The organism is Streptomyces sp. NPDC111656 (genome assembly GCF_055656965.1).
The window spans coordinates 341,211-397,679 of sequence record NZ_JBVKCA010000006.1; the positions used below are offsets into that span (position 1 = coordinate 341,211).

A 56,469-nucleotide genomic window follows, 5' to 3' on the forward strand; every position below is an offset into this window, starting at 1 on the left:
CCCGCACCGAGGACGGCCGCTGGGTGGACCTGCGCACCGACTTCATCGTCTGGAGCCTCCTCCCGGAGGACCTCGACGGAGTCGGCGACCAGCTCGCCGACACGGGTGGTTTCACGTCGTTCTCCGACTGGAACTGAACCGGCGGGATTCCCCGCGCCGAATCCGGGGGGACGTCCCGCACCGCGCCGGGAAGAACCGCTCCCACCCGGCAGCGACCTGTGCGCCCGCACCCAGCAAGACCAGGTACCCTCACGGAGCCCGCCCGCGGGCTGCCCACCGACGACCTGCGAAAACCTTCTGGAGACTGACGACGATGGCCGACCGGGTCACGGTGATCGGCTGGGACGGCTCGCCCTTGACCGCCGCGGCGCGCTCCGCCCTCGGCGCGGCCACCCTGGTGGCCGGAGCGGCGCACCACCTGGCGCTCCCCGAGGTACCCCGGGCCGCCGAACGCATCCGCCTCGGCAGCGTCTCCCTCGCCGCCCGCCGCATCGCGGGCCACCGCGGCAGCGCCGTCGTCCTCGCCGACGGCGACCCCGGCTTCTTCGGAGTCGTACGCACCCTGCGTGCCCCCGAGTTCGGCCTGGAGGTCGAAGTCGTGCCCGCCGTCTCCTCGGTCGCCGCGGCCTTCGCCCGCGCCGGCATGCCCTGGGACGACGCACAGGTGGTCGTGGCGCACCGCCGCACCCTGCGCCGCGCGGTGAACGTCTGCCGCGCCCACACCAAGGTCGCCGTCCTCACCTCGCCCGGCGCCGGCCCCGCCGAACTCGGCCTGCTCCTCGAAGGAGTCCACCGCACCTTCGTCATCTGCGAGGAACTCGGCACCGCGAGCGAGCGGGTCACCATCCTCACCTCCGACAAGGCCGCCGACCACACCTGGCGCGACCCCAACGTCGTCATCGTCATCGGCGGTTTCGTGGCCGCGGCCGAGGACGGCGGCTGGATCGCCGGACGCGACCCGGGCGCCGGACCGCGCGGCTGGGCGCTGCCCGCCCAGGCGTACGGCGGCGCACTGGGCGAAGGCGAAACGGATCTGCTGCGCGCCGCCCAACTCGCCCGGCTGGGCCCGCGCGTCGGAGACCTCGTGTGGGACATCGGCTCCGGCAGCGGCGCCTTCGCCACCGAGGCGGCGCGCACCGGCGCGGCGGTCATCGCCGTCGACCGCAACCCCGGCTCCTGCGCCCGCACCGAGGACTCCGCGCGCCGCTACGGCGTCCAGATGCAGATCGTGCACGGCACCGCGCCGCACATCCTGGAGAACCTCCCCGAACCCGATGTCGTACGCGTCGGCGGCGGGGGAGTGCAGGTCGTCTCGGCCGTCGCCGACCGCCGTCCGCAGCGCATCGTGACGCACGCGGCGACCCGCGACGCGGCCGAACTCGTGGGACGTGATCTCAGCGAGCACGGATATCAGGTCGAATGCGCCCTCATTCAGTCCGTCGAACTCGACACAAGAGCCTGGACGGAGACCGAGCGGAGCGTCGCGTTCCTGCTCACAGGCCGTCTGCCCGATCGCAACCCGTGATCCTGTTGTCGTATTGCGCGCGGTAGGCTGGCCGATCGTTGTACCGCTCCAGGGCGATCGGCCTTTCGTAGGCCAATGTCCGGAAAACGCGCCCGTTTTGAGGCGTGTGTGGTACGGCAGAACCTGAGGACGCGCAACGTGGCGCAGTCCACAGCGGGCCGTCGCGGATCAAGCTGTCGCGAGGGTCGGACGACCGGGACAATGCCCGTTAATGGCTTTGTCGTCTTTGTTTGCCGGTCGTTCGTGCCGCTGGGCACGCACGCTCGTTCTTCACTGCGGGGCGGTCGGTGCGCCGTTCCGGGCGAGCAGGACTTGGAAGCACTAACCGATGGGCGAGGGGTACGCATGACCGACACCGGCCAGGTCCCGGGCGAGGGACTGCCGGAGAACGCAGGCATGGTGGAGCAGCCGGGCGTCTCCGCCCCGGGCGCGTACACCTTCCTCGACCCCTCCGAGAACCCCGCCGAGGACGACGACCTGCTTCTCATGCCGGGCGCACAGGGAGCGTGGGGCAACGAGGTGGCCTCGCCGCCCCCGCAGCCCCTCGTCGAGGAGCAGCCTCTCGTCCATGAGCCGGGTCCGCACGAGACGGCCGGCCGGGACAGCGGTTCGCTCGACCTCAGTGGCGTCCGCGTACCCGGCCTCGCGGCCGCCCCGCAACCGACGGCGCCGCGCCGTCCGCTGCACCTCGGGCCGCCGACTCCCGACGGCTCCGCGAGTCCGGTGCGCTCGCTCGCCGACCGCGGCCCCGCCGCCGCGCCCCTGGCCACCCCGATGAACCCCGTGACTCCGCCAACTCCGGTACGGCACGCGGGTCCCCCGACGACCGGTCCCGAGTACCTCGACGTATCGCAGCTCTCCGAGATCCCGCCGCAGGGCGCGGTGCCGTGGGGAGCGCCGTCGGTGGGTCCCGAGGGGACGGCAGCAGAAACGGTCGTCCCGTCGGCCGTCCAGGGCCCCGAGGCCGGAGCGGTCGTCGAGGCGCCGACGCTGCCGGAGGCGGCGCCGGTCGCGGAGGCCGCCGAGCCCGCGGAATTCGCCCCGGTTCCCCAGGCCGCGGAAGCGGTCGAGGAGGTCGAGGCCCAGGGATTCGCGCAGGTGCCCCAGGCTCCGGAGACCGCCCACATGCCCGAGGCGTCGGAGGGTCACTTCGTCCAGCAGGCGGTGGAGGTCGCGCCGAGCCCCGAGACCGGGCCGAGCTTTGAGGCCGAGTCCAGTTTCGAGGTGGCGCCGAGCTTCGAGGTGGCGCCGGGCCCTGAGGCCGAGCCGAGCCTTGAGGCGGCGGTGGGCCTTGAGGCCGCGCCCGCGCCGGACGGTTTCCCGGCCCCCGAGGACCCGACGGCCACCGCCGCTTCGACACCCTTCCCGGTCGCCCAGGGCCTCCCGCACCTGGCCCCGACCGCGGAGGACACCGCCGGGCACCTCGCCGACACCCCGGCGCAGGTTTCCGAGGCGGGGGAGCCCTCGGCGACCGAGCAGGTGCTCGAGCCCGCGCAGGACCCGCGGTCGACGCCCGCGGCCGAGCCGCACGTCACCGAACAGGCCCCCCAACTCGCGGACCAGGCCAGCCACCTCGCCGAGCCCGTCGCCCACGCGGTGGACCAGGCGCCCCGGTTCCCGGCTCAGGCCGCTCGGTTCCCGGAGGCGGGTGCCCACGCTCCGGAACCCGTGGTCCAGTTGGCGGACACCGGCGCGGAGCCGGCGTCCCTCGTGGAGGCCCCGCAGCCCGAGTTCGCCCCGGAACCCCTCGTGGTGTCCGCCGCCCACGCCGCCGCCGAGGCCCAGGCCCAGGTGGCGCACGTAGCGGACGACTCGTACGGACAGGCACTCCCCGGCGTCGAGGCCTTCCCGGTCCAGGCCGCGCAGTTCGCGGCCCCCGCGGAGGCCCATGCCGCGTTCGCGGAGGCCGGTGCCGGTGTGCCGGTCGGCGTCGCCGCCCACGCTCAGGCGCCGCACGCGGCCACGCACCAGTCGCACGGCGAGCACCGCCCCGGCGACACGGCAGGCGCACCCGGATTCCAGGGCGCCCCCCTGGAATCCGCCGCGGACCAGTCTCTCGGCCGGTTCGTGCCCGTCGAGGGCACGGTGCCGACGACCCCGCACCTGGCCCCGACCCCGCCGCACGCCATGACCGTGCCGCCGCTGCCCACGGAGGAGCGACCCCCGGCCGAAGAGCCCCCAGCGGTGGCGGTGGAGAGCCAGGAGGCTCACCTCGCCCCTCTCGCCGAGGCGGAGCCCCCCATCGAGGCGCAGCCCGTCGCCCCGGTTCCCGCGCCCCGCGAGGCCGAAGCCGAGACACCCCCCGTACCGGAGCCGTTCGAGGCGGACCCGGAGCCCGTAGTAGTCGCACAGCAAGCGGACGACCTGGACACCCAGGTCGCCGACCAGGAAGAGAGCACGGCCGCAGTGGAAGACGTACGAGAGTCCACCGGCCCCGCGGCCCCCGGCTACGACGACGCCGAGCGCGAGGCCGTACTGCGCGTGATGCGCGAGCGCCGCGACATCCGCAACGGCTTCCGCAGCGACCCGATCCCGCACGACGTGCTGCTGCGGGTCCTCGAGGCCGCGCACACCGCGCCGTCCGTGGGCCACTCCCAGCCCTGGGACTTCGTCGTCATCCGCTCCGCCGAGACCCGGCGCACGATGCACGAACTGGCCGCCCGTCAGCGCGAGGCGTACGCCAAGTCGCTGCCCAAGGGACGCGCCAAGCAGTTCAAGGAACTGAAGATCGAGGCCATCCTCGACACTCCGGTGAACATCGTCGTCACCGCCGACCCGACCCGCGGCGGCCGTCACACCCTGGGCCGTCACACCCAGCCCCAGATGGCCCCGTACTCCTCCGCGCTCGCGGTCCAGAACCTGTGGCTCGCGGCCCGCGCCGAGGGCCTCGGCGTCGGCTGGGTCAGCTTCTTCGACGAGCGTGAGATGGTCCGCGCCCTCGGCCTGCCCGAGCACCTGGACGTGGTGGCGTACCTCTGCGTCGGCTATGTCGACGAGTTCCCCGAGGAGCCGGAGCTGATGCAGGCCGGCTGGTCCAAGCGCCGCCCGCTGTCCTGGGTCGTGCACGAGGAGACGTACGGCCGTCGCGCGCTGCCCGGTGAGGAGCCGCACGACCTGCTCGCCGAGACGGTCTCCAACATCCGCCCGCTGGACGCCAAGGCGCTCGGTGAGGCGTGGGAGCGCCAGAAGCGGATGACCAAGCCCGCGGGCGCGCTCGGCATGCTGGAGATCATCTCCGCGCAGCTGTCCGGCCTGTCCCGGATGTGCCCGCCGCCGATCCCGGAGCCCGCCGCCGTCGCGATCTTCGCGGGCGACCACGGTGTGCACGCCCAGGGCGTCACCCCCTGGCCGCAGGAGGTCACCGGCCAGATGGTGGCCAACTTCCTGGGCGGCGGCGCGGTCTGCAACGCCTTCGCGAACCAGGTGGGTGCCGAGGTCTGCGTCATCGACGTGGGTGTCGCCTCCGACCTCCCCGCGACCCCGGGTCTCCTCCCGCGCAAGGTCCGCGCGGGCACCGCCGACATGACGACCGGGCCCGCGATGACCCGCGAAGAGGTCACGGCCGCCATCGAGGTGGGCATCGAGACGGCCCGCGACCTCGTGGCGGCCGGCAACAAGGCCCTGCTGACCGGCGAGATGGGCATCGCCAACACCACGGCGTCGGCGGCCCTGATCTCCGTCTTCACGGACACCGACCCGTCCGAGGTGACGGGCCGCGGCACCGGCATCAACGACGAGACCCTCGCCCGCAAGACCGAGGTCGTGCGCCGCGCCATCGAACTCCACCAGCCGGACCCGGCCGACCCCATCGGGGTCCTCGCCGCGATCGGCGGCCTCGAACACGCCGCCATGGTCGGCCTGCTCCTCGGCGGCGCCTCCCTGCGTACGCCGGTGATCCTGGACGGCGTCAGCGCCGGCGCCGCCGCCCTCGTGGCCCGCGCCATCGCCCCCGAGGTGCTCGCGGCCTGCATCGCGGGTCACCGCAGCGCCGAGCCCGGCCACGTCGCCGCCCTGAACAAGCTGGGCCTGCGCCCCCTGGTCGACCTGGACCTGCGCCTCGGCGAGGGCACAGGCGCCCTGTTGGCGCTGCCGGTGGTCCAGAGCGCGGCGAGGGCGATGCACGAGGTGGCGACGTTCGACTCCGCAGGGGTCACCGAGAAGTAGACCGACGACGCACCCGCTCGCGCGGGGGTTCGGGGGCGCAGCCCCCACGCGGCGGAGCCGCACCGTGTCACTGCCGGGACGGGGCGGGCTTGGGGAAGGAGCCCCTCCCGCCCCCGCCGTATCGTGGACCCGCACCCAAAACAGCACGTCAAGGCCGCCCCAGCCGAGCGCAGCGGCCCCGTACGAGGAGCCGCACCGCCATGGCCGAAAACCCCGCCTACCCCGTAGGCCTCCGCCTCACCGGTCGCCGTGTAGTCGTCCTCGGCGGCGGCCAGGTCGCCCAGCGCCGCCTCCCGGCGCTCATCGCGGCAGGCGCGGACATCCACCTCGTGTCACCCGAGGCCACCCCCTCCGTCGAGGCGATGGCGGACGCGGGCGAGATCGCCTGGACGAAGCGCCCGTACGAGGACGGCGACCTCGCCGACGCCTGGTACGCCCTGATCGCGACCAGTGACCGGCAGGCGAACGCGGACGCCTCCGCCGAGGCGGAGCGCCACCGCGTCTGGTGCGTCCGCTCCGACGACGCCGACGCGGCGACCGCCTGGACCCCGGCCACAGGGCACAGTGAGGGCGTCACGGTCGCCGTCCTCACCACGAACGCCAAGGGCCGCGACCCGCGCCACACCGCCGCGATCCGCGACGCGGTGGTCGAGGGACTGCGCGACGGGACCCTCGTGGCGCCCCACCACCGCACCCGCACCCCGGGTGTCGCCCTGGTCGGCGGCGGCCCCGGCGACCCCGACCTGATCACGGTCCGCGGCCGGCGACTGCTCGCCGAGGCCGACGTGGTCATCGCCGACCGCCTGGGCCCGCGCGACCTGCTCGCCGAACTCCCGCCGCACGTCGAGGTGATCGACGCGGCGAAGATCCCCTACGGCCGGTACATGGCCCAGGAGGCCATCAACAACGCGCTCATCGAGCACGCGAAGCAGGGCAAGTCGGTCGTCCGGCTCAAGGGCGGTGACCCGTTCGTCTTCGGCCGCGGCATGGAGGAGGCCCAGGCGCTCGCCGAGGCGGGCATCGCCTGCACGGTCGTCCCCGGCATCTCCAGTTCGATCTCGGTGCCGGGTGCGGCCGGTATCCCGGTCACCCACCGGGGTGTCGCACATGAGTTCACCGTGGTCAGTGGTCATGTCGCCCCCGACGACGAGCGATCCCTCGTCGACTGGCCGGCCCTCGCCCGGCTGCGCGGCACGCTCGTCGTCCTCATGGGCGTCGACAAGATCGGCCGGATCGCCGAGACCCTGACCGCGCACGGCAAGCCGGCCGACACCCCGGTCGCCCTGGTCCAGGAAGGCACGACCGCCGCACAGCGCCGCGTCGACGCGACCCTGGCCACGGTCGCCGAGACCGTACGCGCCGAGGACGTGAAGCCCCCGGCGGTGATCGTCATCGGCGAGGTCGTGAACGTGGGTGTGCGCAGCCCGCTGAACGCTTCCGAGTAACCACCGGTAACCCAACCCGTGCCCAGCCGTTGGCACCGCACTCAGGACAAGGCAGTATCACCCTGTGGCCGATCTCATCACCGTTGAGAACCCCGACGACCCGCGTCTGCGTGACTACACGGGCCTGACCGACGTGGAGCTGCGCCGCAAGCGCGAACCCGTCGAGGGCCTGTTCATCGCCGAGGGCGAGAAGGTCATCAGACGCGCCAAGGACGCCGGGTACGAGATGCGCTCGATGCTCCTGTCCGCCAAGTGGGTCGACGTCATGCGCGATGTCATCGACGAGCTCCCGGCCCCGGTGTACGCGGTCAGCCCGGAGCTCGCCGAACAGGTGACCGGCTACCACGTGCACCGCGGCGCGCTCGCGTCCATGCAACGCAAGCCGCTGCCGACGGCCGAGGAACTCCTGCGGTCCGCGCGCCGGGTGGTCGTCATGGAGGCGGTCAACGACCACACCAACATCGGCGCGATCTTCCGCTCCGCCGCGGCCCTCGGCATGGACGCGGTCCTGCTCTCCCCGGACTGCGCGGACCCGCTCTACCGCCGCTCCGTGAAGGTCTCGATGGGCGCGGTCTTCTCGGTCCCGTACGCCCGTCTCGAGACCTGGCCCAAGGGCCTGGAGACGGTCCGCGACGCCGGCTTCAACCTGCTCGCCCTCACCCCGGACGAGAAGGCGAGGTCCCTGGACGAGGCGGCCCCGCACCGGATGGACCGGGTCGCGCTGATGCTGGGCGCGGAGGGCGACGGCCTGTCCACGAAGGCCCTGATGGCGGCGGACGAATGGGTCCGCATCCCGATGGCCCACGGCGTCGACTCGCTCAACGTCGGCGCGGCGGCCGCGGTCGCCTTCTACGCGGTCGCAACGGGCCGCCCCCAGCTCTAGCCCGACTCCGAAGCGACCAGGACCCGGCCCCTAGGTCCTGTCGCTTGGATCAGGCCTGGGCCGCGGGGCACCGATCAAGCCCCGCCGCCCGAAACGACCTGATCCGAACGACCGGACCTAGAGCCTGTCCAGTCGGCTCCGGTGCTGCTGCTCGGCCAGCGGATCGCCGGGCGCCGGCGCGTACGACGACTGCCCCTGTCGTACGTCCTTGCGCGTGCCCCCGTCGTCCAGCCCGCGTGCCGGCCCCTGGCAGCCCTGCGCCGCCGCGATGCCCAGCGCGACGAGCAGCGTCACCACGACGAACACGAAGAGCCGCTGACGCAGCAGTCGCGGATTGGCCGGCCGCCGCCCGGTCCCCGTGGTCCGGGGGGCGGGACGCCCGGCGCCGCTGCGAGGCGCGGGCCTGCTGCCGGAGCGTCCGGTACCCCGGGCGGGCGCCGGTCGCGCACCCGACTGCGGCGGCCGTGAGCCCCCGTTGGTGCCGCCCGTGCGCGGCGGCGGTGTGCCCTGCGGGCGGCGCTGGGTGGGCTGCTCGGCGTACTGCTCGGCCAGGCGCCCCGTCGGCCGGTCGGGATCATTGCGCTGCGCGGGCGGGCGGACGTCCGCCATGCCCTGCGCCTCGCGGGCCGCGATCTCCTTGAGCCGCAGGGAGAGTTGGAGCGTGCTGGGGCGCTCCTCGGGGTCCTTGGCCAGACACGCGCGGACGAGCGGAGCCAACGCGTCCGGAACGCCGTGCAGCTGCGGTTCCTCGTGCACCACTCGGTACAGCATCACCTCGGAACTGCCGTGTCCGAAGGGGGAGTCGTTGGTCGCCGCGTACGCCAGCGTGGCGCCGAGCGCGAACACGTCGGTGGCCGGGGTGACGGCGGCGCCGCGCACCTGCTCGGGCGCGAGGAACCCGGGCGAGCCGACCGCCGTACCGACGTGCGTCAGGGTGCTCGCCCCCGTCGCCCAGGCGATGCCGAAGTCGATGATCCGCGGCCCCTTCGGGGACAGCAGGATGTTGGACGGCTTGAGGTCCCGGTGCACGACACCGGCCTCGTGCACGGCGACGAGCCCCTCGGAGAGCGCGGCCCCGACGGCGGCCACGTCGGCGGCCGACATCGGGCCCTCCTCGGCGACCTTGTCGTGCAGCGAGGGCCCCGGCACGTACTGCGTGGCGAACCAGGGCCGGTCCGCCTCGAGATCGGCGGCCACGAGCCGCGCCGTGCACCCGCCCCTGATCCGCCGGGCCGCCGAGACCTCGCGGGCGAACCGTGACCGGAACTCCTGATCCTCCGCCAGATCCGGTCGGATCACCTTCAGCGCGACCCGCTGACCACGGCGGTCGGAGCCCAGGTAGACCACGCCCATTCCACCCGCGCCGAGCCGCCTGTGAAGCCTGAACGAGCCGACGACACGCGGGTCCTCGCGCCTCAGGCGCATCATCGCCATGTCCATCCCCGCTGCCCGGTCCGTTTGACGAGCCACAGCTTACGTTTCCGCGGCCGGGTGCGCGCAGAGGCCGCGCCCTCACGGCCCGATCGATTGTCAGTGCCGGGTGGGAAACTTGAAAGACGGTCAGGGAATGTGAGAACAGGGCTGCTTTGGGCTGCCCTTGATCCCAACCGTCCATCGCAGAAGGGGGATTGAACCTGTGAAGGGTGATCGCGTGGAGATAGTCGTGGACGCCGGGGACACGACGCGTACGTACGAGGTGGTGGCGAGCAGGGCGGGTCGCAGAGTGGAGACCGCGGTGCGCCGGGGGGTGGTGGAAGTGAGCGAAGTCACCCGAAGCGGATCAGTGGTGCGCACCGCCCGCTTCATGGCGACCCGGGTGCTGGCGCTGGTCGAGCAGCCGGTGCCGAGGGAGGACAGCTCGGAACAGTCCGGGCACACCGGACGCCCCCTCCGGGAAGACCCTGAGACCTAGGTCCTCATCTCCACCCAGGGGAGTACACCGCAGGTCATCGCTCATCCTCCGGGAGGCCCGGCAATCGGTACGAGGGCATGACGACCGATCGCCGCCGCGCCCATAGATTTGAGGTCAAGCGGCGGGTGCAGCACTCGTCCCCCGAGGTCAGACACCCGCCGCTGCCAAACCACATAGATGCTCGGTCAGGAGAGGGACCATGGCCCACACGGCACCGCGGACGGCGATCCGCACAGGACGCAAGGCGTACAGCGCCGCGTTCCGCCCGCGTCGTCAGGGTCAGCGCCACCCCTTGGTGGCGACAGCGATGGTCCTTCCTCTGGCGGCCCTGCTCGTAGTCGTCTTCGGCGGCTGGGACGCAGTGGTCACACAAGCGTCGTCCGTGGGCGTGATGCTGGGGCGCTGAGCGGCGTCCCAGGCCCGGAAGAGCGGTCCGGGCGGGGACATCCGGCCATGAAACCCCGTGGGGACGGGGGTGCGGCGGACGGCACAAATGCCCGCGCAGCTGGGGAGCTGCGCGGGCATTGTTCTGCCCTGACGCGGGGGCGGACCGGTTTCCCCGATCGCGGGCCGAGGCCGTTCAGGCCGATGGGGGGCCTGGGGCGCAGCCCCGGCCCCCCAGGGGCGCGGGGAACTGCGCGCCCAGCCCCCACCGACCCGCACCCGACGAACCCACGCGGGGCCTGGGGGCGGAGCCCCAGGCATGGGACGGTAGGGACCGCCGGGACGGAGAACGTACGCTCGCGAGGTACCGACCGCACACCCCAGGGGGCCCCGTGACCGCAGACGTGCTTCCCGCCCTGACCGCCGGGGCGCGCACCGCGGCCCACCCCGCCGACACCCCCTGCACACACCACGACTCCGTCCTGGCCGACCGCCACGACGGCACCGTCGTCCGCCACGGCGACACCGTGGCCAAGGCCCACGCCCCCGGCACGGACCCCGCCGAACTCTCCCGCCGTCTCGAGCTCGCCGCACACCCCGCCCTCACCGGCATCCTCCTCACCCCGCTCCGCCCGAAGCCCGTCGACCTCCACGGCCGCCTGGTCACCTTCTGGCCGTACGGCACCCCGGTCGACCCGCAGACCCCCGAGGCCGCTCCCTGGGAGGCCGCCGCGACCCTGCTGGCCCGCCTCCACCGGACCCCCGCGCCGGACGGCCTGCCACCCATGCGGGGCCCCGCCAAGGCGGCCCGGGCGATCGCCCGGATGCGGGCGGCTGGCCCGCATCCGGCCACCACCCCGGTACTGCGCGCCTGGGCGGCCCTGCCCGCCTGGGCCCGCGCCGAGGCCCCCATGCCGCCCGCGGGGACCCTCTGTCACGGAGACCTGCACCTCGGCCAGCTCGTCCGCCACCCCGCGCCGAACGGCTCCTGGCTCCTCATCGATGTGGACGACCTCGGCGTGGGCGTCCCGACCTGGGACCTGGCCCGCCCGGCCGCCTGGTACGCCTGCGGCCTGCTCCCGCCCGACGAGTGGACCCGCTTCCTGACCGCCTACCGACGTGCCGGCGGCCCGGCCGTGCCCGCCGACGGCGATTCCTGGCCCGCCCTGGACGTGGCGGCCCGCGCCCTCACCGTGCAGACCGCGGCCCTGGCGATCGCCAAGTCCGTGGGGGAGGAGCGCTCCTTGGACGAGGTGCAGCAGGCCGTGATCGACGCCTGTGACCGAATGGGAGCCGTCCCGCCCGAGTTGGCGCACGGCTCGACGGCGTAGGGTGCAACCGTTCGAGGCAGGACAGTGTCTGTCCTGGTGGAAGCGGTACCGAACGGCAAGGAGTTGAGCCGAGCATGCAGTGTCCGAAGTGCCATGCGCCGATGCACACGTACAACCGCAATGGCGTCCAGATCGAGCAGTGCAGCGGCTGCCGCGGGATATTTCTGGACTACGGCGAGCTGGAGGCGCTGACGCGCGTGGAGTCCCAGTGGTCGCAGCCCGCGCCGCCCCCGTCCGCCCCGCAGGCCTACCCCTCGGCGCCCGCGCCCGCGTGGGGCGCCCCGCAGCACGGCGGACACGGAGGCGGCCATGGCGGCGGTCACTACGGCGGTCACCACCGCCACAAGAGCTTCGGCCACATGCTCTTCTCCTCCTGAGCACGACCGGAGGAACGACCTGACACGACGAAGCCCCCGACCGTACGAGACGGCCGGGGGCTTCGGCTGGTGCGCGATACTGGGATTGAACCAGTGACCTCTTCCGTGTCAGGGAAGCGCTCTCCCGCTGAGCTAATCGCGCAGGTGAACCTGCAGATGGTGCGGGTGGTGCGTACTGCGTGCGCGATACTGGGATTGAACCAGTGACCTCTTCCGTGTCAGGGAAGCGCTCTCCCGCTGAGCTAATCGCGCGGGGATCCAGATGGATCGGGTCCTTGCGGACCAGTGGACGATACTGGGATTGAACCAGTGACCTCTTCCGTGTCAGGGAAGCGCTCTCCCGCTGAGCTAATCGTCCTTGGAGGTGGAGACGGGATTTGAACCCGTGTAGACGGCTTTGCAGGCCGTTGCCTCGCCTCTCGGCCACTCCACCAGGAGTGTGGGGGTTCGGGATGATCCCCCTCTTCCTGCGAGCGGACGACCAGGTTCGAACTGGCGACCTCAACCTTGGCAAGGTTGCGCTCTACCAACTGAGCTACGTCCGCGTGTCGTTTCCGTTCGGCTTGCGCGTCCCGGCGACGTGTTGAACTCTAGCGGATTCCCGGGCCAGCACAAAAACGCGTTTGCGCAGCGTGCTGCGGTCTGCCCGGCAAAGGACACGGTCAGGGCACCCGCAGGTCACCCGACCTAGACTCGACTGCGTGCTCGACCTCCCTCCTCTCGCCCGTTTCGGTGGCCTCGTCGCGACCGGTCTCCTCGACGTCACCAGCGACCCCGCGGCCCTGGACTCGGCCGGTTTCTGGGCCGTCGCGGCCGACTTCGAGGGCAGCCTGGTCTGCGCCCGCTTCGCCGACGTACGCACCGAACCCGTGCCCGCCCCCGTCCCCGGGCAGTGGCAGGGACCCACTCCCGGTGACTGGACGTCCTCCCTCGACCACGCCGCGTACACCGCCGGCGTACGCCGCATCCGCGCCCACATAGCCGCCGGCGAGGTCTACCAGGCCAACCTCTGCCGCGTCCTGTCCGCACCCCTCGCTCCCGACGCCGACATCGACGCCCTCACCGCGCTGCTGGCCCGCGGGAACCCCGCCCCCTACGCGGGAACGATCCGACTGCCCCGCCACGGCGTCGAGATCGCCACCGCCTCCCCCGAACTCTTCCTGCGCCGCACCGGCCCCGTCATCGAATCCGGTCCCATCAAGGGCACCGGACGCACCGAGGCCGACCTCCTCGACAAGGACCACGCCGAGAACGTCATGATCGTGGACCTCGTGCGCAACGACCTCGGCCGCGTCTGTGCCACCGGCACCGTCACCGTCCCCGATCTGTGCGTCGTCGAAAAGCACCCCGGGCTCGTCCACCTCGTCTCGACCGTCCGCGGCCACCTGCGCGCCGACACAGGCTGGCCCGAACTGCTGGCCGCAGCGTTCCCGCCCGGCTCCGTCACCGGCGCCCCCAAAACCAGCGCCCTGACCATCATCGAGGCCCTGGAGACCGCACCCCGCGGCCCCTACTGCGGCGGCATCGGCTGGGTCGACGCCGACCGCGGCACCGCACAGCTCGCCGTCGGCATCCGCACCTTCTGGACCGACCGCGCCGAAGGCGTCCTGCGTTTCGGCACGGGCGCCGGCATCACCTGGGGCTCCGACCCCGAAAGGGAATGGCAGGAGACCGAGCTGAAGGCCGCCAGGCTGCTCGGGGTAGCGTCGGGACAGTACGGAGACGCGTACGAAAGCGGAAGGACTCTCTGACGTGAAGATCTGGCTCGACGGCGGTCTGCAGGACATGGAGTCCGCCCGCGTCTCCGTCTTCGATCACGGACTGACCGTGGGCGACGGCATCTTCGAGACCGTGAAGGCGGTGGAGGGGCGGCCGTTCGCGTTGACCCGCCACCTCGACCGGCTGGTCCGCTCGGCGCGCGGCCTGGGGCTGCCCGCACCCGACCTCGACGAGGTGCGCCGCGCCTGCGTCGGCGTCCTGGACGCCAACCCGATGCCGCTCGGCCGACTGCGGATCACGTACACCGGTGGCTACGGCCCGCTCGGGTCCGACCGCGGCGAACACGGCCCGACCCTGCTCGTCGCCCTCGGCGAGTCCACCCGCCGCCCCGACTCCACCGCCGTGATCACGGTGCCCTGGACCCGTAACGAGCGCGGCGCCCTCACCGGCCTCAAGACCACCTCGTACGCCGAGAACGTCGTCGCTCTGGCCCGCGCGCGCGAACAGGGCGCGAGCGAGGCGCTGTTCGCCAACACGGTCGGGCAGCTGTGCGAGGGCACGGGGTCCAACGTCTTCGTCGTCCTCGACGGCGAGATCCACACCCCGCCCGTAGCCTCCGGCTGTCTCGCCGGCATCACGCGCGCGCTCGCCGTCGATTGGACCGGCGCCAGGGAGACCGATCTTCCGCTGGATGTCCTGGAGCATGCGGACGAGGTCTTCCTGACGTCCACGCTGCGGGACGTGCAGGGCGTGCACCGGGTCGACGGGCGCCAACTCCCGGGCGCGCCGGGCCCGGTGACCGCCAAGGCCATGCGGGTCTTCGAGGAGCGGGCCGGAAACGACCTCGACCCGTAGAGGTCGCGCGTGGCACGTCGGCACGCAAGAAGGACGACGGCAAAACAGGATGACGACGGGGCACGGGACGGGTAGAACACCCCTGATGACCACCACCCTGCGGCCGACCGAGCCGCTTCAGCGCGGAGCCGACGGGGCGCTGTCCCGCCGCTACAAGGTGTGCGTGAACAGTCGTCCCGTGGGCGGGATCCACCTCTCCACGCATCCGGAGTACGGCCCCACCGTGGCCCGAGTCGGGGAGCTGTACGTCGAGGAACCCGACCGTGGGCGGGGCCGGGGCACGGTGGCCGTGCTCGCGGCCGAGGAGGTGGCCCGCGGCTGGGGCTGCAAGCGCGTCGAGACGTCGGTGCCCGGGGACGCGGACCGTGTGCTCCGGCTTGCCACGACGCTCGGGTACGTCCTGAGCAACCGCGTCATGACGAAGCCCTTGGACGGCCCCGGCCCCGAACTGCCGGTCGGCAGTGTCGCCCGGCCCATGACCGAGGCCGAGTACGTGCCCTGGCTGGCGAAGGAGCGCGAGGGGTTCGCCGACTCGCAGATCGAGCGGGGCGTGCCCGAGGCCGAGGCGTACCGCAAGACGGACCAGGGGCTCGCCCGGTTCCTGCCGGACGGACTGGCCAGTGAGAACACCGTGCTCAGCGTCCTGGAACACGAGGGGACCCCGGTCGGCACGCTGTGGCTGGGCCTGTGGCCCGACGCGGCGTTCGTGCTCGGGGTCGAGACCGACCCCGAGCACCGGGGCCGCGGTCATGGGCGCACCGTGATGCTGCTGGCCGAGGCCCGGGCGGTGGACGGCGGGAAGGACCGCATCGGCCTCAACGTGTTCGCGGGGAACACCCCGGCGGAGAAGCTGTACGAGTCACTCGGCTATACGACGAGCGAGTACCACCTCTACAAGAACCTGCTCTGAACCACTTCGCGAGTACGAGGACTACGCGCCCTCGGCCAGCAGCCGGTCGGCGATCTCCTCGATGCGCTCGCGCAGGCCCTCCTGGCTCTTGCCGCCGTCGAGCCGCTCGCCGCCGATGACGTACGTCGGGGTGCCGGTCACGCCGATGGCCTTGCCCTCGGCCTGGTCGGCGTCGACGATCAGGATGTGCCGGCCGTCGATCAGGGCGGTGTCGAACTCCTCGGCGTCCAGACCGAGTTCGCGGGCCACCTCGATCAGGAAGGGCTCGCCCTTGCGGTCCAGTTCCTCGACACGGTCGAGGACCGCCTCGACGTACGGCCAGGACCGGCCCTGCTCCGTGGCCTCCTCGGCGGCCTGCGCGGCGGCGAAGGCGTGCTTGTGCTTCTCCAGCGGGAAGTGCCGCAGCCGCAGCTCCAGACGGTCGCCGTAGCGGGCGCGCAGCGCGCGCAGGTCGGCGAGGGCGCTGCGACAGTCGGGGCACTGGAGTTCGCACCAGACATCCAGGACGGCGGTGGCGCGGGTTGCGGAGGAGTCGTTCATGGCACCCAGTCTCCCAGCCCTGCCGACGGCGCCCCAACCGGGACCTGGGGAGGACCCCGACCCGGAGATGTCCCTGAGGTCCGCCCGGAGCATGGCATATCGGGCGTGGGGCGGTGCAGGATGGAAGGGACGAACCGACCCGCTCTGCCGAGCCCTGCCCTGGAGGACCGGATGATTGCCGAGACTGTCTGTTCCGCCGTCTCCGCGGCCGGCCTCGGCATCGCCGCGGTCACGGCCTACCGCAAGCGGTTCCTCTCCGCCGCCCGCATCGCCGCCTACTCGCTGGTGCCGGTCGGCCTGGTGATGACCGGAGTCGTCGGCTGGCTGGCCGACACCGCCTTCAGCCCCACCGCGTGGGCGGGCTTCGGTGTGCTGGGCGTGGCCTGGCTGCTGTTCATGACCACGCGGGCGGTCGAGCGGCGTGGCGGCGGGACCCGCAAGGAACGCAAGGCGGCCGCCCGGGCCGCCCAGCGGGAGGCGGTGGCCCCCGCGGCCTCGGCGCCCTCGCTGAGCCAGGGTTCCCGTCCGGCCGCCCGGCCCGCGACGACGCCTCGGGCCACGGGTTCCGACGACGACTTCAGCGACATCGAGGCCATCTTGAAGAAGCGCGGCATATGACGGACTGAAACGACACAGAGGATCATGGGAGAGCGCGGAAACGATCACGTTCGTGCCTGCTCATCGCGGATATTGGCGAACTCCCGGTCATTCCGGGCGTGTTGATCGCGGAGCGGGTCGTGGCTGCGTCATCATCGCCGCGAGATGCTGGACACAACACAGAGCGACACCGCCGCCCCTCCCGAGGAGCCGCGGGGTTGTCTCTACGCGCTTTCCCAGCCACCGCTGATGATCTTCCTTGCGGTGATCGGCTGTCTGCTGCTCATGGCTTCGCTGCACGACCTGCTGCTGCTCTGAGCCGTACACGGAGCCCCTGGCGTCACCCGCCGAGGGCTCCGTCAGCCCGCCGCGCGTCCAGCGTCCGTCAGCCCGCCGCTTCCTTGCGGCGCGCCCGGTACGCCGCCACGTGAAGCCGGTTTCCGCAGGTCCGGCTGTCGCAGTAGCGGCGCGAGCGGTTCCGGGAGAGATCCACGAAGGCGTGCCGGCAGTCCGGGGCCTCGCAGCGCCGCAGCCGGTCCTGCTCTCCGGCGACCACGAAGAACGCCAGTGCCATCCCGCAGTCGGCCGCGAGGTGGTCGGCGACGGAGGCACCCGGCGCGAAATAGTGCACGTGCCAGTCGTAGCCGTCGTGGTCGGTGAGCCGGGGAGTGGTGCCCGCGACGGCGACCAGCTCGTTGATGAGGCCCGCGGCGGTACGGGGGTCGTCGGCGGCGAAGACTCCGGCGAACCGGCCGCGGACCTCGCGTACGGCCGCGAGGTCCTGCTCCGACAGCACGCCGACATCACTGATCCCGTGTTTTCGTACGAAACCGTCGAGGGCCGCGACATCCGCGAGCCCGTCCGGCGTGTCGTTCTCCGCCGCGGTGTTCACCAGGTCCACCACGGCGTCGAGGGAGCGCCGGGTGTCGTGGGTGATGAGCACGTTTCGCTCCCTGGCCTGGGGGTCGGGCGGGCGCCCTCCGATGCTGGCCGATGGTAGTGGCTTCCTGGCGCGGGGGAGCGGGGGTGGTCGATGTGCACGCGGTGCGCCACGACTCCGGGCCAGTCCACGGGCGGGTCACGGGCCGGTTCACGGGCTACGAACCGCACTCTGGACACCTCCGAAACGGCCTCGGACCTGTCCGGGCCGGCGCTGAGCCCGGTGGGCCGCGTGAGTCCGCCGGGCGTGCCCCGCCCGGCCTGTCGGCCCTACCCAACCCGGCGCCCGCCCCGTGCCCCGGGCGCGGCGCCGTCATCGGCTCTCATCGGCTCTCGTCGGCGTCCCAGCCCGAGCAGGGCAGGAACGCCCGCCCCGGCCACGCGCGGCGGCGCTGGGGCCGTCGAGACCTGCCGTCGACCACGCGCACCGGCGCCGTCCCCGCGGGAGTCCGCGGCGACGGCGCCGGTGTTCGTGCCCTTGCGGTTGTGCCCATTGCAGATGTTTAGGCCCGAGCCGTCTCCCCGAGTGGACGGCGCCGGGCGGCTCTATGGGGGTCTCGTCAGCTCTCGGCCAGGATGTGTGAGAGCTCCGTGTCGAGATCGAAATGCCGGTGTTCCGTGCCGGGGGGCACGGCGGCGTCCGTTCGCTTCAGGAACGATTCCAGGGCCCGCGCCGGGGCTTCCAGCAGGGCCTCGCCCTCCGGGGAGCTCAGGGCGATGCATACGACGCCCTGGCCATGGCTCCGGGACGGCCAGACTCGGACGTCGCCGGTACCGGTGGGCCGATGCAGGCCCTCGGCGAGGAGGTCGCGGGCGAACACCCACTCGACGGTTTCCTCGGCTCCGGTGTGGAAGGTGGCGTGCACGGCGTAGGGATCGGCCGTGTCATACCGCAGTCCTGCGGGTACAGGCAGTGAGGACTCGCTCGACACAACGAGGCGCAGGTGCAGCTCGCAGCTGACCGTGGTGTTCATAAGCGCCAGGGCCTTTCGCTCAGTGTGCGCTCGGGGATTCGCACGTCGGCGAAATCGACATGCCACCTACGGTGCCGTTGTAAACCCCTCTGAGTGTTTTGCGTGTCTTTACGTAACTCTTCCGGCCGAGAGCACGTTCGCCGGATAGGGCCATTCCGGTGACTGGTTTCTCTCCGGTAGGGTTTGGCCGTATGAATACGGGGAGTGACGAGCCGGGCGAGGTCGCCACGGCCGAGGGTGAGACGAAGAACGAGGGGCCGCTCGGATCGCGGGCGCCGGAATTCATCAAGGCCCGCCGTGCGCTGCATCTGAGCTGGCAGGTGGGTGTTTTCGTCGTGGGGCTCGCGGTGGTCGGCGCGGGCGTGATCATGCTTCCGCTGCCGGGTCCCGGCTGGCTGGTGATCTTCGGCGGCATGGCGATCTGGGCGACCGAGTTCGTCTGGGCACAGCTGGTGCTCCGCTGGACGAAGCGCAAAGTCACGGAGGCGACACAGCGGGCACTCGACCCGAAGGTGCGGCGCCGCAACATCATCCTCACGAGTGTCGGTGTCGTCATCGTCGCGGCCCTTGGTGGTGTCTACCTCTGGAAGTTCGGCGTTCAGATGCCGTGGAACATCCAGGAATGACCGACGGGTGAAGGTCCCTCCTGGAGGCTCCTTGGCTGGTCGGAGCACCCCCTGACATGGGGTAATGTTCTCCCTGCGCCCGGGCGATTAGCTCAGCGGGAGAGCGCTTCGTTCACACCGAAGAGGTCACTGGTTCGATCCCAGTATCGCCCACCAGTACGACAGGCGACCCAGTTCCACGCACCACGTGGGCAGGGTCGCCTTCGTCATTTCCGCACCGCCCCGCGGGGGCGGGAGAGCGCGTCCACGGCAACAACAAACCGCACTCCGTGCCAGTGGCGGAGCCGGTAGCGGTCCCCGCGCGGGCGTCGGGATCGGAGCCGGAGTCGCGGTCGCAGCCGCCATCGGAATCGGCGCCGGCGCCCCCGCGCGGACCCAGCCCCGCGCATGCCCCCGCATGCGGACTCCGGGCGAGCGGCAAACCTCTCCCAAGCCGCTGACCTCGGTATATGCCCGTTCCCTCTGGGGGCACCCGACCCGACCTGCGCCCGCACGGTGGTGTCCCGTCCGTCATGTGGTCCAGTCATGTGGACCACGCGGCTCCGCTGGCCCGTCCGGCGCCGGGCGTCGGCCGGACCGCCACGCAGCCGTCCGCGCTGCTCGCGGGCACCGCCGCCGGGATGTGCCGCGGCGCGGTGCCGGTCACGTTGCATGCAGTGCCCTGTGAAGTCTTGAACCCCGCATCGCGGGCCCCGCGCCGCCCCGTCGGCCAGGGTGAATGCCGGACCGGTGCGAGCGAGTCGCTGTCGGGGCGCGCACCAGCCGTCCCGCATTGCGGGACGCCCCCCCCGCGCCGCCCCGCCGACCAGGGCGAACACCGGACCAACCCGAGCAAGCCGCCACCGGGACGCGCACCCGCCGCCCGCGTCGGCACGACCCGCCCACGGTGGAACAACCCGCCGAGGCCCATCCAGACCTACGAGGGCCCGTCCATCCCCCCCCCGAGCCCCCGAAACCCACCCCCTGCCCACCTCTCCACCCCCCACCAACCCCACCAACTCCTCCGCCCCCGCCCCGCCTCCGCATCCCCACCCGCCCGGCAGTTGTTTTCGGCCCGGCCCCGCGCTCGCCCGACCCGTCGTTTTCTGTTCGACACCCCGACCGCACGCCCCGGACCTGCACATTCAGGCACCCCCGTGGGAGCGGCACCCCCAACACCCGTCGCCACGCGGCCGAACCGCGTCGCATCAATTCCTGTCCGAATCATTGACGCGCCTGGAAGCCCTCCGTACCTTGTGCCAGCAAGCGCTTACTTGAAACGATTCACGCAGGTGCAACGACGTCGCGGGGAGGCCCGACTGTGGGTAACAACGGGAGTGTTGAGAGGCGTACGGTCCTCAAGGCGGCCGGAGCTTCACTGGCCACGCTGGGGCTGACCGCGACGACGGGCTGCGGCGGGGACAGCGGCAGTTCCGGGGACGGGACGGTCACGATCCGGTACGCCTGGTGGGGTGCCGACGAGCGGGCGAAGAGGATCAACCAGTCCATCGCGCTCTTCGAGAAGAAGTACCCGAAGATCAAGGTGAAGACCGACTTCCAGGATTATGTGGCCTTTTGGGAGAAGTTCCAGACCCAGGCCGCCGGAGGAAATCCCCCGGACGTATTCCAGAACGCGGTCGGATTCCTGCGGAAGTACGACAAGAGAGGCATCCTGCTCGACCTCAAGCCTCAGATAGAAGCGGGAAATCTGAGCCTCGACAACTTCCGCGCCGGAGTCGAGAAGGTCGGTCAGGTCGACGGAAAGCAGCTCGGTATTCCGGTCGGATCCAACACCATGTCACTTGTCATCGACGAGAAGGTGTTTGAGAAGGCGGGCATCAAGCCGAAGCAGGGCTGGACCTGGGACGAGTACTTCGCCGCCCTGAAGAAGATCCACGACACCCAGAAGCTGCCCGGCGACACCGGCTACTTCAGCATCATGTATCTGTACGACCTCTACCTCCGGCAGAACGGCAAGGCGTTCTTCACCGAGGACGGACTCGGCTTCGACGAGGCCGACCTGACGGAGTGGTGGACGGACGGCTACAACCGCGTCAAGGCGGGCATCGTCACCGACCCCAAGCGGGTCGAGCAGGACAAGCCCAAGTCCTCGCTCTCGGCGGCCCACGGCGCCTCCGAGTTCACCTGGGACAACTTCACGGTCCGCTACACCGCCGAGGGCACCAGCACCTACGGCCTCGCGCCGATCCCGACCACCGACGGCAAGCAGACCGGTCAGTACCTCGCCTCCCTGATGCTGAGCGCCTCCGCCCGCACCAAGCACCCCAAGGAGGTCGCCCAGTTCATCAACTTCATGGTCCACGACCCCGAGGTCGGCAAGATCATGGGCTATGACCGGGGCATCCTCGCCACCACCGAGCAGTTCGACGCGTACAAGCCGGCCGACGCGCCCAACCAGGCGATCGCGAAGTACGAGACGGATGTCGCCGCGGCCGGAGTGCTCGGCACCATCACCCCGCACCCGGCGGGCGCCGACACCTGCGAGTCCGCCTTCCTGCGCATCGGCGGTGACATGTCGCAGGGCACGACCAAGGTCGCCGACGCGGTCAAGCAGTTCTTCTCCGAGGCGAAGACCGCCCTCGCCGCCTGATGGGAACCGCCGTGACGCTCGTCAAGGACTCTCCGCCCGACGCCCCGGAGATACGCCCCGAGGCCCCCGCCGCCAAAAAGCGACGGGGGCGCCGGGAAAACCTCGCCGGCTATCTCTTCATGTCCCCGTGGATCGCGGGCTTCCTGCTGCTGACCGCGGGCCCGATGGCCGCCTCCCTCTACTTCGCGTTCACCGACTACAACCTCTTCAATTCGCCGAAGTGGATCGGCTTCGACAACTTCACCAAGATGTTCCACGATCCGCGGTGGCAGAAGTCGGTCGAGGTGACGGCCAAGTACGTCGTCATCGGCACCCCGCTCAAGCTGCTGCTCGCGCTCGGAGTGGCCCTGCTGCTCGCGCAGAGCCGACGGGGGCAGGCCTTCTACCGGGCCGCCTTCTACGCCCCTTCGCTCATCGGGGCGAGCGTCTCGGTCGGATTCGTGTGGCGCGCGCTCTTCTCCGACGACGCCATCGTGGACCGCACGCAGTCGTTCCTCGGCTTCCACACGGGAGGGTGGGTCGGCGACCCGAACTGGGTGCTCTACAGTCTGGTCGCGCTCACCGTCTGGCAGTTCGGCGCCCCCATGGTGATCTTCCTCGCCGGGCTCAAGCAGGTGCCGAGGGAGCTGTACGAGGCCGCCGAGGTGGACGGCGCCGGACCGTTCCGCAGGTTCTGGAACATCACCCTGCCGATGATCTCGCCGGTGCTCTTCTTCAACGTGCTCCTGGAGACCATCCACTCCTTCCAGATCTTCGGCTCGGCGTACGTGGTCTCCAACGCGACCTGCGGACCGGCGGACGCCACGCTCGTCTACACCTGCTACCTGTACCAGAAGGGCTTCAGGGAGTCCCAGATGGGCTTCGCGTCCGCCATGGCCTGGATGCTGCTGCTCGCCGTGGCGCTGGTGACGGCCGTCCTCTTCTGGTCCCAGAAGCGGTGGGTGCACTACGAGGAGGACGCCCGATGAGCACCACCCTGCGCAAGCCCCTCGAAGTCGGCAGCCGCAAACGCACCGGCTCGCTGGTCTGGCACATCGGCGCGCTGCTGATCCTCGCGGTCGTCCTCTATCCCGTCATCTGGGTCATCGGCGCCTCGTTCAAGCCCAGCCGGGACATCATCGGCAGCCTGAACCTGTTCCCGACCAGCCCCGTCCTCGGCAACTTCAAGGGCCTGGCCGACGGCATCGCGGACATCTCGATCGCGACTTTCTTCCAGAACTCCCTCTTCTACGCGCTCGGCTCCGTCGTCGGCATCCTCATCTCCTGCTCGCTGACGGCCTACGCCTTCGCCAAGATCCGGTTCGCCGGGCGGAACCTGCTGTTCTCCCTCATGATCGGCACGCTCCTGCTGCCCTATCACGTGCTGCTCATCCCGCAGTACGTGATGTTCCAGAAGATGGAACTGGTCAACACCTACGTTCCGCTGCTGATCGGCAAGTACCTGGCCACCGAGGCGTTCTTCGTCTTCCTCATGGTCCAGTTCATGCGGAACCTGCCGCGCGAACTGGACGAGGCGGCCCGGCTCGACGGCTGTGGCCATCTGCGGATCTACTGGTCGATCGTGCTGCCGCTGTGCCGCCCCGCCCTCATCACGAGCGCGATCTTCACCTTCATCAACGCCTGGAACGACTTCATGGGCCCGCTGATCTACCTCAACGAGCCCAGCAAGTACACGGTCTCGCTCGGCATGATGATGTTCCGCGACCAGGAGGGCGTCGCCAACTACGGCGGCATGATCGCGATGTCGCTGGTCGCCCTGCTGCCCGTGCTCCTCTTCTTCCTCGCTTTCCAGCGCTACCTGATCGACGGTATGGCGACCTCCGGATTGAAGGGCTGAGATGGCCACCAGCCAGCTGTGGGCGCGAGCGGAGCGGAAAGGGCGGGCGAAGGCTCGCAAGGCACCTCGCGAATCCGTGTTCGCCGAGCGTTTCGCCGTGTTCGCCGAGTGCCTGCTCACCGGGGTGTGGATCGCGGTGGCCTCGCTGCCGCTGGTCACCTACCCCGCCGCGTTCGCGGCCGGTGCACGGCATCTGCGGCGGCGTACGTCCCATGAGGCGGGCGGTCTGAGGGAGTTCGTCGCCGACTTCCGGGCCGCCGTCCGGGGCGGCTGGATCGCCGGGGTCGCCGGCTGGGCCGCGGCCGCCGCGGTCTGGGTGGACGTCCAGGCCGTGCGCGCCGGTGTCCCCGGCGGCCCGCTCGTCGGGGCCGTCGGTCTCTTCGCCCTGATCGGCCTCGCCGTGGCCGGGCTGCGCGCGGCGGCCGTCTGGGAACCCGGCGCCTCCTGGCGGGCGCTGCTCGCGGAGGCAGGACGCCGTACGGTCCTCGATCCGGCCGGCTCGTTCCTGCTCGTGGGCGGACTGGCCGTCGTGGCCGCCTCCGCCCTGTTCGTCGCGCCGCTGGCGGTCCCCGTCCTGGGGGCCGTCGCGGCGGCGGCCGTCGCCGTCGAGGCGCGCCACCGCCGTCGCTGAGCTCCTCGCAGGTCGGCGCCCTCGGCGTCGTACCTCGCTCTGTCATGCCCCTGACTTCCCCGCACGGAAAGGAAAGGCCATGTCTCCCATCCCCCGCAGGTCCCTGCTGAAGGCGGCCGCAGTCGCCGGAGCCGCCGCACAGTTCAGCTGGGCCCTGGGAAGCGCGAACGCGCAGGCCGCCGTCAGATCCGAGGCCGCCGCCGCCGACCCCGTGCCCCTGGACTGGCTGGAGGACGGCGCCCTTGGTGCCGCCCCCGGCTCCACCGTCGGCGTGCCCTGGCCGAAGGGCGCGTACCAGCAGGACCAGACCTTCGCGCTCACCGACGCCTCCGGCAAGGACGTGCCGGTGCAGTCCTGGCCGATCGCGTACTGGCCGGACGGCTCTCTCAAGTGGACGGCGCACGCGGTCAGTTCCGGCTCCGGGAAGCTCACGCTCGCCGCCGGTGCGCCCGCCGCCCCCGACAAGTTGGTGACCGTCGACAAGAGCGGCGGCACCATCGACATCTCGACCGGCGTCATCACCGCGAAGATCGGCAAGAGCGGCTCCACCCTCGTCACATCGGTGAAGCGCGGCTCGACCGAGATCGCCAAGGACGGCCGGCTGGTGCTGATCCGTCAGCCCGAGATCGAGGACGACGACCAGGGCGCGGAGAAGTACGAGCGGTTCGAGAGCGTCATCGCCGAGGTCACGGTCGAGCAGGAGGGCCCGGTCCGTGCCGTCGTCCGTATCGACGGCAAGCACCGCAAGGGCAGCCGCAGCTGGCTGCCGTTCTCGATCCGGCTGTACTTCTACGCGGGCGCCGACTCCTTCCGAATGGTGCATACCATCACCTTCGACGGGAAGCAGGAGCCGGGGAAGACGAGCGGCGACTTCATCCGCGGCCTCGGCGTCCGCTTCAACGTGCCGATGCGCGACGCGGCGTACGACCGGCACATCCGCATCGGCGGCGACGGCTCCGGTCTGCTGCGGGAGGCCGTGCAGGGCATCACCGGGCTGCGCCGCGACCCGGGAGCGGCCGTGCAGGCGGCCCAGTTCGCGGGCGAGAAGCTGCCCGACCCGTCCACCTGGGACCAGCGGGTCACGACCCGCCTCCAGTACATCCCCGAGTGGGGCGACTACACCCTCTCCCAGCTCTCCGCCGACGGCTTCACCCTGCGTAAGCGCACCAAGAAGGGCCACGGCTGGATCGGCGCGGGCGGGGGACACCGGGCGAGCGGGTTCGGTTACGTCGGCGGGGCGAGCGGCGGTCTCTCCTTCGGCCTCAGGGACTTCTGGGAGAAGTACCCGGCGCAGCTGGACATCCGCGACGCCCAGACCGACGAGGCCGAGGTCACCCTCTGGCTCTGGTCGCCCGAGGCGCAGCCCATGGACCTGCGCTTCTACCACGACGGCATGGGCCAGGACACCTACGCCGAGCAGCTCGAAGGCCTCAACATCACCTACGAGGACTACGAACCCGAGTTCGGCACCCCCTACGGCATCGCCCGCACCTCCGAACTCCTCTTCTGGGCCAACGAGTCGACGCCCACCCCCGAGACGCTGGCCGAACAGGTCGCGGCCGTACGTGTGTTGCCACAGCTCGCCGCGCCGCCCAAGCAGCTCATCAAGGCCAAGGTCTTCGGCGGCCTCTTCTCCGAGCCGGACCGCTCCACCGCCGCCAAGGCGAAGATCGAGGACCACCTCGACTTCCTCTTCACCTATTACAAGGACCAGGTGGAGATGCGCCGTTGGTACGGCTTCTGGGACTACGGCGACTTCATGCACTCGTACGACACCGTGCGCCACCAGTGGCGCTACGACGTCGGCGGCTACGCCTGGGACAACTCCGAGCTGTCGCCCGACATCTGGCTGTGGATGGCCTATCTCCGCTCGGGCCGTTCGGACATCTTCCGTTTCGCCGAGGCGCTCACCCGGCACACCGGCGAGGTCGACGTCTACCACCTCGGCCAGTGGGCGGGCCTCGGCACCCGGCACGGCGTGCAGCACTACGCCGACAGCGCCAAACAGCAGCGCATCGCCAACACCACATACCGCCGCTATTACTACTACCTCACCGCCGACGAGCGGGTCGGCGACCTCATGCACGCCAACGTCGACTCCGACGAGACCTTCCTCGTCCTCGACCCGATCCGCAAGATCCGCACCGAGCCGTACACCCCCGACCGGCACGCCCTGTCCATCGGCTTCGGCACCGACTGGAGCGGGCTGGTCTCGGCCTGGCTCACGGAGTGGGAGCGCAAGGGCCCGAAGTGGGAGAAGGCCAAGGCGCGCGTGCTGTCGACGATGGAGACGATCGCCGCCCAGCCCAACGGCTTCGTCCAGGGCAGCGGGCTGTACGACCTCGACACCGGCAGGTTCGCCATCGCCTCCGCGCCGGTCGTCTCGGTCTCGCACCTCTCCGCCGTCTTCGGCCTGAACGAACTGTGCGCCGAGCTGATCGATCTGGTCGACGTGCCGAAGTTCAAGGAGGTCTACCTCGACTACTGCCGCTACTTCAACGCCACCAAGACCGAACAGGCCGCGCGCTACGGCTCCAACTTCGGCTCCCTGCTGCTGTTCCAGGGCCACTCGCGCCTCGACGCGTACGCCGCCGTCCAGACCGGCGACGCGACGCTCGCCAAGCGCGCGTGGACGAAGTTCTACAGCTCCGACGGCTACATGGAGTCCTCGCCCTGGAAGACCGAGCCGCTGAGCGGCCCGGTCACGCTGGTTCCCGGCAGCGAGGCCAACTGGGTCAGTTCGAACGACAGCGCCCTGTACGGCCTCGCCGCCATCGAGAACCTGGCACTGCTCGGCGACAAGATGCCGTAGGCCCATCGGCGCTGGGCGAATCCGTTGAACCGGGGGTTCTGCCGCGCCCCTTCAGGGGCGCGGGGCTGTGACATATGCGGCTCCGCCGCGTGGGCGCGACCGGCCACGACGCGGCCGCAGTCTCGGACCGTCCCTTCAGCGCATCCGTCCGAGGACGTCCCGCACGCGTCGCGCGTCCCGGATCCGCTGCTCGTACGTCGCACCGAGTGCGAGCAGCACCAGACCGGCGAGTGCGGGAGGCACCCAACGCGGCAGCGCGCCCGCCATCTGCACGAGGTACGGGGCGAGTTCGTGCAGGGCGTCCAGCGCGAGCACGCCGCCGCCGAGGACGAGCGGGGCCCGCAGCCGGTGCCGGGCGCCCACGAGGGTGACCGCGAGGGCCGCGACCCCGAGCAGCAGGGGGCGCGGCCAGTGGGGGTCGATCCACGCCGTCAGGAGACTCGGCACGAGCGTGACGGACAGCCCCGCTCCGTACGCCGTCCAGGACGAGGTCAGCGGATCCCTGCGGCGCGCGACGGCCCCCACCAGCAGCGCCGGGACGGTCACCGGCAGTGTGTACGCCTCGACGGAGCCGACGCCCCAGCACGCCAGCCGGACCCAGGCGGCCAGCACGAACAGGGCGGTGGCCGCGTAACCGGCGGGCCGCCGGTCCTCTCGTACGGCGATGCCCGCGGCGATCACCGCGCACAGGGCCAGGACCAGGGCCAGCAACGGCGGGTCGGGCACCGCGAGGCCGACGGCGAGCAGTCCGGCGACGGCGCCCGTCACCTCGACGGATACACGCGCGGGGGAGCCGACGAGGCGTGCCGCGAGCAGGGCCGCGACGACCGGTACGAGGAGGACCAGCAGCGCGATGTACTGCGGCTGCCAGCCGAGGGACGCACCCACGGCACAGGCCAGGGCGGTGGCGTACGTGAGGGCGGCGACCGGGGCGAGGCGCGAGCGCCCGGACACGGCGGCGAACAGCACGGTCAGCGCGGCGAGGACGCCGAGGGTCGTGCCCTCGGTCGCCAGGGAGAGGCATGCGAGGCTCACCGAACTGACAAGGGCCATGAGGAAGAGGACCGGGCGCGGCTCCGCCGAGCGGGCGATGCACGCCAGCGCCGTCACGATCGTGAGTCCTTGCGCCGACATCCCGGCCCAGTAGGGGATGTCGAGGGCCGCGGGAAGGACGAGCGCGGCCGCCCAGACGAGGGCCGACGCGCCGATGGTCGCCCTGGGGCGCCACTGCGTACCGCGGAGGGCCACGGCGAGGACGGCGGCGACGACCACGAGGATGAGCGGGGCCGTGGCCGCGTACGGAGGCCAGGGGACGCCGTCGGTCGCGACCGCCTCACGCGCGGTCGAGGGGGTCCCGGTCCAGACACGTCCCACCCAGGCCACCGGGCCCAGCAGAGCGACGGCGACCGGCGGCAGCGCCCACACCACCGCGACCGCCTGCACGGAGCCGGCCGCCAGGGCGAGGCCGCGCCGCATCGGCTCGGGGAGCCGGGTGCGTACGGCCGCCAACAGGGCCACAGCGCAGACCAGATACCCCGGAACCGTCCACTCGCCCGGCAGCGACGAGCGCGGCACGCCACCGAGCGCGGCGACCGTGAGCAGGCCGCCGGCCGAGGCGACCCAGGTGGCGACGTTCGTGTCCGGCAGCCGCCACGCCGCCACCAGAGCGATCGCCGCGGCGAAGAGGAGGAGCGCCGCCGCACGGGCGACGGCGCTCGGACCGGTGGCCGTCCAGGACAGCCAGCCGGCCGCGAAGGAGCCCCAGCCGCCCAGGCCGTACGCGCCCACGGCGGCGACGAGACATACGGACCGCACGGGCACCCGGAGCGCGACGGCCGTGTCGAGCGCCGCCGTGACCAGCAGCGCGGCCGTCATGGCGGGGGCGCCCGCGTCGGCCGCGGCCGCCCAGAGGATCAGCGGGAGCTGCGCGGCGGCCAGCGCGGTGGGCAGGGGCAGGCGCAGCGGGAGCCGCGCGGGGGTGGCCGGTTCACCGGTCGGCCGGCGCGGCCCGCCGAGTGCGAGTCCGTACGCCGTCCACAGGGCCGCCAGCAGGGCCGACGCGACGGCCGCGTAGCCCAGGCCGTCCGTGTCGGGGAGCGCGACCTCGTGCAGCGCGTACACGTCCAGGACTGTCAGCGCGAGCCCCAGCCCCGCCACGGCCTCCGCCGTCGAGCGCAGCCTGTGCCGAAGCAGGAGCACGGGTGAGCCGAGCGCGCCCAGCGTCACCGCGCCCAGCACCAGCGCCCGCCCGGCGATCCCCATCCGGCCCCAGCTGACCAGCGTGAACGCGATCGCGGCGATGGTCAGGAGGGCGCCGCCGAGAACGAGCAGCACGTTCTGGACGCGGGGCGCCGTGGTCTCGGGCCGGCGTACGGGCGGGAGCGGGAGCGGCGGAGCCATGGGTGGCCGGAGCGCGGTGATCAGCCAGGCGCGGCGCGCCAGCAACAGGGCCCGGCGCGCGTCGAGTTGCCGCAGCTCGGTGTCCAGGAGCCGCAACTCCTCGGCCGGGGGCGGAAGGTGGGTCATATTCCGGGAGTGTGGTCCCGGTCACCTTCTCAGGCATGAGTGCGCGTACTCATGCGGTACTCAGATGCCCGCTCGGGCACACTCCGTCCATGGACTGGAGCCATTACCGCTTCCGCAGTGTGTGGGCCCTGCCCGCGCCACCCGCCGAGGTCTACTCCGTTCTCGAACAGGCCGAGGACTACCCGCGCTGGTGGCCCCAGGTCCGTGAGGTGACCCGGATCGACGAGCGCAGCGGCACCCTGCGCGTCCGCTCGTTCCTGCCGTACGACCTGGTGTTCACGGCGCGCGAGCTGCGTCGCGACCCGGCGGCCGGGGTCCTGGAGATCGCGATGGCGGGTGACCTCGACGGCTGGGCGCGCTGGACGCTCACCACCGCCGGGTCCGGCACCCGCGCCCAGTACGACCAGGAAGTCGACGTGAGCAAGCCGCTGCTGCGGCGGTTCGCGGTGCCGGGACGGCCGGTGTTCCGCGCCAACCACGCCCTGATGATGCGCGCGGGACAGCGCGGACTGGCGGCCCGACTCACGGGCGACTGACGGCTCACCCCGAAGCGGTTTGAACCACACCCGCAGGGACCTGTATTGTTCAGTGCGTTCCCGGGCGATTAGCTCAGTGGGAGAGCGCTTCGTTCACACCGAAGAGGTCACTGGTTCGAACCCAGTATCGCCCACCCGGAGAAGACCGGTCCGTCACAGACGGACCGGTTTTTCGTTGTCCCGCGCGGGCTCAGGCCGCCGCCGGCAGTTCCGGGCGCAGCGGCCACGACGGATCCACCGCCTCCGGTGAACCGCTGCGTGCGAACCACGCCTGAAGGCCGCGCGCCTGTGCCGCGTGCCACACCGACTGCAGGGTGTGCAGCTCGGCGGGGGAGAGCCGCTCCAGCCTGGTGGCGAAACGACGCCCCACCGCTCGTACGACCTCCATCGAGGCCAGTGCGTCCGCCGCCGCGTCGTGCGCGCCCTCCAGCACCACGTCGTAGTGCGCGCACAGGTCGGTCAGGGTGCGGCGGCCCTTGCGATAGCGGTCCAGATGTTTGTCCAGAACCCGCGGATCGAGCACACGCAGCGGCGCCGGCTCGAACCACCGGTCGAGACTGGTGGCGCGATGGCGGCGCAACTCCCGGTCCAGGAGCGTCAGATCGAACGGCGCGTTCATCACGACGAGCGGGCGGCCCGCCGCGGCCTGTTCGCCCAGCACCCTGGCTATCTCGTCCATCACCGGCGACGGCCAGCGGCCGTTGCGCTGAAGGTGTTCGTCTGTCAGCCCGTGCACCGCCGTCGCGCCCGCGGGCACCGGCACTCCCGGGTTGACCAGCCAGCGGGTCACCCGGGGTCGGGAACCCGCGGCGTCCTGGACGACGACGGCGGCCGACACGATCCGGTCGGTCTCGACGTCCACGCCCGTGGTCTCCGTGTCGAACGCGGCCAAAGGGCCTTCGTACCAGCACGTCATACGTACACAACTCCTCGTTCACCCACGGCAGCTGACGCACCGTCTTCTGCCCGTTTGGTGATACCCGGGCTGTTTGCGCCGTACGCCGGAAGGAGACAACACAGGTACGGGTCTTTGCAGTTCAGCGGCCCGTCGCGGGGAATCACTTGGCTTGGAAGGCTGTTGGACTCATGGCACTCGCGCAGCCCGAGCGGGGCGGGCTGCTGCCCCAGCGGACGGCACCCCATCGCGGCACACTCGCCACCACCGCCTGCATGGAGACCTTGCAGGTGGGCTACTTGCACGCCGTCGCGGCCGCGGCGGGCTGTTCGCTGTCCCAGCCCTTTCCCGACAACGGCATCGACTGGCACGTCAGCCACAGCGCCCCCGGGCACACGGTCGACGACGAAGTCACCATCAAGGTGCAGCTCAAGTGCACGTACCAGATCCCGCCGAACCCGCCCGGGCCCGCCTTCTCCTTCACGCTCGACAACGAGCACCTGGCGAAGCTCGCCCGCACCCCGGTGTCGGTGCACAAGATTTTGGTCGTGATGCTCGTGCCCAGGTCCCAGGACGACTGGCTGCGCGCCAGCCACGACCGCCTCGACCTGCGGCACTGCTGCTACTGGATCAACCTCGCCGGCCACGCGATCACCGGCCGGCGCCGGACCACCGTGCGTATACCGACCTCGCGCATCTTCGACGACAGGGCGCTCTGCGAGATCATGACGAGGGTCGGGACGGGAGGGAAACCTTGACACACCGCCCCATCGACTCCATCGGCGAACCGCTCCGGCCGGTCAGGCCGCACCCCGTCGAGTCCCACTGGACCGAGCCGCCCGAGCCGGGCCAGGTCGACCCCGCCGTCCTCAGCGCGCTGCTGCACCGCCACGGCTGGCAGCGCCGCGGCGGAGCGGCCGGACGGTACGGCCGGTGGACCCCACCAGGGCCCGGTGGCGGCGGCACGAGCCTGCTCGTGCCGGAGAACCGGGCCTTCCCCGACAGCGACGACCTCCTCGGCGAGGCGCTCCTCGCGCTCTCCCGCAGCGGCGCGCCGTCCGCGCGCGACGTCCTGGTCGCCCTCGCCGTGCCCAGCGACGAGATCCGCTGGTGGCGCGATGTGCCGACCGGGCCCGTGGGCGCCACGTCCTGGAGCGTGGAGGAGCGGCTGCGCTCGGCCGCCCGCTCGATGCTGCTCGCGGCGGCGCTCGCCACACGCGCGCGTGCGGGCTACTACGGCGCCCGCCACCGCAGGCCCGCCGCCGCTTCCCTGGAGAACGTCCTCGTCGGCGCCGACCCCGGCGGGCGCCGGCTCACCGCCTTCGTGCCCGTCGACACCGGCCGGCCGCTGTCGGTACGCCTGCACCAGGCGCTGTACGCCGCCCGCGAGGCCATCGACTACCAGCGGGCCACCGGCGGCATGGACGCCTTCGACGCGGCCGTCGAGGCCGGCGTCAGCCATGAACTCACCGAGGCCGTCGTCGCCCTCGTGCGCGGCACGGAGGGCGCCCGGATCGCCGTCGAGTGGGCGCCCGCCGCCGGGGTCCCCGAGGGCTGTGCGGCGCCCGACGAGGCCGTCGAGTTCACGCCCGGCGACCTGCCCGTCCTGCGCGAGGCCGGGGCCCGCTATCTGCGCGCCGAGCCGTCCGTACCGGTGCGCCTCACCGGTGCCGTGGTGCGGATGCGCAGGTCCCAGCCGCGCGGCGAGGGCACCGTACGGCTGCGGGTGATCGCGGGAGCGGAGGTCCAGCACGTCCGCATGACGCTCGACGAGGAGGCGTACCGGATAGCGGGCCACGCCCATCTGGTGGGGCTGCCGGTGCGGGTGCTGGGGCGACTGGAGAGCCGCGGCGGCTTCCGCAGGCTCACCGACGCCTCCGGGGTCGTACCGGTGCAGGTGGACGAGGCCGAGCGGGACCGGCTGATGAAGTCGCTCCAGGAGAACCTGGACTTCTTCGAGGAGGCGTGCAGCGGGGACTGAGGGCTTTGTGGAGCTTTGCCGGTAACCGTTTCGCGGAGGGCGCCCCGGGCTCGGTACGATCGCCCTTGTATTGCGTACGTAAGAGAAGGTGCGCGTCCCCTTCAGTCAGGAGAGACCGGTGTCAGACGTCCGTGTGATCATCCAACGCGATTCCGAGCGGGAAGAGCGCGTGGTGACGACGGGCACTACGGCCGCCGACCTCTTCACGGGCGAGCGCACCATCGTCGCGGCCCGCGTGGCCGGCGAGCTGAAGGACCTCGCGTACGAGGTGAAGGACGGCGAGGAGGTCGAGCCCGTCGAGATCTCCTCCCAGGACGGCCTGAACATCCTGCGCCACTCCACCGCGCACGTCATGGCGCAGGCCGTGCAGGAACTCTTCCCCGAGGCCAAGCTGGGCATCGGCCCGCCGGTCAAGGACGGCTTCTACTACGACTTCGACGTCGAGAAGCCGTTCACGCCCGAGGATCTCAAGGCCATCGAGAAGAAGATGCAGGAGATCCAGAAGCGCGGTCAGCGTTTCTCCCGTCGTGTGGTCACCGACGAGGACGCCCGCGAGGAGCTCGCCGCGGAGCCGTACAAGCTGGAGCTCATCGGGATCAAGGGCTCCGCGTCCTCGGACGACGGCGCGGACGTCGAGGTCGGCGGCGGCGAGCTGACGATCTACGACAACCTCGACGCCAAGACCGGCGAGCTGTGCTGGAAGGACCTCTGCCGCGGTCCCCACCTGCCCACCACCCGCAACATCCCGGCGTTCAAGCTCATGCGCAACGCCGCCGCGTACTGGCGCGGCAGCGAGAAGAACCCGATGCTCCAGCGCATCTACGGCACCGCCTGGCCCTCCAAGGAGGAGCTGAAGGCGCACCTCGACTTCCTCGTGGAGGCCGAGAAGCGCGACCACCGCAAGCTGGGCAACGAGCTGGACCTCTTCTCCATCCCGGACCAGATCGGCTCGGGCCTCGCCGTCTTCCACCCCAAGGGCGGCATCATCCGCCGCGTCATGGAGGACTACTCGCGGCGCCGCCACGAGGAAGAGGGCTACGAGTTCGTCTACACCCCGCACGCGACGAAGGGGAAGCTCTTCGAGACCTCGGGCCACCTGGACTGGTACGCCGACGGCATGTACCCGCCCATGCAGCTCGACGAGGGCGTGGACTACTACCTCAAGCCCATGAACTGCCCGATGCACAACCTGATCTTCGACGCGCGCGGCCGCTCGTACCGTGAACTGCCGCTGCGCCTCTTCGAGTTCGGGACCGTGTACCGGTACGAGAAGTCGGGCGTCGTGCACGGCCTGACCCGCGCTCGTGGCTTCACGCAGGACGACGCGCACATCTACTGCACCAAGGAGCAGATGGCGGAGGAGCTCGACAAGACGCTCACCTTCGTCCTGAACCTGCTGCGCGACTACGGCCTGACCGACTTCTACCTGGAGCTCTCCACCAAGGACCCGGAGAAGTTCGTCGGCTCCGACGAGGTCTGGGAGGAGGCCACCGAGACGCTGCGGCAGGTGGCCGAGAAGCAGGGCCTCCCGCTCGTCCCGGACCCGGGCGGCGCCGCGTTCTACGGTCCGAAGATCTCCGTCCAGACCAAGGACGCGATCGGCCGGACCTGGCAGATGTCGACCGTGCAGCTGGACTTCAACCTGCCGGAGCGCTTCGACCTGGAGTACACCGGCCCCGACGGCTCCAAGCAGCGTCCGGTGATGATCCACCGCGCGCTGTTCGGATCCATCGAGCGCTTCTTCGCGGTGCTCCTCGAGCACTACGCGGGCGCGTTCCCGGCCTGGCTGGCGCCCGTGCAGGCGGTCGGCATCCCGATCGGCGACGCGCACGTGGAGTACCTGCAGAAGTTCGCCACCGAGGCGAAGAAGAAGGGTCTGCGGGTCGAGGTCGACGGATCCTCCGACCGTATGCAGAAGAAGATCCGCAACGCCCAGAAGCAGAAGGTGCCCTTCATGGTCATCGCGGGCGACGAGGACATGGCGGTCGGCGCCGTCTCCTTCCGCTACCGCGACGGCTCGCAGGAGAACGGCATCCCGGTCGACGAGGCGATCGCCAAGATCATGAAGGTCGTCGAGGAGCGCGCACAGGTCTGACGCGCAGGTCCGACGCGTCCGGCGCCTCTTTGACGCGCAGGTGACGGAAGGCCCCCGGAGAGCTCAGCTCCCCGGGGGCTTTTTCCTACCCTTGTTCCCGTACTCCCCGTCGTTCTCGTCCTCGCGCGCGAACACCTGGAGCAGCCAGGACGAGAACGAGCCGGTCACCGCGCCGAGCAGCGCCAGACCGCACACCATCAGCACCGACGCGATCGTGCGCCCCATCGGGGTCACCGGCACCACGTCTCCGTACCCCACCGTCGTGAGCGTGGTGCAGGTCCACCACACCGAGTCCCCGAACGTCCGGATCGAGGCGCCCGGCGCCCCGCGCTCCTGCTGGTAGACGGCGAGGGAGCCCGCGAAGCCGAGCAGCGCGGCCGACAGCCCCGCGTAGAAGACCACGCGCGCATGCAAGGAGAGACGGGGCTCTCCACGATGACGCTGTACGGCCTCGTAGACCTTGACGATGCGCAGCGGACGCAGCAGCGGCAGCAGGAGCGCCAGCGTGTCCACCGGGTGCGCGCGGATGAAGCCGAGGCGCTGTCCGCTCAGACCCCAGCGCACCGCGTAGTCGACGCCGAACAGCGACCACGCGGCCAGCATCGCCGCCACACAGGCCTGCCGCCAGACGGCGGGCAGCGTGTGCCCGAGGACCAGGACGGCGTACGCGGCGAGGAACAACGCCGAGGCCACGCTGAGCGGGACTTCGGTGCGCCTTTCCCACCGGGCCTGTCGGCTGTCGTCGTCCATCGGCCCAGCTTGGCCCGGCGAGCATTCGGCAGAGCCCCGCCGACACGCCGCGAACGGGCGAAGCAATATGCTGCACCACATGACGAGTGAGCCGGAGCAGCAGATCGGAGTGGGAACGCAGGACGCGTTCCAGCGCTTGTGGACGCCCCACCGGATGGCTTACATCCAGGGCGAGAACAAGCCCACCGGCCCGGGGGCCGACGACGGCTGTCCGTTCTGCTCGATCCCCGCCAAGTCCGACGAGGACGGGCTCATCGTGAGGCGCGGTGAGCAGGTGTACGCGGTGCTCAACCTGTACCCGTACAACGGCGGCCACCTCATGGTCGTGCCCTACCGCCACGTCGCGGACTACACCGACCTGACCGACCCGGAGACCGCCGAGCTCGGCGAGCTGACCAAGCAGGCGATGACCGCGCTGCGCGCCGCCTCGGGCGCGCACGGTTTCAACATCGGCATGAACCAGGGCACGGTGGCGGGCGCGGGCATCGCCGCCCATCTCCACCAGCACATCGTCCCCCGCTGGGGCGGCGACACCAACTTCATGCCGGTCGTCGGCCACACCAAGGTGCTCCCACAGCTCCTGGCCGACACCCGCAAGATGCTGGCAGAGGCCTGGCCGACGCACTAGTTCAAACGGGGCGCCTGCTGACAGGCGCCCCCGTCGACGCGCCCCTTCAGGGGCGCGGGGAACTGCGCGACCAGCCCCTGACGACCGTCACTCCGCGCACCGGCCCATCCCGCCCCTGCGCCGGAGGCTCACGCGTCGTAGAGGTCCGCCTTCCGAGGCGACGGATCCTGCACCGCCGTGCTGAGGAACGCCGACCGGTTACCGAACTTCTCCGTGTCGACCCCGTTCTCGTCCAGCACCTTGATCGCCGCCGCGTGCACGACACGGAGCACCGGCGTGGCCGCCCGCAGCGCGTCGTCAGCCATGAAGCGGTGCCGCCAGGGCTGGTCGGCCCACGCGTGCCGCAGGCCGAACGGCTCGGGCAGCGTCAGCTTGCCGCCGAGCCAGTTCAGCAGCGGCGGGTACCCGGTGAGCGGGGCGCGCGCGGTGAGACGTACGACCTCGTCCGTGGTGACCAGCGGCAGCTTCACCTTGCGGGTCTCCCAGAACTTGACCGCCTTGGCAACCTCTTTCGTCGGGGCCTCGGGCTTGCTGGTGAACAGGGAGTGCACGGGACCCAGGGCGTGCCCGGTGACCTCGATGCGCAGCGTCTCGTGCAGCACGGTCACGGTGATCAGCATGGTGATGATCAACTGGCCGTCCCACAGCGTCCACTGCACGCCGAGGTAGTGCCGCTGGCCGCTGCCGAACTGCTGCTTGTTGCAGATGTCCTGTATGGCGTGGCTCTTGATCGTGTACGCCTCGACGTCCGTGCCGCCCGGCCGGGACACCTCCTTGGCGTTCTCACCGATCGGCGAGACGATCCAGTGCTTGATCGAAGGGGTGGGGAAACCACCGGTGTTGAGCGGGCCGCGCTCCAGCATGCGGAGCTTGTCGTGGATGTTGCGGACGACGTCCCAGCTGCGGAAGGGGTGGATCTCCTTGTCCGGGTCCTTGGGGACGAGGTCCTCGGCGAGCTGCCAGCTGCCCCAGCGGGTGCCCATGCCGAGTATGCCCTTGGGGCCGGCGTAGAACACCGAGTTGGACTGCTGCTCGGCGCTGAGGGCGGCCAGGGCCTGGCGCAGCCGCTCGGCCGCCGTCTCGCCCGGGCTGCCGGGCACCGCCTCCGGGATCTTGGCGCCGAGGCCGCCGCCGGACAGCAGGCTGTCCCAGCGCGCGCGCAGGTCCTTGGCGGTCCGCTCGCAGATCTGCTTGGCCCAGAGCCAGCCGATCACCGGGAGGACCACCGACGCACGCGCGTACCAGGCCCAGAAGCCGGTGAAGGGCATGCGGACGAGGAAAACCACGGCGAGGGCGCCGAAGGCGACCAGGAGCGTGGTGCCGAGGGCGCCGGCGCGCTTGTTCGTCTGCTTGGCGATCATGGACCGGAGCTGGAAGACCAGCAGCCACACCAGCAGTCCGGGCAGGAACAGCACACCGCACAGCACCATGACGGCCGACAGCCAGTTGTCCCGCTCCCGGCGGATGCGGTTCGCCGCGAGGCAGTGCTCGACGACGACCTGCGGCTCGGTGCCGAACGACTGGATGAGGGGCTTGCGGCCCGCGCCCAGCATGCGGTCCACCACCGCCCGCCCGAAGGCCTCGCCGAGGTTGGGCCTGAAGATCGTGGCCCACTTGCGGCCCGAGCTGACGGTGGACTCGTGCCACTGGTTGTTCGCCTTGAGGATCTCGCCGACATCGCTGTCCCGGTACGCCGCCGAGGCCAGGGCGAAGGTCGCCGCCGTCTGTCCCGCGGAACCCGAGAGCGGCACCTGCGCCCCGGGAGTGAAATCGAAACCGTCGAACGCCACTTCCGCCCCCATCGCCGCCGCACCCGCTCCTGCGGCTTTCCCGACTTCCCTGCCCCGCACACCTGTTGATCAGGTCATCGTCTTGATCAGTTCCCAGAGTATCGGCCGCGACCGACATTCGTCGGCGGACGGCCGAAGCCGCCCGCCGAGGGTGACAGGAGCCGAACCGTCAGGCGTTCTGGGCCTGTTCGCGCATCCTTTCGGCGATCTGCGACGGCATCGGCTCGTGCCGCGCGTAGGTGCGGTTGAAGCGTGCGGTGCCGTGCGAGAGGGAGCGCAGATCCACGGCGTACCGTCCGATCTCGATCTCCGGGACCTCGGCCCGTACGAGCGTGCGTCCGCCGCCCGCCTGCTCGGTGCCGACCACCCGGCCGCGCCGCCCCGACAGGTCGCTCATCACGGCGCCCACGTACTCGTCGCCGACCAGGACCGTCACCTCGGCCACCGGCTCCAGCAGATGGATCCTGGTGTCGGTGGCCGCCTCACGCAGGGCGAGCGCACCCGCGGTCTGGAACGCCGCGTCGGAGGAGTCCACGGAGTGCGCCTTGCCGTCGAGCAGGGTGATCCGTACGTCGATGAGGGGATAGCCCGCGACCACGCCCCTGGCGGCCTGGGCCCGCACCCCCTTCTCGACGGAGGGGATGAACTGCCGGGGCACGGCCCCGCCGACGACCTTGTCCACGAACTCGATTCCCGAGCCGTTCGGGAGGGGTTCGACCTCGATCTCGCAGATCGCGTACTGCCCGTGCCCACCGGACTGCTTCACATGGCGGCCGCGCCCCGCGGCCCTGTCCGCGAACGTCTCCCGCAGGGAGACCTTGTGCGGGACCACGTCGACCTGGACGCCGTACCGGTTGCGCAGCCGCTCCAGGGCGACGTCGGCGTGGGCCTCGCCCAGGCACCACAGAACGACCTGGTGGGTGTTCTGGTTCTGTTCCAGGCGCATGGTGGGGTCCTCGGCGACCAGCCGGCCCAGGCCCTGCGAGAGCTTGTCCTCGTCGGCCTTGCTGTGTGCCTGGATGGCGAGCGGCAGCAGCGGGTCCGGCATCTGCCAGGGCTCCATCAGCAGCGGGTCGTCCTTGGCCGAGAGCGTGTCACCGGTCTCGGCCCGGTTGAGCTTGGCCACGCAGGCCAGGTCGCCCGCGATGCAGTGCGTCAGGGAGCGCTGCTGTTTGCCGAACGGCGCGGACAGGGCGCCGACGCGCTCGTCGACGTCGTGGTCCTCGTGCCCGCGGTCGCCCAGCCCGTGCCCGGAGACGTGCACCGTCTCGTCGGGGCGCAGGGTGCCCGAGAAGACGCGGACGAGGGAGACCCGGCCCACATAGGGGTCGCTGGCCGTCTTCACGACCTCCGCGACCAGCGGTCCGTTCGGATCGCAGGCCTTGACCTCGCGTTCCTGCCCTTCCGGTGTCGTCACGGTGGGCGCCGGACGCTCCAGCGGGGTCGGGAAGCCCCCCGTGACGAGTTCCAGGAGCTCGACGGTGCCGAGCCCCTGGCGGGCGCCCTCGGCGGCGGGCGCGGCCGCCAGGACCGGGAAGAACGCACCCCGCGCCACGGCCCGCTCCAGGTCCTGCACGAGCGTCTTGACGTCGATCTGCTCGCCGCCCAGATAGCGGTCCATGAGGGTCTCGTCCTCGCTCTCGGCGATGATCCCCTCGATCAGCCGGTTGCGCGCCTCCTCGATCAGCGGCAGCTGCTCCGGTCCCGGCTCGGCCTCCTTGCGCTCCCCGGAGGAGTAGTCGAACAGCCGCTGTGTGAGAAGCCCGATCAGCCCGGTGACAGAGGCGTGCCCGTCGGGCCCCTCCGCGCCGTGCAGCGGCAGGTACAGCGGCAGTACGGCGTCGGGGTCGTCCGCGCCGAAGGCCTCGGCGCAGATCCGCGTCATGTCGTCGAAGTCGGCGCGCGCCGACTCGAGGTGGGTGATCACGATGGCGCGCGGCATGCCGACCGCCGCGCACTCCTCCCACACCATCCGGGTCGAGCCGTCCACCCCGTCCGAGGCCGAGACGACGAAAAGGGCCGCGTCCGCGGCGCGCAGACCGGCCCTGAGTTCCCCGACGAAGTCGGCGTATCCGGGGGTGTCGATGATGTTGATCTTGTATCCGTCCCAGTCGACGGGTACCAGGGACAGCTGCACCGAGCGCTGCTGCCGGTGCTCGATCTCGTCGTAGTCGGAGACGGCGGTGCCGTCCTCCACCCTGCCCGCCCGGTTCACTGCTCCCGCCGTCAGCGCGAGAGCTTCCACCAATGTCGTCTTGCCGGATCCGCTGTGGCCGACCAGCACCACATTCCGTACGGACGCGGGGTGGTCGGCCGCTGTAGCCCTGCCGGCGGCTCCGGGGTGTGCGTTCGCCTTGTCGCCCATGGTCTTGCCTCCCGTGCACGGTGAGGTCTCTTTGGGCGCGGGCGTGGCCGGATCCGCGTGCGGTGCGGCTCCGATGACGCCCGCGGTGTCTTCGAGCTTTGCACTCGCGTCACGGTGCGTCCATACGGGGGACGCGATCCCGCCGTGACATCGATGGCATCCCACCGTGACACGGGGTGCGGGTGCCCGGCCGTCGCACCGGCGCGCGCGTGGCTACGATGGGCCAGCCGGTGGCCAGCAGGGGCCGCGCGGCGACACCGACCCTCGGGAAGGCCATGCTGAACAAGTACGCGCGTGCATTCTTCACGCGTGTCCTCACACCGTTCGCCGCGTTTCTCATCCGTCGGGGGGTAAGCCCCGACACGGTCACCCTCCTGGGTACGGCCGGAGTCATGGCGGGCGCGCTGGTCTTCTACCCCCGGGGGGAGTTCTTCTGGGGCACGATCGTCATCACGCTCTTCGTCTTCTCCGACCTGGTCGACGGAAACATGGCGCGCCAGCTCGGCCGCTCCAGCCGCTGGGGTGCCTTCCTGGACTCCACGCTCGACCGGGTCGCCGACGGCGCGATCTTCGGCGGTTTCGCGCTCTGGTACGCGGGCGGCGGCGACAACAACGCCCTGTGCGCCGTCTCGATCTTCTGTCTGGCCAGCGGCCAGGTGGTCTCGTACACCAAGGCCCGTGGCGAGTCGATCGGCCTGCCCGTCGCCGTGAACGGCCTGGTGGAGCGCGCCGAGCGCCTGGTGATCTCCCTGGTCGCGGCGGGCCTCGCGGGGCTGCACAAGTTCGGGGTGCCCGGCATCCAGTGGCTGCTGCCCGTCGCGCTGTGGATCGTCGCCGTCGGCAGCCTGGTCACGCTGATCCAGCGCGTCGTCACGGTGCGCCGGGAGTCCGCGGAGGCGGACGCCGCGGCCGCGGCGCAGAACAGCGGGGCCACGTCGTGACCAGTCTCCAGGAGAGGCTGGTGGACGGGGCGTACGCGCTCGGCTGGGGCACCGTCAAGAAGCTTCCGGAGCCGGTCGCGGTGCGCCTGGGCCGCACGATCGCGGACATCGCCTGGAAACGGCGCGGCAAGGGCGTACAACGGCTGGAGAGCAACTACGCGCGCGTGCTGCCCGACGCGACCCCGGAGCGGCTCGCCGAGCTCTCCCGGGCGGGCATGCGCTCGTACCTGCGCTACTGGATGGAGTCCTTCCGCCTCCCCGCCTGGAGCAAGGAGCGCGTGCGGACGGGCTTCGACTGCAAGGACGTGCACCATCTGACGGACGGGCTCGCCTCCGACCAGGGTGTCATCCTGGCCCTGCCGCACATGGGCAACTGGGACCTCGCCGGCGCCTGGGTCACCACCAAGCTGGAGACCCCGTTCACGACCGTCGCCGAGCGCCTCAAGCCGGAGTCGCTGTACGACCGCTTCGTCGCCTATCGCGAGGGCCTCGGCATGGAGGTCCTGCCGCACAGCGGCGGCACCGCGTTCGGCACGCTGGCGCGGCGGCTGCGGGACGGCGGACTGATCTGCCTGGTCGCCGAGCGTGATCTGTCGGCCTCGGGCGTCGAGGTGGAGTTCTTCGGCGAGACGACCCGGATGCCCGCGGGCCCGGCGCTGCTCGCCCAGCAGACCGGAGCCGTCCTTCTGCCGGTCACGCTCTGGTACGACGACTCACCGGTGATGCAGGGCCGTGTGCATCCCCCCGTCGAGGTCCCCGAGACAGGTACCCGGGCCGAGAAGACGTCTGTCATGACACAGGCGCTGGCCGACGCCTTCGCCACGGGTATCGCCGAACATCCGGAGGACTGGCACATGCTGCAGCGCTTGTGGCTCAAGGACCTCGATCCCGGGAAGGATCCTGACAACAGGGATTCTGACAACGCCCAGAAGGATTCCGAGAAGAGGACTCCGTGAGGATCGGCATCGTCTGCCCCTACTCCTGGGACGTGCCGGGCGGCGTCCAGTTCCACATCCGTGACCTGGCCGAACACCTCATCCGCCGCGGGCACGAGGTCTCGGTGCTCGCCCCCGCGGACGACGAGACACCGCTGCCGCCGTACGTCGTCTCGGCGGGCCGCGCGGTTCCGGTGCCCTACAACGGCTCCGTGGCGCGCCTGAACTTCGGCTTCCTGTCGGCGGCCCGGGTGCGGCGCTGGCTGCACGACGGCACCTTCGACGTGATCCACATCCACGAGCCGGCCTCGCCCTCGCTCGGCCTGCTCGCGTGCTGGGCCGCGCAGGGCCCCATCGTCGCCACCTTCCACACCTCCAACCCGCGCTCCCGGGCCATGGTCGCCGCGTACTCGATCCTGCAGGCGGCCCTGGAGAAGATCAGCGCGCGGATCGCGGTGAGCGAGTACGCCCGCCGCACGCTCGTCGAGCATCTGGGCGGCGACGCGGTCGTCATCCCGAACGGCGTCGACGTCGACTTCTTCGCCCGCGCCAAGCCCAAGCCCGAGTGGCAGGGCGACACCCTCGGCTTCATCGGCCGCATCGACGAGCCCCGCAAGGGCCTGCCCGTCCTCATGAAGGCCCTGCCCAAGATCCTCGCCGAGCGTCCGGGGACCCGGCTCCTGGTCGCCGGACGCGGTGACGAGGAGGAGGCCGTCGAGTCCCTGCCCGCCGAGATGCGCTCGCGCGTCGAGTTCCTCGGCATGGTCAGCGACGAGGACAAGGCCCGCTTCCTGCGCAGCGTCGACCTGTACGTGGCGCCCAACACCGGCGGCGAGAGCTTCGGCATCATCCTCGTGGAGGCGATGTCGGCGGGCGCGCCGGTGCTGGCCTCCGACCTCGACGCGTTCGCGCAGGTCCTCGACCAGGGCGCGGCCGGTGAACTCTTCGCCAACGAGGACGCGGACGACCTGGCCGCCACGGCCCTGCGGCTGCTCGGCGACCCCGAGCGCCGGGCCGAACTCCGCGCGCGGGGCAGCGCCCACGTACGGCGCTTCGACTGGTCGACCGTCGGCGCGGACATCCTGTCCGTCTACGAGACGGTGACGGACGGTGCGGCGGCGGTCGCCGCGGACGAACGGACGGGGCTGCGGGCGAGGTTCGGACTGGCCCGGGACTGAGCGCGCGGGACACGTCGACGCAGGGCGGGAGAGAGGCGTGCTGCTGCGCACCCGCGCGCGGGGAGGCCGGTTCGCACGGGGAGCTCGGTTCGGACCGGCCCGCAGGGTGCGCGGCGAGCCGTTCCGGATCGACGCGACGGCCGTCACCAACGCCCGGTTCGCGGAGTTCGTGCGGGCGACCTGACAGGTGACGGAGGCGTAGCGGTACGGCAGTTCGTTCGTCTTCCACCTGGGAGTTCGCCCCCGCCGACCAGGAGCGCCTGTGGGAGCGGTGCGCGGACGCCTTCACCGCGCCCTCCGGGACCTCGACCGGGACCTCGGCGACGGACCCCGGCCGGCGGGTCATCCGTGGGGGCTCGTGCCTGTGCCACGCCTCGTACTGCAACCGCTACCGGGTGGCCGCCCGGTCGAGGAACACCCCCGACTCCTCCACCGGGCACGGCGGTTTCCGTTGCGCGTGGGACGTGAGGGAGGGGTGAGCACGCCCGGGTAGCCTTGCCGCCCGTGACCGCAACCCTCATCTGGATCCTCGTCGGCCTCGTCGCGATCGGCCTCTACCTGAGCTGGACCGCGGGGCGTCTCGACCGGCTGCACGCCCGGATCGACGCCGCCCGTGCCGCGCTCGACGCGCAGTTGTTGCGCCGTGCCTCGGTCGCCCAGGAGTTGGCGACCTCCGGGGTGCTCGATCCCGCCGCCTCGATCGTGCTCTACGAGGCCGCGCATGCCGCGCGGCAGGCGGAGGAGGAGCAGCGCGAGGTGGCCGAGAGCGACCTCAGCCAGGCCCTGCGGGCCGTCTTCGGAGAGGTGCAGCAGGTGGAGGCGGTGCGGGAGGCGCCTGGTGGGGACGCGGCGGCGACCGAACTGGCGCAGGCGGTGCGGCGGGTGCCGATGGCTCGGCGGTTCCACAACGACGCGGTACGTGCCGCCCGCGCTCTTCGCCGCCACCGCAAGGTCCGCTGGTTCCGCCTCGCCGGTCACGCGCCCTTCCCCATGGCCTTCGAAATGGACGACGAGCCGCCCACCGCACTGGCGGACCGCCCCACGACCTGAGGACGAGGCCGTTCAGGCCGACGCGGGGTCCAGGGAGGCGAAAAGGATCCACCGGCTCCCCATTGGCCCTTGCTGTGGACTGGTCCACTCACGTTTCCTCAGTGCTGCACAAACCCTCTTTCACCGAGTGAGGTCAACCCGTGTCCAGCACGCTCTCCAACACCGCCCAGCCCGCCGAGAACACCGCAACCGGCACCGCCCGCGTCAAGCGCGGAATGGCCGAGCAGCTCAAGGGCGGCGTGATCATGGACGTGGTCAACGCTGAGCAGGCGAAGATCGCCGAGGACGCCGGCGCCGTGGCCGTCATGGCCCTGGAGCGGGTGCCCGCCGACATCCGCAAGGACGGCGGCGTGGCCCGTATGTCGGACCCGAACATGATCGAGGAGATCATCGACGCGGTCTCCATCCCCGTCATGGCCAAGTCCCGCATCGGCCACTTCGTCGAGGCCCAGGTCCTCCAGTCCCTCGGCGTCGACTACATCGACGAGTCCGAGGTCCTCACCCCGGCCGACGAGGTCAACCACTCCGACAAGTGGGCCTTCACGACCCCCTTCGTCTGCGGTGCGACCAACCTGGGCGAGGCCCTGCGCCGCATCGCCGAGGGCGCCGCCATGATCCGCTCCAAGGGCGAGGCCGGCACCGGCAACGTCGTCGAGGCCGTCCGTCACCTGCGCCAGATCAAGAACGAGATCGCCCGTCTGCGCGGCTTCGACAACAACGAGCTGTACGCCGCCGCCAAGGACCTGCGCGCCCCGTACGAGCTGGTCAAGGAGGTCGCCGAGCTCGGCAAGCTCCCGGTCGTGCTGTTCTCCGCCGGTGGTGTAGCGACCCCCGCCGACGCCGCTCTCATGCGTCAGCTCGGCGCCGAGGGCGTCTTCGTGGGCTCCGGCATCTTCAAGTCCGGCGACCCGGCCAAGCGCGCCGCCGCCATCGTGAAGGCGACCACCTTCTACGACGACCCGAAGATCATCGCGGACGCCTCCCGCAACCTGGGCGAGGCCATGGTCGGCATCAACTGCGACACCCTCCCCGAGACCGAGCGCTACGCCAACCGCGGCTGGTAAGAGACCGGACCGACGAGACCGGACAAAGGCATCACGTACATGACTGACGCACCTGTCATAGGCGTCCTGGCTCTCCAGGGCGACGTACGGGAGCACCTCATCGCCCTGGCCGCGGCCGACGCCGTGGCCAGGCCGGTGCGGCGTCCCGAGGAGCTCGCCGAGGTGGACGGCCTGGTCATCCCCGGCGGCGAGTCCACCACCATCTCCAAGCTGGCCGTCCTGTTCGGACTGATGGAGCCCCTCCGCGCGCGCGTGCGCGCCGGCATGCCCGTCTACGGCACCTGCGCGGGCATGATCATGCTCGCCGACAAGATCCTCGACCCGCGCTCGGGCCAGGAGACGATCGGCGGCATCGACATGATTGTGCGCCGCAACGCCTTCGGACGTCAGAACGAGTCCTTCGAAGCGGCGGTCGACGTCCGGGGCGTCGAGGGCGATCCTGTAGAGGGCGTCTTCATCCGCGCCCCCTGGGTCGAGTCCGTGGGAGCCGCGGCCGAAGTGCTCGCCGAGCACGAGGGTCACATCGTCGCCGTACGTCAGGGAACCGCGCTCGCCACGTCGTTCCACCCGGAACTGACCGGTGACCACCGCGTGCACGGCCTGTTCGTCGACATGGTGCGCGCGAACCGGATACCGGAGTCCTTGTAGGATCTGGGGGTCCCCCAGATCCTCAAGGTCTGGGGGAGTTCGTACAGGATGGGTTACGCGAAGGAGACAGGCAGATGTCCGGCCACTCTAAATGGGCTACGACGAAGCACAAGAAGGCCGTGATCGACGCCAAGCGCGGCAAGCTCTTCGCGAAGATGATCAAGAATATCGAGGTCGCGGCCCGCACCGGTGGCGCCGATGTGTCCGGCAACCCGACGCTGTTCGACGCCATTCAGAAGGCCAAGAAGAGCTCGGTCCCGAACAAGAACATCGACTCCGCGGTCAAGCGCGGCGCCGGTCTCGAGGCCGGTGGCGCCGACTACGAGACGATCATGTACGAGGGTTACGGGCCGAATGGTGTCGCGGTGCTCATCGAGTGCCTCACCGACAACCGCAACCGCGCCGCCTCGGACGTCCGCGTCGCCATGACGCGCAACGGCGGCAACATGGCCGACCCGGGCTCCGTCTCGTACCTCTTCAACCGCAAGGGCGTCGTCATCGTCCCCAAGGGCGAGCTGACCGAGGACGACGTCCTGGGTGCCGTGCTCGACGCGGGTGCCGAAGAGGTCAACGACCTCGGCGAGTCCTTCGAGGTCATCTCCGAGGCCACCGACCTGGTCGCGGTCCGCACGGCCCTCCAGGACGCCGGCGTCGACTACGACTCCGCCGAGGCCAACTTCGTGCCGACCATGCAGGTCGACCTCGACGAAGAGGGCGCCCGGAAGATCTTCAAGCTGATCGACGCCCTCGAGGACAGCGACGACGTGCAGAACGTCTTCGCCAACTTCGACGTGAGCGACGACGTGATGGCCAAGGTCGACGCCTGAGCTGCCAAGGATTCACTTCGGCGGGCCCGCGGGACACGTCCTGCCGGCCCGCCGTCGTTGTCAGTGGCAGCGGTTAGCCTGTCGAGGACGGATGATGATCGCAGTCCCTCGGACCGCAGCCATCAATGGAGGAACCACGACGGCGATCGGCCACCTCCGCGAGAGCGGCGGCGGCTTGGCCGCAAAGGGGGGTTTGGGGTGCGGGTGCTGGGCGTTGACCCGGGGCTGACCCGATGCGGTGTCGGGGTGGTCGAAGGAGTCGCGGGCCGACCCCTGACCATGCGCGGCGTCGGGGTCGTACGCACTCCGGCGGACGCCGAGTTGGGCCTGCGCCTCGTCGCCATCGAGCAGGGCATCGAGCAGTGGCTCGACGAGTACGAGCCCGAAGTCGTCGCCGTGGAGCGGGTGTTCAGCCAGCACAATGTGCGGACGGTGATGGGCACGGCCCAGGCCAGCGCCGTCGCCACGCTCTGCGCCGCGCGCCGCGGCCTGACGGTCGCCCTGCACACCCCGAGCGAGGTCAAGGCCGCCGTCACCGGCAGCGGACGCGCGGACAAGGCCCAGGTGGGTGCCATGGTCACCAGGCTGCTCAGGCTCGACGCGCCGCCCAGACCCGCCGACGCGGCGGACGCCCTCGCCCTGGCCATCTGTCACATCTGGCGCGCCCCCGCGCAGAACCGACTCCAGCAGGCCGTCGCGCAGAACCGGCTCCAGCAAGCCGCCGCCCTGCACGCGTCGAAACCCGCATCGCACCACGCTTCGAAAGGCCGTACCGCATGATCGCCTTCGTCAGCGGCCCGGTCGCCGCCCTCGCCCCGGACTCCGCGGTCGTCGAGGTCGGCGGCATCGGCATCGCCGTCCAGTGCTCGCCCAACACGCTCTCCAGGCTCCGGATGGGACAGCAGACCAAGCTCGCCACCTCCCTCGTCGTGCGCGAGGACTCCCTGACGCTGTACGGCTTCGCGGACGACGACGAGCGCGGAACCTTCGAGCTGCTCCAGACCGCCAGCGGTGTCGGCCCCCGCCTCGCGCAGGCCATGCTCGCCACGCACTCGCCCGACGCCCTGCGCCGCGCGATCGCCACGGGTGACGAGAAGACGCTCACGGCCGTACCCGGCATCGGCAAGAGGGGAGCCCAGAAGCTCCTGCTGGAGCTCAAGGACCGGCTCGGCGAGCCCGTCGGCACGAGCACCGGCATCGGCGCCCCGGTCAGCACCGGCTGGCGCGACCAGCTGCACGCCGCGCTGATCGGCCTCGGGTACGCCACGCGCGAGGCCGACGAGGCCGTCTCCGCCGTCGCCCCGCAGGCCGAGGCCGCCGAGGGCACACCCCAGGTGGGCCAGCTGCTCAAGGCCGCCCTCCGGACCCTCAACCGCGCCCGCTGAACCACCGGCCGCCCGACCACCAGACCGCGAGGCACTCATGCACGCTGTGTCTTCCCGGGGAGCGCCCCCGGACCCCCGGCCGGATGACACAGCCGACATGCCACGGCTAGGAGAACTTCAGTGAACTGGGACCACACGACCGACGAGAGCGACGCCGAGCGGCTCGTCGGCGCGTCCGCCGACCGTGAGGACCAGGCCGTCGAGGCGGCCCTGCGCCCCAAGGACCTGGACGAGTTCATCGGCCAGGAGAAGGTCCGCGAGCAGCTCGACCTCGTCCTGCGCGCCGCCCGCGCGCGCGGCGCCACCGCCGACCACGTGCTGCTCTCCGGCGCCCCCGGCCTCGGAAAGACCACCCTCTCGATGATCATCGCCGCCGAGATGGGCGCCCCCATCCGCATCACCAGCGGCCCCGCCATCCAGCACGCCGGTGACCTGGCGGCGATCCTCTCCTCGCTCCAGGAGGGCGAGGTGCTGTTCCTCGACGAGATCCACCGCATGTCCCGGCCCGCCGAGGAGATGCTCTACATGGCGATGGAGGACTTCCGCGTCGACGTGATCGTCGGCAAGGGCCCCGGCGCCACCGCGATCCCGCTGGAGCTGCCGCCGTTCACGCTGGTCGGCGCCACCACGCGCGCGGGTCTGCTGCCGCCCCCGCTGCGCGACCGCTTCGGCTTCACCGCGCACATGGAGTTCTACGAGCCCGCGGAGCTCCAGCGCGTCATCCACCGTTCCGCGCATCTCCTCGACGTGGAGATCGGCTCGGAGGGCGCCGCCGAGATCGCGGGGCGCTCCCGCGGCACGCCCCGTATCGCCAACCGTCTGCTGCGCCGCGTCCGGGACTACGCGCAGGTCAAGGCGGACGGGATCATCACGCGCGAGATCGCCGGGGCCGCGCTCAAGGTCTACGAGGTCGACGCCCGTGGCCTCGACCGGCTGGACCGTGGTGTTCTGGAGGCCCTGCTCAAGCTGTTCGGCGGCGGCCCGGTCGGTCTGTCCACGCTCGCGGTCGCGGTGGGGGAGGAGCGTGAGACCGTCGAGGAGGTCGCCGAGCCCTTCCTCGTACGGGAGGGACTGCTCGCCCGTACACCGCGCGGCCGGGTGGCGACCCCGGCCGCATGGGCCCACCTCGGTCTGACGCCGCCGCGCCAGTCCACGGGGGGAAACGGACAAGGGGACCTGTTCGGGGCGTGACGGCGTGCGCACTCGCGGGGTCAGGAACCCCGGTGCCATGCTGAGCGTTGTTCCCTGAGTGCGGACTCGCTTAGACTCCGCCGGTGCCGCCCTTGTCGACGGCATACATACCCCCATCCAGCAGGCCGCTCACCAATCGCGGTCGAAGAAGGAAGTTCCGACCCGTGAGTCTCGTGACCCTCCTCCCGTTCATCGTGCTCATCGGGGCCATGTTCCTGATGACCCGGTCGGCCAAGAAGAAGCAGCAGCAGGCCGCTTCCATGCGCAATGAGCTGCAGCCCGGCTCCGGCGTGCGCACGATCGGTGGCATGTACGCCACGGTCAAGGAGGTCAACGAGGACTCGGTCCTCCTTGACGCCGGCCCGGGCGTCGACCTGCTGTTTGCGAAGAACGCGATCGGCGCGGTGCTCTCCGACGACGAGTACAACCGCATCGTCCACGGCGCCGAGCACGACCTGGATGCGGACGGGTCGGTCGTCCCCGACGACGCCTCCTCCCTCACCGAGACCGACGAGCCCGCCGCCGACGCCTCTTCCGACGCCTCCGACGACAAGCCCCTCGACCTCAGCAAGAAGGACGCGGCCGCCGAGCCGTCCGACAAGCCCGCCGAGGCGAAGGCCGACGAGGCCGACGAAGCAGAGCCGAAGAAGACCGACGGCGAGTCCGACGCGAAGTAGTCACGCCCCGGGGACGCGGCGCGATCCGTTCGCGCTCCGCACCTCCGGGACCTGCGGTTTCGCACGGAATCCCGACACCATGTCATGGCCGCCCCCGCGCTGACCCCGCGCACGGCGGCCCGAGAGGGAGTACGAGAAGGTGGCAGCACCGAAGAAGGGCCGGAGCGCGAGCGCCCAGAGCAGGCCGGGGCGCTCGCTGGCCTTCATCCTGATCGCCATCGCGGCGCTCACGGGGGGGATGTTCCTCTCCGGGCATCCGACCCCGCGTCTCGGCATCGACCTCGCCGGCGGCACGAGCATCACGCTCACGGCGAAGAACGAGCCGGGCCAGCCGAACGCGATCAACAAGACCAACATGAACACCGCGGTCGACATCATGAACCGCCGTGTCAACGGTCTCGGCGTTTCTGAGGCCGAGGTGCAGACCCAGGGATCCGACAACATCATTGTCAACATCCCCAAGGGCACGAACTCCAAGGAAGCCCGGGCCCAGGTCGGCACCACCGCGAAGCTCTACTTCCGTCCGGTCCTGGCCACCGAGGTCTCCGGTTCGGCCGCGTCGGCCAGCCCGTCGCCCAGCGCCTCGAGCAGCTCCTCCTCGAAGGCCACGGACAAGGCCACCGACAAGGCGACCTCGTCGAGCTCCGCGAGCCCGACGTCCTCCGCCACCTCCCAGGGCCGCGCGGTCACCGACGCCCTGAAGGCGGACTCCACGCCGTCCGCGAGCTCCTCGGCCAGCCCCTCGGCCTCCTCCAGCGCCTCGCCGTCGGCGAGCAGCAGCGCGAGCGCCAGTGCCGCGGCCACCAAGCTCCAGGCTCAGTACACGGCGCTCGACTGCACCGACGAGGCGCAGCGCGCCAAGGCCGGCGAAGGCTCCAAGGCCACCGACCCCACCGTGGCCTGCGGCAAGAACTCCTCGGGCCAGTGGCAGAAGTACGTTCTCGGCCCCGCCGAGGTCTCGGGCACGGACATCAAGAGCGCCGCGGCCGTCTTCGACACCCAGAGCGCGGCGGGCTGGAAGGTCACCATGGAGTTCACCTCCGGTGGCTCCAAGAAGTTCGCCAGCATCACCGGCAAGCTCGCGCAGAACCAGTCCCCGCAGAACCAGTTCGCGATCGTCCTCGACGGTGATGTCGTCTCCGACCCGTTCGTCCAGCAGGCGCTGACCGGCGGCAGCGCGGAGATCTCCGGCAGCTTCGACCAGACCGAGGCGCAGAGCCTGGCGAACATGCTGAAGTACGGCGCGCTGCCGCTCACCTTCAAGGAGTCGAGCGTCACCACGGTGACCGCCGCGCTCGGCGGCGAGCAGCTGCACGCCGGTCTGATCGCGGGCGCCATCGGCCTCGCACTGGTCGTCATCTACCTGGTGCTCTACTACCGGGGCCTGTCGATCATCGCCATCCCCTCCCTGCTGGTCTCGGGTGCCCTCACTTACGTGATCATGGCGCTGCTCGGCCCCACCATCGGCTTCGCACTGAACCTGCCTGCGGTCTGTGGTGCGATCGTCGCGATCGGTATCACAGCGGACTCGTTCATCGTGTTCTTCGAGCGCATCCGGGACGAGATCCGCGAGGGTCGCTCCCTGCGCCCGGCTGTCGAGCGTGCCTGGCCGCGCGCCCGGCGCACCATCCTGGTCTCCGACTTCGTGTCGTTCCTCGCCGCCGCGGTGCTCTTCATCGTCACCGTCGGCAAGGTCCAGGGCTTCGCGTTCACGCTCGGTCTGACCACGGTGCTCGACGTGGTCGTCGTGTTCTTCTTCACCAAGCCGCTGATGACGCTCCTCGCCCGCCGGAAGTTCTACGCGAGCGGCCACAAGTGGTCCGGCCTCGACCCCAAGGCCCTGGGCGCCAAACCACCACTGCGCCGTACGCGCCGTCCCTCCGCCCCCGTCGACCCGAAGGAGGCGTGAGATGTCGAAACTCGGCACCCTCGGCGCCCGGCTCCACCGCGGCGAGATCGGCTACGACTTCGTCGGCAAGCGCAAGATCTGGTACGGCATCTCGATCCTGATCACCATCACGGCCATCCTCGGGCTGACGGTGCGCGGCCTGAACATGGGCATCGAGTTCCAGGGCGGCGCCGTCTTCACCACCGAGAAGACCAGCGTCTCGGTGTCCCAGGCCGAGACGTACGCGCAGGAGGCGTCCGGCCACGACGCGGTCGTCCAGAAGCTCGGCAACGGCGGACTGCGCATCCAGATCGCCGGCATCGACACGGACAAGTCCGACAAGATCAAGGACGAGCTCGCCAAGGACCTGAACGTCAACTCGGAGAAGATCAACGCCGACCTGGTCGGCCCCAGCTGGGGTGAGCAGATCGCCAACAAGGCCTGGGAGGGCCTGGCGATCTTCATGGTCCTCGTCGTGATCTACCTGGCGATCGCCTTCGAGTGGCGCATGGCCGTGGCCGCGCTCGTCGCCCTGATCCACGACATCACCATCACGGTCGGCATCTACGCCCTGGTCGGCTTCGAGGTCACCCCGGGCACCGTGATCGGTCTGCTCACCATCCTCGGTTACTCGCTCTACGACACGGTCGTCGTCTTCGACAGCCTCAAGGAGCAGACGAAGGACATCACCAAGCAGACCCGCTACACGTACAGCGAGATCGCCGACCGCTCGATCAACGGCACCCTGGTCCGTTCGATCAACACCACGGTCGTCGCGCTGCTGCCGGTCGCGGGCCTGCTGTTCATCGGTGGCGGTGTGCTCGGCGCGGGCATGCTCAACGACATCTCGCTGTCGCTGTTCGTCGGCCTCGCGGCCGGTGCGTACTCCTCGATCTTCATCGCCACGCCGCTCGTCGCCGACCTCAAGGAGCGCGAGCCGCAGATGAAGGCCCTCAGGAAGCGCGTCCTCGCCAAGCGGGCCCAGGCCGCCGCGAAGGGCGAGCCCCTGGAGTCCGAGGTCACCGAGGTGATGCTGGACGACGAGCCGGAGGACGACGGGCCCATGGTCGTCGGCCCGCGCAACCAGCCCGCGTCCCGCAACCGCGGTCGCGGCCGACCCTCGGGGAAGCGCCGATGACCGAGCTCACGGACATCACGACGCTGCTGCTCAGCCGTATCCGCGACGTGGCCGACTACCCGGAGCCGGGTGTGATGTTCAAGGACATCACCCCGCTCCTGGCGGACCCGGCGGCCTTCACGGTGCTCACCGACGCCCTGGCGGAGATCGCCGTGCGCGCCGAGGCCACGAAGATCGTCGGTCTGGAGGCCCGAGGCTTCATCCTCGGCGCCCCGGTCGCCGTCCGCGCCGGCATCGGCTTCATCCCCGTACGCAAGGCGGGCAAGCTCCCCGGAGCGACCCTGTCGCAGGCGTACGACCTGGAGTACGGCTCGGCCGAGATCGAGGTGCACGCCGAGGACCTGAGCGCGATCGACCGCGTCCTGGTCGTCGACGACGTCCTCGCCACCGGCGGCACCGCCGAGGCCTCGCTCCAGCTCATCCGCCGGGCGGGCGCCGAGGTCGCGGGCGTCGCCGTGCTGATGGAGCTCGGGTTCCTCGGCGGCCGCGGCCGTCTGGAGCCGACTCTCGCGGGCGCTCCGCTGGAGGCGCTCCTCAAGGTCTGAGGGCCGCGTTCGCGTCACCTGGGGGAAAGCCCCGGGAAAGGCCTGGGAAGGCCCTGAGACACCCGTAGGACACCGTGGAGGCGGGCCCGGAGGAATCCGGAGCCCGCCTCTCGCGTTCCTCCTGTACGAGGTCGTCACAGCGGCCGAAAGCGAGCCCGGCGCCCAGGATCGCTACCATGGGGTTTCCGGAGCCTGACCGGGGGACCCGGAACGCGCACGAGGAGCCCTCTTGCCAGACGAGGCCCAGCCACTCACCGCCGCCAAGCCCGAGCCTGCCTCGGCCCCCGCGGCGACGCCCGCCAAGAACGCCACGAGCGGGCCGGTCGAGCACGCCCAGTCCGCGCCCGACGACAAGGCGGCCGAGCAGCCACGCCCCAAGCCGGCCCCTTCGGAGCGCCCCGCGAAGACTCCGGCGGTCCGTTCCGCAGCCGCCCCGTCCGGTCGCCCGAGCTCCTCCTCCAACCGCGTCCGCGCCCGCCTGGCCCGGCTCGGCGTGCAGCGCTCGAACCCGTACAACCCGGTCCTGGAGCCGTTGCTGCGGATAGTGCGCAGCAACGACCCGAAGATCGAGACGTCGACGCTGCGGCAGATCGAGAAGGCCTACCAGGTCGCCGAGCGCTGGCACCGCGGTCAGAAGCGCAAGAGCGGCGACCCGTACATCACGCACCCGCTCGCCGTCACGACGATCCTCGCCGAGCTGGGCATGGACCCCGCCACGCTGATGGCCGGTCTCCTGCACGACACCGTCGAGGACACCGAGTACGGCCTGGACACGCTCAAGCGCGACTTCGGCGACCAGGTCGCCCTGCTCGTCGACGGCGTCACCAAGCTCGACAAGGTCAAGTTCGGCGAGGCCGCGCAGGCCGAGACCGTCCGCAAGATGGTCGTCGCCATGGCCAAGGACCCCCGCGTCCTGGTCATCAAGCTCGCCGACCGCCTGCACAACATGCGCACCATGCGCTACCTCAAGCGCGAGAAGCAGGAGAAGAAGGCGCGCGAGACCCTGGAGATCTACGCGCCGCTCGCCCACCGCCTGGGTATGAACACCATCAAGTGGGAGCTGGAGGACCTCGCGTTCGCGATCCTCTACCCCAAGATGTACGACGAGATCGTGCGCCTGGTCGCCGAGCGCGCCCCCAAGCGCGACGAATACCTCGCCATAGTGACCGACGAGGTCCAGGGCGACCTGCGCGCCGCCCGCATCAAGGCGACGGTCACCGGCCGCCCGAAGCACTACTACTCCGTCTACCAGAAGATGATCGTACGAGGCCGTGACTTCGCGGAGATCTACGACCTGGTGGGCATCCGCGTCCTCGTGGACACCGTCCGCGACTGCTACGCGGCCCTCGGCACCGTGCACGCGCGATGGAACCCGGTCCCAGGCCGGTTCAAGGACTACATCGCGATGCCCAAGTTCAACATGTACCAGTCGCTGCACACGACGGTCATCGGGCCCAACGGCAAGCCGGTCGAACTCCAGATCCGCACGTTCGACATGCACCGCCGTGCCGAGTACGGCATCGCCGCGCACTGGAAGTACAAGCAGGAGACCGTCGCCGGTTCCTCCAAGATCCGTACGGACGTGCCCCGGGCGGCCAAGGGCAGCGCGGGTCAGGACACCGTCAACGACATGGCGTGGCTGCGCCAGTTGCTCGACTGGCAGAAGGAGACCGAGGACCCGAGCGAGTTCCTGGAGTCCCTGCGCTTCGACCTGTCCCGCAACGAGGTCTTCGTCTTCACGCCTAAGGGTGACGTCATAGCGCTCCCGGCCGGCGCGACACCGGTGGACTTCGCGTACGCGGTCCACACGGAGGTCGGCCACCGGACGATAGGCGCACGGGTCAACGGACGCCTCGTCCCGCTCGAATCCACCCTGGACAACGGCGACTTGGTGGAGGTCTTCACCTCCAAGGCGGCCGGTGCGGGCCCCTCCCGCGACTGGCTGGGCTTCGTGAAGTCCCCGCGCGCCCGCAACAAGATCCGCGCCTGGTTCTCCAAGGAGCGCCGCGACGAGGCGATCGAGCAGGGCAAGGACGCCATCGCCCGGGCGATGCGCAAGCAGAACCTGCCGATCCAGCGCATCCTCACCGGCGACTCCCTGGTCACCCTCGCGCACGAGATGCGCTACCCCGACATCTCCTCGCTGTACGCGGCGATCGGCGAGGGCCATGTCACCGCGCAGAGCGTCGTGCAGAAGCTGGTGCAGGCCCTCGGCGGCGAGGAGGCGGCCACCGAGGAGATCGACGAGAGCGTTCCGCCCGCGCGCGGGCGTGGCCGCAAGCGCCGCTCCAACGCCGACCCCGGTGTCGTCGTCAAGGGCGTCGAGGACGTGTGGGTCAAGCTCGCCCGCTGTTGTACGCCCGTCCCCGGCGACCCGATCATCGG

General features: G+C 70.9%; 50 protein-coding genes, 7 tRNA genes and 1 pseudogene (2 of these 58 running past the window's edge). 44 read left to right on the top strand and 14 right to left on the bottom strand.

All coding sequences use genetic code 11. From position 1 onward, the window contains the following. The 5 genes from ACZ7M3_RS20515 to ACZ7M3_RS20535 all read left to right on the top strand — a co-directional run. Positions 1-137, top strand: partial view of a GNAT family N-acetyltransferase gene (locus tag ACZ7M3_RS20515; protein WP_075027597.1) — the end only. It extends 502 nt beyond the left edge of the window; 137 of the gene's 639 nt are visible here — the last part of the coding sequence; its start codon lies beyond the left edge, outside the window; its stop codon occupies positions 135-137. A 176-nt stretch (positions 138-313) separates the two neighbouring features. After that, on the top strand, positions 314-1,525 hold the full coding sequence (gene cbiE / locus ACZ7M3_RS20520) for a precorrin-6y C5,15-methyltransferase (decarboxylating) subunit CbiE (RefSeq protein WP_472064974.1): 1,212 nt from the start codon (positions 314-316) through the stop codon (positions 1,523-1,525). Positions 1,526-1,870: 345 nt separating this feature from the next. Next, entirely contained in the window at positions 1,871-5,689 is a 3,819-nt protein-coding gene (gene cobT, locus ACZ7M3_RS20525) for a nicotinate-nucleotide--dimethylbenzimidazole phosphoribosyltransferase (RefSeq protein WP_472064976.1), read from the top strand. Between the two features lie 200 nt (positions 5,690-5,889). Then, positions 5,890-7,134, top strand: coding sequence for a uroporphyrinogen-III C-methyltransferase (gene cobA, locus ACZ7M3_RS20530; protein ID WP_450429764.1), 1,245 nt, complete (start codon positions 5,890-5,892; stop codon positions 7,132-7,134). 64 nt (positions 7,135-7,198) lie between these two features. After that, on the top strand, positions 7,199-8,017 hold the full coding sequence (locus tag ACZ7M3_RS20535; RefSeq protein ID WP_060902351.1) for a TrmH family RNA methyltransferase: 819 nt from the start codon (positions 7,199-7,201) through the stop codon (positions 8,015-8,017). 117 nt (positions 8,018-8,134) lie between these two features. Here ACZ7M3_RS20535 and ACZ7M3_RS20540 read toward each other — a convergent pair whose 3' ends face one another. Beyond that, the gene (locus ACZ7M3_RS20540) at positions 8,135-9,457 is read right to left on the bottom strand and encodes a serine/threonine-protein kinase (RefSeq protein ID WP_472064978.1); all 1,323 of its coding nucleotides are present in this window, start codon (positions 9,455-9,457) and stop codon (positions 8,135-8,137) included. A gap of 196 nt (positions 9,458-9,653) precedes the next feature. On the opposite strand from ACZ7M3_RS20540, the gene ACZ7M3_RS20545 reads away from it, so the two are divergent. The 4 genes from ACZ7M3_RS20545 to ACZ7M3_RS20560 all read left to right on the top strand — a co-directional run bounded on the left by ACZ7M3_RS20545 (position 9,654) and on the right by ACZ7M3_RS20560 (position 12,021). Continuing rightward, entirely contained in the window at positions 9,654-9,929 is a 276-nt protein-coding gene (locus tag ACZ7M3_RS20545) for a hypothetical protein (protein ID WP_060902353.1), read from the top strand. 199 nt (positions 9,930-10,128) lie between these two features. Continuing rightward, positions 10,129-10,335 (top strand): hypothetical protein, encoded by a 207-nt coding sequence (locus tag ACZ7M3_RS20550; RefSeq protein WP_054230606.1) that lies wholly within the window; start codon positions 10,129-10,131, stop codon positions 10,333-10,335. A gap of 370 nt (positions 10,336-10,705) precedes the next feature. Next, on the top strand, positions 10,706-11,644 hold the full coding sequence (locus ACZ7M3_RS20555) for an aminoglycoside phosphotransferase family protein (RefSeq protein WP_472064979.1): 939 nt from the start codon (positions 10,706-10,708) through the stop codon (positions 11,642-11,644). A 74-nt stretch (positions 11,645-11,718) separates the two neighbouring features. Next, positions 11,719-12,021, top strand: coding sequence for a TFIIB-type zinc ribbon-containing protein (locus tag ACZ7M3_RS20560; protein WP_095855748.1), 303 nt, complete (start codon positions 11,719-11,721; stop codon positions 12,019-12,021). A gap of 67 nt (positions 12,022-12,088) precedes the next feature. Here the strand turns inward: ACZ7M3_RS20560 and ACZ7M3_RS20565 are convergent. The 5 genes from ACZ7M3_RS20565 to ACZ7M3_RS20585 all read right to left on the bottom strand — a co-directional run bounded on the left by ACZ7M3_RS20565 (position 12,089) and on the right by ACZ7M3_RS20585 (position 12,566). Next, positions 12,089-12,163, bottom strand: a tRNA-Val gene (locus ACZ7M3_RS20565). A 38-nt stretch (positions 12,164-12,201) separates the two neighbouring features. Continuing rightward, positions 12,202-12,273, bottom strand: a tRNA-Val gene (locus ACZ7M3_RS20570). A 34-nt stretch (positions 12,274-12,307) separates the two neighbouring features. Further along, positions 12,308-12,379 (bottom strand) — tRNA-Val (locus ACZ7M3_RS20575). A gap of 1 nt (position 12,380) precedes the next feature. Next, a tRNA-Cys gene (locus tag ACZ7M3_RS20580) sits at positions 12,381-12,454 on the bottom strand. Between the two features lie 39 nt (positions 12,455-12,493). Beyond that, a tRNA-Gly gene (locus ACZ7M3_RS20585) sits at positions 12,494-12,566 on the bottom strand. Between the two features lie 156 nt (positions 12,567-12,722). On the opposite strand from ACZ7M3_RS20585, the gene ACZ7M3_RS20590 reads away from it, so the two are divergent. The 3 genes from ACZ7M3_RS20590 (at position 12,723) to ACZ7M3_RS20600 (ending at position 15,505) form a co-directional block, all read left to right on the top strand. After that, complete coding sequence (locus ACZ7M3_RS20590; protein ID WP_472064981.1) at positions 12,723-13,772, top strand: chorismate-binding protein; 1,050 nt, start codon at positions 12,723-12,725, stop codon at positions 13,770-13,772. A 1-nt stretch (position 13,773) separates the two neighbouring features. Next, a complete protein-coding gene (locus tag ACZ7M3_RS20595; protein WP_472064983.1) occupies positions 13,774-14,595 on the top strand; it encodes an aminotransferase class IV in 822 nt (273 codons plus the stop codon). 85 nt (positions 14,596-14,680) lie between these two features. Further along, the gene (locus ACZ7M3_RS20600; RefSeq protein WP_472064985.1) at positions 14,681-15,505 is read left to right on the top strand and encodes a GNAT family N-acetyltransferase; all 825 of its coding nucleotides are present in this window, start codon (positions 14,681-14,683) and stop codon (positions 15,503-15,505) included. 21 nt (positions 15,506-15,526) lie between these two features. On the opposite strand, the gene ACZ7M3_RS20605 is transcribed toward ACZ7M3_RS20600, so the two are convergent. Next, positions 15,527-16,045, bottom strand: a complete 519-nt coding sequence (locus tag ACZ7M3_RS20605; protein ID WP_472064987.1) for a DsbA family protein — start codon at positions 16,043-16,045, stop codon at positions 15,527-15,529. A gap of 171 nt (positions 16,046-16,216) precedes the next feature. Between ACZ7M3_RS20605 and ACZ7M3_RS20610 the strand changes: the two genes are divergently transcribed. Continuing rightward, on the top strand, positions 16,217-16,663 hold the full coding sequence (locus tag ACZ7M3_RS20610) for a hypothetical protein (protein WP_097283920.1): 447 nt from the start codon (positions 16,217-16,219) through the stop codon (positions 16,661-16,663). Positions 16,664-16,807: 144 nt separating this feature from the next. Continuing rightward, a complete protein-coding gene (locus ACZ7M3_RS20615; RefSeq protein ID WP_168490065.1) occupies positions 16,808-16,960 on the top strand; it encodes a hypothetical protein in 153 nt (50 codons plus the stop codon). Positions 16,961-17,027: 67 nt separating this feature from the next. Here ACZ7M3_RS20615 and ACZ7M3_RS20620 read toward each other — a convergent pair whose 3' ends face one another. Next, positions 17,028-17,585: a CGNR zinc finger domain-containing protein gene (locus tag ACZ7M3_RS20620; RefSeq protein ID WP_351308686.1), complete on the bottom strand. Its 558-nt coding sequence runs from the start codon at positions 17,583-17,585 to the stop codon at positions 17,028-17,030. 556 nt (positions 17,586-18,141) lie between these two features. Further along, the gene (locus ACZ7M3_RS20625) at positions 18,142-18,555 is read right to left on the bottom strand and encodes an SsgA family sporulation/cell division regulator (protein ID WP_003959770.1); all 414 of its coding nucleotides are present in this window, start codon (positions 18,553-18,555) and stop codon (positions 18,142-18,144) included. Between the two features lie 191 nt (positions 18,556-18,746). On the opposite strand from ACZ7M3_RS20625, the gene ACZ7M3_RS20630 reads away from it, so the two are divergent. From ACZ7M3_RS20630 to ACZ7M3_RS20660, 7 genes are all read left to right on the top strand, one after another. Then, entirely contained in the window at positions 18,747-19,181 is a 435-nt protein-coding gene (locus ACZ7M3_RS20630) for a TIGR02611 family protein (RefSeq protein ID WP_351308683.1), read from the top strand. 81 nt (positions 19,182-19,262) lie between these two features. Then, positions 19,263-19,337: transfer RNA gene (locus tag ACZ7M3_RS20635), tRNA-Val, on the top strand. A 1,144-nt stretch (positions 19,338-20,481) separates the two neighbouring features. Next, a complete protein-coding gene (locus ACZ7M3_RS20640; protein ID WP_472064989.1) occupies positions 20,482-21,771 on the top strand; it encodes an ABC transporter substrate-binding protein in 1,290 nt (429 codons plus the stop codon). An 11-nt stretch (positions 21,772-21,782) separates the two neighbouring features. Next, on the top strand, positions 21,783-22,739 hold the full coding sequence (locus ACZ7M3_RS20645) for a carbohydrate ABC transporter permease (RefSeq protein WP_099946230.1): 957 nt from the start codon (positions 21,783-21,785) through the stop codon (positions 22,737-22,739). After that, positions 22,736-23,608 carry a carbohydrate ABC transporter permease gene (locus tag ACZ7M3_RS20650; protein WP_054233927.1) on the top strand — a complete coding sequence of 291 codons (873 nt, stop codon included), beginning with the start codon at positions 22,736-22,738 and terminating at the stop codon, positions 23,606-23,608. The genes ACZ7M3_RS20645 and ACZ7M3_RS20650 overlap by 4 nt, the downstream gene beginning before the upstream one ends. A gap of 1 nt (position 23,609) precedes the next feature. Then, on the top strand, positions 23,610-24,239 hold the full coding sequence (locus ACZ7M3_RS20655) for a hypothetical protein (RefSeq protein ID WP_472064991.1): 630 nt from the start codon (positions 23,610-23,612) through the stop codon (positions 24,237-24,239). Between the two features lie 79 nt (positions 24,240-24,318). Beyond that, positions 24,319-27,051 carry an exo-rhamnogalacturonan lyase family protein gene (locus ACZ7M3_RS20660; protein WP_472064993.1) on the top strand — a complete coding sequence of 911 codons (2,733 nt, stop codon included), beginning with the start codon at positions 24,319-24,321 and terminating at the stop codon, positions 27,049-27,051. Positions 27,052-27,186: 135 nt separating this feature from the next. On the opposite strand, the gene ACZ7M3_RS20665 is transcribed toward ACZ7M3_RS20660, so the two are convergent. Further along, entirely contained in the window at positions 27,187-29,577 is a 2,391-nt protein-coding gene (locus tag ACZ7M3_RS20665) for an SCO7613 C-terminal domain-containing membrane protein (RefSeq protein ID WP_472064995.1), read from the bottom strand. Between the two features lie 89 nt (positions 29,578-29,666). Between ACZ7M3_RS20665 and ACZ7M3_RS20670 the strand changes: the two genes are divergently transcribed. Both ACZ7M3_RS20670 and ACZ7M3_RS20675 read left to right on the top strand, forming a co-directional pair. Next, entirely contained in the window at positions 29,667-30,113 is a 447-nt protein-coding gene (locus ACZ7M3_RS20670; RefSeq protein WP_351308666.1) for an SRPBCC family protein, read from the top strand. A 62-nt stretch (positions 30,114-30,175) separates the two neighbouring features. Then, positions 30,176-30,247: transfer RNA gene (locus tag ACZ7M3_RS20675), tRNA-Val, on the top strand. A 56-nt stretch (positions 30,248-30,303) separates the two neighbouring features. On the opposite strand, the gene ACZ7M3_RS20680 is transcribed toward ACZ7M3_RS20675, so the two are convergent. After that, positions 30,304-31,029 carry an exonuclease domain-containing protein gene (locus ACZ7M3_RS20680; RefSeq protein ID WP_472064998.1) on the bottom strand — a complete coding sequence of 242 codons (726 nt, stop codon included), beginning with the start codon at positions 31,027-31,029 and terminating at the stop codon, positions 30,304-30,306. 170 nt (positions 31,030-31,199) lie between these two features. Between ACZ7M3_RS20680 and ACZ7M3_RS20685 the strand changes: the two genes are divergently transcribed. The 3 genes from ACZ7M3_RS20685 to thrS all read left to right on the top strand — a co-directional run bounded on the left by ACZ7M3_RS20685 (position 31,200) and on the right by thrS (position 35,084). After that, complete coding sequence (locus tag ACZ7M3_RS20685) at positions 31,200-31,766, top strand: DUF4365 domain-containing protein (RefSeq protein WP_054233932.1); 567 nt, start codon at positions 31,200-31,202, stop codon at positions 31,764-31,766. Next, positions 31,763-32,989: a hypothetical protein gene (locus ACZ7M3_RS20690; protein ID WP_351308659.1), complete on the top strand. Its 1,227-nt coding sequence runs from the start codon at positions 31,763-31,765 to the stop codon at positions 32,987-32,989. Before ACZ7M3_RS20685 ends, ACZ7M3_RS20690 begins: the two co-directional genes overlap by 4 nt. 118 nt (positions 32,990-33,107) lie before the next feature. Beyond that, positions 33,108-35,084 carry a threonine--tRNA ligase gene (gene thrS / locus ACZ7M3_RS20695; protein WP_472065000.1) on the top strand — a complete coding sequence of 659 codons (1,977 nt, stop codon included), beginning with the start codon at positions 33,108-33,110 and terminating at the stop codon, positions 35,082-35,084. A gap of 63 nt (positions 35,085-35,147) precedes the next feature. Here thrS and ACZ7M3_RS20700 read toward each other — a convergent pair whose 3' ends face one another. After that, positions 35,148-35,834 (bottom strand): potassium channel family protein, encoded by a 687-nt coding sequence (locus ACZ7M3_RS20700; protein WP_472065002.1) that lies wholly within the window; start codon positions 35,832-35,834, stop codon positions 35,148-35,150. Between the two features lie 67 nt (positions 35,835-35,901). On the opposite strand from ACZ7M3_RS20700, the gene ACZ7M3_RS20705 reads away from it, so the two are divergent. Next, complete coding sequence (locus ACZ7M3_RS20705; RefSeq protein ID WP_452971581.1) at positions 35,902-36,462, top strand: HIT family protein; 561 nt, start codon at positions 35,902-35,904, stop codon at positions 36,460-36,462. Between the two features lie 128 nt (positions 36,463-36,590). Here ACZ7M3_RS20705 and ACZ7M3_RS20710 read toward each other — a convergent pair whose 3' ends face one another. Next, the gene (locus tag ACZ7M3_RS20710) at positions 36,591-38,264 is read right to left on the bottom strand and encodes a hypothetical protein (protein WP_351308649.1); all 1,674 of its coding nucleotides are present in this window, start codon (positions 38,262-38,264) and stop codon (positions 36,591-36,593) included. Positions 38,265-38,421: 157 nt separating this feature from the next. Continuing rightward, positions 38,422-40,617 (bottom strand): elongation factor G-like protein EF-G2, encoded by a 2,196-nt coding sequence (locus ACZ7M3_RS20715; protein ID WP_472065004.1) that lies wholly within the window; start codon positions 40,615-40,617, stop codon positions 38,422-38,424. Between the two features lie 218 nt (positions 40,618-40,835). Here ACZ7M3_RS20715 and pgsA point away from each other — a divergent pair, with 218 nt between their 5' ends. The 17 genes and pseudogenes from pgsA to ACZ7M3_RS20800 form a co-directional block, all read left to right on the top strand. Continuing rightward, positions 40,836-41,558, top strand: a complete 723-nt coding sequence (gene pgsA, locus ACZ7M3_RS20720; protein WP_079064919.1) for a phosphatidylinositol phosphate synthase — start codon at positions 40,836-40,838, stop codon at positions 41,556-41,558. Then, the gene (locus tag ACZ7M3_RS20725; RefSeq protein WP_472065006.1) at positions 41,555-42,514 is read left to right on the top strand and encodes a phosphatidylinositol mannoside acyltransferase; all 960 of its coding nucleotides are present in this window, start codon (positions 41,555-41,557) and stop codon (positions 42,512-42,514) included. The genes pgsA and ACZ7M3_RS20725 overlap by 4 nt, the downstream gene beginning before the upstream one ends. Further along, positions 42,511-43,671, top strand: a complete 1,161-nt coding sequence (locus ACZ7M3_RS20730) for a glycosyltransferase family 4 protein (protein ID WP_452971589.1) — start codon at positions 42,511-42,513, stop codon at positions 43,669-43,671. The genes ACZ7M3_RS20725 and ACZ7M3_RS20730 overlap by 4 nt, the downstream gene beginning before the upstream one ends. A 37-nt stretch (positions 43,672-43,708) precedes the next feature. Then, a complete protein-coding gene (locus ACZ7M3_RS20735) occupies positions 43,709-43,855 on the top strand; it encodes an SUMF1/EgtB/PvdO family nonheme iron enzyme (RefSeq protein WP_472065008.1) in 147 nt (48 codons plus the stop codon). A gap of 76 nt (positions 43,856-43,931) precedes the next feature. Continuing rightward, positions 43,932-44,150, top strand: a pseudogene (locus ACZ7M3_RS20740) (formylglycine-generating enzyme family protein); the annotation flags it as partial. Positions 44,151-44,175: 25 nt separating this feature from the next. Continuing rightward, a complete protein-coding gene (locus tag ACZ7M3_RS20745; protein ID WP_054233941.1) occupies positions 44,176-44,721 on the top strand; it encodes a LemA family protein in 546 nt (181 codons plus the stop codon). 140 nt (positions 44,722-44,861) lie between these two features. After that, complete coding sequence (pdxS, locus tag ACZ7M3_RS20750) at positions 44,862-45,785, top strand: pyridoxal 5'-phosphate synthase lyase subunit PdxS (protein ID WP_054233942.1); 924 nt, start codon at positions 44,862-44,864, stop codon at positions 45,783-45,785. A 39-nt stretch (positions 45,786-45,824) separates the two neighbouring features. Beyond that, positions 45,825-46,433 (top strand): pyridoxal 5'-phosphate synthase glutaminase subunit PdxT, encoded by a 609-nt coding sequence (pdxT, locus tag ACZ7M3_RS20755; RefSeq protein ID WP_067365903.1) that lies wholly within the window; start codon positions 45,825-45,827, stop codon positions 46,431-46,433. Positions 46,434-46,507: 74 nt separating this feature from the next. Continuing rightward, positions 46,508-47,260 carry a YebC/PmpR family DNA-binding transcriptional regulator gene (locus ACZ7M3_RS20760; protein ID WP_472065010.1) on the top strand — a complete coding sequence of 251 codons (753 nt, stop codon included), beginning with the start codon at positions 46,508-46,510 and terminating at the stop codon, positions 47,258-47,260. Positions 47,261-47,458: 198 nt separating this feature from the next. Further along, positions 47,459-48,040 (top strand): crossover junction endodeoxyribonuclease RuvC, encoded by a 582-nt coding sequence (gene ruvC / locus ACZ7M3_RS20765; RefSeq protein ID WP_472065012.1) that lies wholly within the window; start codon positions 47,459-47,461, stop codon positions 48,038-48,040. Continuing rightward, entirely contained in the window at positions 48,037-48,645 is a 609-nt protein-coding gene (gene ruvA, locus ACZ7M3_RS20770) for a Holliday junction branch migration protein RuvA (protein WP_472065014.1), read from the top strand. Before ruvC ends, ruvA begins: the two co-directional genes overlap by 4 nt. A gap of 120 nt (positions 48,646-48,765) precedes the next feature. Next, the gene (gene ruvB / locus ACZ7M3_RS20775; RefSeq protein ID WP_095855771.1) at positions 48,766-49,836 is read left to right on the top strand and encodes a Holliday junction branch migration DNA helicase RuvB; all 1,071 of its coding nucleotides are present in this window, start codon (positions 48,766-48,768) and stop codon (positions 49,834-49,836) included. 164 nt (positions 49,837-50,000) lie between these two features. Then, positions 50,001-50,513, top strand: coding sequence for a preprotein translocase subunit YajC (gene yajC, locus ACZ7M3_RS20780; protein ID WP_355309693.1), 513 nt, complete (start codon positions 50,001-50,003; stop codon positions 50,511-50,513). 139 nt (positions 50,514-50,652) lie between these two features. Continuing rightward, a complete protein-coding gene (gene secD / locus ACZ7M3_RS20785) occupies positions 50,653-52,422 on the top strand; it encodes a protein translocase subunit SecD (protein ID WP_472065016.1) in 1,770 nt (589 codons plus the stop codon). A 1-nt stretch (position 52,423) separates the two neighbouring features. After that, positions 52,424-53,539, top strand: coding sequence for a protein translocase subunit SecF (gene secF, locus ACZ7M3_RS20790; protein WP_095855774.1), 1,116 nt, complete (start codon positions 52,424-52,426; stop codon positions 53,537-53,539). Next, complete coding sequence (locus ACZ7M3_RS20795; RefSeq protein WP_472065018.1) at positions 53,536-54,084, top strand: adenine phosphoribosyltransferase; 549 nt, start codon at positions 53,536-53,538, stop codon at positions 54,082-54,084. The genes secF and ACZ7M3_RS20795 overlap by 4 nt, the downstream gene beginning before the upstream one ends. A gap of 229 nt (positions 54,085-54,313) precedes the next feature. Then, positions 54,314-56,469, top strand: the 5' portion of a protein-coding gene (locus ACZ7M3_RS20800) for a RelA/SpoT family protein (protein ID WP_095855776.1). The gene runs 382 nt beyond the window's last position; 2,156 of the gene's 2,538 nt are visible here — the first part of the coding sequence; the start codon lies at positions 54,314-54,316; the stop codon falls past the right edge of the window.

What these genes read in the sequence shown, in the direction of transcription:
- ACZ7M3_RS20795 (WP_472065018.1), top strand. Translation starts at nt 53,536, where the DNA reads ATGACCGAGCTCACGGACATCACGACGCTGCTGCTCAGCCGTATCCGC.
- ACZ7M3_RS20705 (WP_452971581.1), top strand. Translation starts at nt 35,902, where the DNA reads ATGCTGCACCACATGACGAGTGAGCCGGAGCAGCAGATCGGAGTGGGA.
- ACZ7M3_RS20615 (WP_168490065.1), top strand. Translation starts at nt 16,808, where the DNA reads ATGCTGGACACAACACAGAGCGACACCGCCGCCCCTCCCGAGGAGCCG.
- ACZ7M3_RS20680 (WP_472064998.1), bottom strand. Translation starts at nt 31,029, where the DNA reads ATGACGTGCTGGTACGAAGGCCCTTTGGCCGCGTTCGACACGGAGACC.
- ACZ7M3_RS20710 (WP_351308649.1), bottom strand. Translation starts at nt 38,264, where the DNA reads ATGGGGGCGGAAGTGGCGTTCGACGGTTTCGATTTCACTCCCGGGGCG.
- cobA (WP_450429764.1), top strand. Translation starts at nt 5,890, where the DNA reads ATGGCCGAAAACCCCGCCTACCCCGTAGGCCTCCGCCTCACCGGTCGC.
- ACZ7M3_RS20610 (WP_097283920.1), top strand. Translation starts at nt 16,217, where the DNA reads ATGATTGCCGAGACTGTCTGTTCCGCCGTCTCCGCGGCCGGCCTCGGC.
- pgsA (WP_079064919.1), top strand. Translation starts at nt 40,836, where the DNA reads ATGGGCCAGCCGGTGGCCAGCAGGGGCCGCGCGGCGACACCGACCCTC.
- cobT (WP_472064976.1), top strand. Translation starts at nt 1,871, where the DNA reads ATGACCGACACCGGCCAGGTCCCGGGCGAGGGACTGCCGGAGAACGCA.
- ACZ7M3_RS20670 (WP_351308666.1), top strand. Translation starts at nt 29,667, where the DNA reads ATGGACTGGAGCCATTACCGCTTCCGCAGTGTGTGGGCCCTGCCCGCG.
- ACZ7M3_RS20600 (WP_472064985.1), top strand. Translation starts at nt 14,681, where the DNA reads ATGACCACCACCCTGCGGCCGACCGAGCCGCTTCAGCGCGGAGCCGAC.
- ACZ7M3_RS20605 (WP_472064987.1), bottom strand. Translation starts at nt 16,045, where the DNA reads ATGAACGACTCCTCCGCAACCCGCGCCACCGCCGTCCTGGATGTCTGG.
- ACZ7M3_RS20685 (WP_054233932.1), top strand. Translation starts at nt 31,200, where the DNA reads ATGGCACTCGCGCAGCCCGAGCGGGGCGGGCTGCTGCCCCAGCGGACG.
- secF (WP_095855774.1), top strand. Translation starts at nt 52,424, where the DNA reads ATGTCGAAACTCGGCACCCTCGGCGCCCGGCTCCACCGCGGCGAGATC.
- ACZ7M3_RS20540 (WP_472064978.1), bottom strand. Translation starts at nt 9,457, where the DNA reads ATGGACATGGCGATGATGCGCCTGAGGCGCGAGGACCCGCGTGTCGTC.
- ACZ7M3_RS20550 (WP_054230606.1), top strand. Translation starts at nt 10,129, where the DNA reads ATGGCCCACACGGCACCGCGGACGGCGATCCGCACAGGACGCAAGGCG.
- ruvA (WP_472065014.1), top strand. Translation starts at nt 48,037, where the DNA reads ATGATCGCCTTCGTCAGCGGCCCGGTCGCCGCCCTCGCCCCGGACTCC.
- ACZ7M3_RS20650 (WP_054233927.1), top strand. Translation starts at nt 22,736, where the DNA reads ATGAGCACCACCCTGCGCAAGCCCCTCGAAGTCGGCAGCCGCAAACGC.
- ACZ7M3_RS20715 (WP_472065004.1), bottom strand. Translation starts at nt 40,617, where the DNA reads ATGGGCGACAAGGCGAACGCACACCCCGGAGCCGCCGGCAGGGCTACA.
- ACZ7M3_RS20660 (WP_472064993.1), top strand. Translation starts at nt 24,319, where the DNA reads ATGTCTCCCATCCCCCGCAGGTCCCTGCTGAAGGCGGCCGCAGTCGCC.
- ACZ7M3_RS20665 (WP_472064995.1), bottom strand. Translation starts at nt 29,577, where the DNA reads ATGACCCACCTTCCGCCCCCGGCCGAGGAGTTGCGGCTCCTGGACACC.
- ACZ7M3_RS20700 (WP_472065002.1), bottom strand. Translation starts at nt 35,834, where the DNA reads ATGGACGACGACAGCCGACAGGCCCGGTGGGAAAGGCGCACCGAAGTC.
- pdxT (WP_067365903.1), top strand. Translation starts at nt 45,825, where the DNA reads ATGACTGACGCACCTGTCATAGGCGTCCTGGCTCTCCAGGGCGACGTA.
- cbiE (WP_472064974.1), top strand. Translation starts at nt 314, where the DNA reads ATGGCCGACCGGGTCACGGTGATCGGCTGGGACGGCTCGCCCTTGACC.
- ACZ7M3_RS20760 (WP_472065010.1), top strand. Translation starts at nt 46,508, where the DNA reads ATGTCCGGCCACTCTAAATGGGCTACGACGAAGCACAAGAAGGCCGTG.
- ACZ7M3_RS20625 (WP_003959770.1), bottom strand. Translation starts at nt 18,555, where the DNA reads ATGAACACCACGGTCAGCTGCGAGCTGCACCTGCGCCTCGTTGTGTCG.
- ACZ7M3_RS20630 (WP_351308683.1), top strand. Translation starts at nt 18,747, where the DNA reads ATGAATACGGGGAGTGACGAGCCGGGCGAGGTCGCCACGGCCGAGGGT.
- ACZ7M3_RS20560 (WP_095855748.1), top strand. Translation starts at nt 11,719, where the DNA reads ATGCAGTGTCCGAAGTGCCATGCGCCGATGCACACGTACAACCGCAAT.
- ACZ7M3_RS20655 (WP_472064991.1), top strand. Translation starts at nt 23,610, where the DNA reads ATGGCCACCAGCCAGCTGTGGGCGCGAGCGGAGCGGAAAGGGCGGGCG.